At 39.3% G+C, this 57,671-nt stretch carries 52 protein-coding genes (2 of these 52 cut by a window edge); 25 read left to right on the forward strand and 27 right to left on the reverse strand.

What is annotated here, in order from left to right; all coding sequences use genetic code 11:
• Both LVY74_RS11095 and LVY74_RS11100 read right to left on the reverse strand, forming a co-directional pair.
• Positions 1-25: the 5' end (the start) of an MFS transporter gene (locus LVY74_RS11095; protein WP_237815106.1), read on the reverse strand. Its footprint begins 1,334 nt before the window's first position; the window shows 25 of its 1,359 coding nt (coding positions 1-25); the start codon lies at positions 23-25; its stop codon lies off the left edge, out of view.
• Positions 26-240: 215 nt separating this feature from the next.
• Positions 241-957, reverse strand: a complete 717-nt coding sequence (locus tag LVY74_RS11100) for a TorF family putative porin (RefSeq protein ID WP_237815107.1) — start codon at positions 955-957, stop codon at positions 241-243.
• 366 nt (positions 958-1,323) lie between these two features.
• On the opposite strand from LVY74_RS11100, the gene LVY74_RS11105 reads away from it, so the two are divergent.
• Positions 1,324-2,625 carry an NAD(P)/FAD-dependent oxidoreductase gene (locus tag LVY74_RS11105; RefSeq protein WP_237815108.1) on the forward strand — a complete coding sequence of 434 codons (1,302 nt, stop codon included), beginning with the start codon at positions 1,324-1,326 and terminating at the stop codon, positions 2,623-2,625.
• Positions 2,626-2,654: 29 nt separating this feature from the next.
• Positions 2,655-3,026 carry a cupin domain-containing protein gene (locus LVY74_RS11110; RefSeq protein WP_237815109.1) on the forward strand — a complete coding sequence of 124 codons (372 nt, stop codon included), beginning with the start codon at positions 2,655-2,657 and terminating at the stop codon, positions 3,024-3,026.
• Positions 3,027-3,373: 347 nt separating this feature from the next.
• Here the strand turns inward: LVY74_RS11110 and LVY74_RS11115 are convergent, their stop codons facing one another.
• From LVY74_RS11115 to LVY74_RS11130, 4 genes are all read right to left on the reverse strand, one after another.
• Positions 3,374-3,826 (reverse strand): GlcG/HbpS family heme-binding protein, encoded by a 453-nt coding sequence (locus LVY74_RS11115; RefSeq protein ID WP_237815110.1) that lies wholly within the window; start codon positions 3,824-3,826, stop codon positions 3,374-3,376.
• Positions 3,823-4,989: a multidrug effflux MFS transporter gene (locus LVY74_RS11120; RefSeq protein WP_237815111.1), complete on the reverse strand. Its 1,167-nt coding sequence runs from the start codon at positions 4,987-4,989 to the stop codon at positions 3,823-3,825. The genes LVY74_RS11115 and LVY74_RS11120 overlap by 4 nt, the downstream gene beginning before the upstream one ends.
• Positions 4,990-5,194: 205 nt before the next feature.
• Positions 5,195-6,010: a helix-turn-helix domain-containing protein gene (locus LVY74_RS11125; RefSeq protein ID WP_237815112.1), complete on the reverse strand. Its 816-nt coding sequence runs from the start codon at positions 6,008-6,010 to the stop codon at positions 5,195-5,197.
• Positions 6,011-6,064: 54 nt separating this feature from the next.
• Complete coding sequence (locus LVY74_RS11130) at positions 6,065-6,760, reverse strand: hypothetical protein (protein ID WP_237815113.1); 696 nt, start codon at positions 6,758-6,760, stop codon at positions 6,065-6,067.
• Between the two features lie 278 nt (positions 6,761-7,038).
• Between LVY74_RS11130 and LVY74_RS11135 the strand changes: the two genes are divergently transcribed.
• The 3 genes from LVY74_RS11135 to LVY74_RS11145 all read left to right on the forward strand — a co-directional run bounded on the left by LVY74_RS11135 (position 7,039) and on the right by LVY74_RS11145 (position 10,816).
• Positions 7,039-8,382 carry an APC family permease gene (locus tag LVY74_RS11135; RefSeq protein WP_237815114.1) on the forward strand — a complete coding sequence of 448 codons (1,344 nt, stop codon included), beginning with the start codon at positions 7,039-7,041 and terminating at the stop codon, positions 8,380-8,382.
• 295 nt (positions 8,383-8,677) lie between these two features.
• Positions 8,678-10,087: an aldehyde dehydrogenase family protein gene (locus LVY74_RS11140; RefSeq protein ID WP_237815115.1), complete on the forward strand. Its 1,410-nt coding sequence runs from the start codon at positions 8,678-8,680 to the stop codon at positions 10,085-10,087.
• Positions 10,088-10,153: 66 nt separating this feature from the next.
• The gene (locus tag LVY74_RS11145) at positions 10,154-10,816 is read left to right on the forward strand and encodes a response regulator transcription factor (protein ID WP_237815116.1); all 663 of its coding nucleotides are present in this window, start codon (positions 10,154-10,156) and stop codon (positions 10,814-10,816) included.
• A 43-nt stretch (positions 10,817-10,859) separates the two neighbouring features.
• Here the strand turns inward: LVY74_RS11145 and LVY74_RS11150 are convergent, their stop codons facing one another.
• Entirely contained in the window at positions 10,860-11,948 is a 1,089-nt protein-coding gene (locus LVY74_RS11150; RefSeq protein ID WP_237815117.1) for a hypothetical protein, read from the reverse strand.
• A gap of 204 nt (positions 11,949-12,152) precedes the next feature.
• On the opposite strand from LVY74_RS11150, the gene mutS reads away from it, so the two are divergent.
• From mutS to LVY74_RS11170, 4 genes are all read left to right on the forward strand, one after another.
• Positions 12,153-14,795, forward strand: a complete 2,643-nt coding sequence (gene mutS, locus LVY74_RS11155) for a DNA mismatch repair protein MutS (RefSeq protein ID WP_237815118.1) — start codon at positions 12,153-12,155, stop codon at positions 14,793-14,795.
• A gap of 168 nt (positions 14,796-14,963) precedes the next feature.
• Entirely contained in the window at positions 14,964-15,287 is a 324-nt protein-coding gene (fdxA, locus tag LVY74_RS11160; RefSeq protein WP_151778147.1) for a ferredoxin FdxA, read from the forward strand.
• Between the two features lie 128 nt (positions 15,288-15,415).
• Positions 15,416-16,138, forward strand: coding sequence for a D-Ala-D-Ala carboxypeptidase family metallohydrolase (locus LVY74_RS11165; protein WP_237815119.1), 723 nt, complete (start codon positions 15,416-15,418; stop codon positions 16,136-16,138).
• A gap of 117 nt (positions 16,139-16,255) precedes the next feature.
• Positions 16,256-16,921, forward strand: coding sequence for an O-methyltransferase (locus tag LVY74_RS11170; RefSeq protein ID WP_237815120.1), 666 nt, complete (start codon positions 16,256-16,258; stop codon positions 16,919-16,921).
• Positions 16,922-17,039: 118 nt separating this feature from the next.
• Here LVY74_RS11170 and LVY74_RS11175 read toward each other — a convergent pair whose 3' ends face one another.
• Entirely contained in the window at positions 17,040-17,882 is an 843-nt protein-coding gene (locus LVY74_RS11175) for a universal stress protein (RefSeq protein WP_151709096.1), read from the reverse strand.
• 287 nt (positions 17,883-18,169) lie between these two features.
• Here LVY74_RS11175 and LVY74_RS11180 point away from each other — a divergent pair, with 287 nt between their 5' ends.
• The 3 genes from LVY74_RS11180 (at position 18,170) to LVY74_RS11190 (ending at position 21,259) form a co-directional block, all read left to right on the forward strand.
• On the forward strand, positions 18,170-18,931 hold the full coding sequence (locus LVY74_RS11180; RefSeq protein WP_237815121.1) for a type 1 glutamine amidotransferase: 762 nt from the start codon (positions 18,170-18,172) through the stop codon (positions 18,929-18,931).
• Positions 18,932-19,520: 589 nt separating this feature from the next.
• Positions 19,521-19,805, forward strand: coding sequence for a hypothetical protein (locus tag LVY74_RS11185; protein ID WP_237815122.1), 285 nt, complete (start codon positions 19,521-19,523; stop codon positions 19,803-19,805).
• Positions 19,806-20,062: 257 nt separating this feature from the next.
• A complete protein-coding gene (locus tag LVY74_RS11190; protein ID WP_237815123.1) occupies positions 20,063-21,259 on the forward strand; it encodes a benzoate/H(+) symporter BenE family transporter in 1,197 nt (398 codons plus the stop codon).
• A 416-nt stretch (positions 21,260-21,675) separates the two neighbouring features.
• Here LVY74_RS11190 and LVY74_RS11195 read toward each other — a convergent pair whose 3' ends face one another.
• From LVY74_RS11195 to LVY74_RS11210, 4 genes are all read right to left on the reverse strand, one after another.
• Entirely contained in the window at positions 21,676-22,107 is a 432-nt protein-coding gene (locus LVY74_RS11195) for a roadblock/LC7 domain-containing protein (protein ID WP_237815124.1), read from the reverse strand.
• Positions 22,108-22,129: 22 nt separating this feature from the next.
• Positions 22,130-22,666 (reverse strand): GTP-binding protein, encoded by a 537-nt coding sequence (locus LVY74_RS11200; protein ID WP_237815125.1) that lies wholly within the window; start codon positions 22,664-22,666, stop codon positions 22,130-22,132.
• A gap of 3 nt (positions 22,667-22,669) precedes the next feature.
• Positions 22,670-23,713, reverse strand: coding sequence for a hypothetical protein (locus tag LVY74_RS11205; protein WP_237815126.1), 1,044 nt, complete (start codon positions 23,711-23,713; stop codon positions 22,670-22,672).
• Between the two features lie 98 nt (positions 23,714-23,811).
• Positions 23,812-24,171, reverse strand: coding sequence for a roadblock/LC7 domain-containing protein (locus tag LVY74_RS11210; protein WP_237815127.1), 360 nt, complete (start codon positions 24,169-24,171; stop codon positions 23,812-23,814).
• Between the two features lie 1,545 nt (positions 24,172-25,716).
• Between LVY74_RS11210 and LVY74_RS11215 the strand changes: the two genes are divergently transcribed.
• Complete coding sequence (locus LVY74_RS11215; protein WP_237815128.1) at positions 25,717-25,968, forward strand: helix-turn-helix domain-containing protein; 252 nt, start codon at positions 25,717-25,719, stop codon at positions 25,966-25,968.
• Positions 25,969-26,013: 45 nt separating this feature from the next.
• Here the strand turns inward: LVY74_RS11215 and LVY74_RS11220 are convergent, their stop codons facing one another.
• Positions 26,014-26,355, reverse strand: a complete 342-nt coding sequence (locus LVY74_RS11220) for a carboxymuconolactone decarboxylase family protein (protein WP_237815129.1) — start codon at positions 26,353-26,355, stop codon at positions 26,014-26,016.
• 15 nt (positions 26,356-26,370) lie between these two features.
• Positions 26,371-26,766: a rhodanese-like domain-containing protein gene (locus LVY74_RS11225; protein ID WP_237815130.1), complete on the reverse strand. Its 396-nt coding sequence runs from the start codon at positions 26,764-26,766 to the stop codon at positions 26,371-26,373.
• Between the two features lie 365 nt (positions 26,767-27,131).
• Between LVY74_RS11225 and LVY74_RS11230 the strand changes: the two genes are divergently transcribed.
• Together LVY74_RS11230 and LVY74_RS11235 are read left to right on the forward strand one after the other, a co-directional pair.
• On the forward strand, positions 27,132-27,923 hold the full coding sequence (locus tag LVY74_RS11230) for a carbon-nitrogen hydrolase family protein (protein WP_237815131.1): 792 nt from the start codon (positions 27,132-27,134) through the stop codon (positions 27,921-27,923).
• A gap of 47 nt (positions 27,924-27,970) precedes the next feature.
• Positions 27,971-29,401, forward strand: coding sequence for an APC family permease (locus LVY74_RS11235; RefSeq protein WP_237815132.1), 1,431 nt, complete (start codon positions 27,971-27,973; stop codon positions 29,399-29,401).
• 63 nt (positions 29,402-29,464) lie between these two features.
• Here the strand turns inward: LVY74_RS11235 and LVY74_RS11240 are convergent, their stop codons facing one another.
• From LVY74_RS11240 to LVY74_RS11250, 3 genes are read right to left on the reverse strand one after another with little or no spacing between them, the layout of a single operon-like run.
• Entirely contained in the window at positions 29,465-30,505 is a 1,041-nt protein-coding gene (locus LVY74_RS11240) for an HlyD family secretion protein (protein ID WP_237815133.1), read from the reverse strand.
• 27 nt (positions 30,506-30,532) lie between these two features.
• Positions 30,533-32,092: an MFS transporter gene (locus LVY74_RS11245; RefSeq protein ID WP_237815134.1), complete on the reverse strand. Its 1,560-nt coding sequence runs from the start codon at positions 32,090-32,092 to the stop codon at positions 30,533-30,535.
• Positions 32,093-33,592 (reverse strand): efflux transporter outer membrane subunit, encoded by a 1,500-nt coding sequence (locus tag LVY74_RS11250; protein ID WP_237815135.1) that lies wholly within the window; start codon positions 33,590-33,592, stop codon positions 32,093-32,095.
• Between the two features lie 150 nt (positions 33,593-33,742).
• Here LVY74_RS11250 and LVY74_RS11255 point away from each other — a divergent pair, with 150 nt between their 5' ends.
• The gene (locus tag LVY74_RS11255; protein ID WP_237815136.1) at positions 33,743-34,357 is read left to right on the forward strand and encodes a TetR/AcrR family transcriptional regulator; all 615 of its coding nucleotides are present in this window, start codon (positions 33,743-33,745) and stop codon (positions 34,355-34,357) included.
• Between the two features lie 120 nt (positions 34,358-34,477).
• Here LVY74_RS11255 and LVY74_RS11260 read toward each other — a convergent pair whose 3' ends face one another.
• Together LVY74_RS11260 and LVY74_RS11265 are read right to left on the reverse strand one after the other, a co-directional pair.
• The gene (locus LVY74_RS11260) at positions 34,478-35,206 is read right to left on the reverse strand and encodes an SDR family oxidoreductase (RefSeq protein WP_237815137.1); all 729 of its coding nucleotides are present in this window, start codon (positions 35,204-35,206) and stop codon (positions 34,478-34,480) included.
• A gap of 11 nt (positions 35,207-35,217) precedes the next feature.
• Positions 35,218-35,667, reverse strand: coding sequence for a GlcG/HbpS family heme-binding protein (locus LVY74_RS11265; RefSeq protein WP_237815138.1), 450 nt, complete (start codon positions 35,665-35,667; stop codon positions 35,218-35,220).
• Between the two features lie 99 nt (positions 35,668-35,766).
• Here LVY74_RS11265 and LVY74_RS11270 point away from each other — a divergent pair, with 99 nt between their 5' ends.
• On the forward strand, positions 35,767-36,654 hold the full coding sequence (locus LVY74_RS11270; protein ID WP_237815139.1) for a LysR family transcriptional regulator: 888 nt from the start codon (positions 35,767-35,769) through the stop codon (positions 36,652-36,654).
• Positions 36,655-36,773: 119 nt separating this feature from the next.
• Here LVY74_RS11270 and LVY74_RS11275 read toward each other — a convergent pair whose 3' ends face one another.
• From LVY74_RS11275 to LVY74_RS11290, 4 genes are all read right to left on the reverse strand, one after another.
• Positions 36,774-38,543 carry a tannase/feruloyl esterase family alpha/beta hydrolase gene (locus tag LVY74_RS11275; protein WP_237815140.1) on the reverse strand — a complete coding sequence of 590 codons (1,770 nt, stop codon included), beginning with the start codon at positions 38,541-38,543 and terminating at the stop codon, positions 36,774-36,776.
• 222 nt (positions 38,544-38,765) lie between these two features.
• The gene (locus LVY74_RS11280) at positions 38,766-39,830 is read right to left on the reverse strand and encodes an amidohydrolase family protein (protein ID WP_237815141.1); all 1,065 of its coding nucleotides are present in this window, start codon (positions 39,828-39,830) and stop codon (positions 38,766-38,768) included.
• 113 nt (positions 39,831-39,943) lie between these two features.
• Positions 39,944-42,988 carry a diguanylate cyclase gene (locus tag LVY74_RS11285; protein ID WP_237815142.1) on the reverse strand — a complete coding sequence of 1,015 codons (3,045 nt, stop codon included), beginning with the start codon at positions 42,986-42,988 and terminating at the stop codon, positions 39,944-39,946.
• Between the two features lie 127 nt (positions 42,989-43,115).
• Positions 43,116-45,698, reverse strand: coding sequence for a bifunctional diguanylate cyclase/phosphodiesterase (locus LVY74_RS11290; RefSeq protein ID WP_237815143.1), 2,583 nt, complete (start codon positions 45,696-45,698; stop codon positions 43,116-43,118).
• A 1,003-nt stretch (positions 45,699-46,701) separates the two neighbouring features.
• Between LVY74_RS11290 and LVY74_RS11295 the strand changes: the two genes are divergently transcribed.
• Entirely contained in the window at positions 46,702-47,223 is a 522-nt protein-coding gene (locus tag LVY74_RS11295) for an SPOR domain-containing protein (RefSeq protein ID WP_237815144.1), read from the forward strand.
• Between the two features lie 60 nt (positions 47,224-47,283).
• Here LVY74_RS11295 and LVY74_RS11300 read toward each other — a convergent pair whose 3' ends face one another.
• Together LVY74_RS11300 and LVY74_RS11305 are read right to left on the reverse strand one after the other, a co-directional pair.
• Positions 47,284-48,366 carry a zinc-binding metallopeptidase family protein gene (locus LVY74_RS11300; RefSeq protein WP_237815145.1) on the reverse strand — a complete coding sequence of 361 codons (1,083 nt, stop codon included), beginning with the start codon at positions 48,364-48,366 and terminating at the stop codon, positions 47,284-47,286.
• Between the two features lie 21 nt (positions 48,367-48,387).
• A complete protein-coding gene (locus LVY74_RS11305; RefSeq protein WP_237815146.1) occupies positions 48,388-49,014 on the reverse strand; it encodes a LysE family transporter in 627 nt (208 codons plus the stop codon).
• Between the two features lie 193 nt (positions 49,015-49,207).
• Between LVY74_RS11305 and LVY74_RS11310 the strand changes: the two genes are divergently transcribed.
• The 5 genes from LVY74_RS11310 (at position 49,208) to LVY74_RS11330 (ending at position 52,619) form a co-directional block, all read left to right on the forward strand.
• A complete protein-coding gene (locus tag LVY74_RS11310; RefSeq protein ID WP_237815147.1) occupies positions 49,208-49,987 on the forward strand; it encodes a HesA/MoeB/ThiF family protein in 780 nt (259 codons plus the stop codon).
• A 53-nt stretch (positions 49,988-50,040) separates the two neighbouring features.
• A complete protein-coding gene (locus tag LVY74_RS11315; protein ID WP_237815148.1) occupies positions 50,041-51,336 on the forward strand; it encodes an ABC1 kinase family protein in 1,296 nt (431 codons plus the stop codon).
• Positions 51,337-51,350: 14 nt separating this feature from the next.
• Entirely contained in the window at positions 51,351-51,731 is a 381-nt protein-coding gene (gene folB, locus LVY74_RS11320; protein ID WP_111892310.1) for a dihydroneopterin aldolase, read from the forward strand.
• Positions 51,688-52,158: a 2-amino-4-hydroxy-6-hydroxymethyldihydropteridine diphosphokinase gene (locus LVY74_RS11325; RefSeq protein ID WP_237815149.1), complete on the forward strand. Its 471-nt coding sequence runs from the start codon at positions 51,688-51,690 to the stop codon at positions 52,156-52,158. The genes folB and LVY74_RS11325 overlap by 44 nt, the downstream gene beginning before the upstream one ends.
• Positions 52,159-52,274: 116 nt before the next feature.
• The gene (locus LVY74_RS11330) at positions 52,275-52,619 is read left to right on the forward strand and encodes a hypothetical protein (RefSeq protein WP_237815150.1); all 345 of its coding nucleotides are present in this window, start codon (positions 52,275-52,277) and stop codon (positions 52,617-52,619) included.
• Positions 52,620-52,663: 44 nt separating this feature from the next.
• Here LVY74_RS11330 and coq7 read toward each other — a convergent pair whose 3' ends face one another.
• Together coq7 and LVY74_RS11340 are read right to left on the reverse strand one after the other, a co-directional pair.
• Positions 52,664-53,299, reverse strand: coding sequence for a 2-polyprenyl-3-methyl-6-methoxy-1,4-benzoquinone monooxygenase (coq7, locus tag LVY74_RS11335; protein WP_237815151.1), 636 nt, complete (start codon positions 53,297-53,299; stop codon positions 52,664-52,666).
• A 3-nt stretch (positions 53,300-53,302) separates the two neighbouring features.
• On the reverse strand, positions 53,303-54,619 hold the full coding sequence (locus tag LVY74_RS11340) for an MFS transporter (RefSeq protein WP_237815152.1): 1,317 nt from the start codon (positions 54,617-54,619) through the stop codon (positions 53,303-53,305).
• A 139-nt stretch (positions 54,620-54,758) separates the two neighbouring features.
• Here LVY74_RS11340 and LVY74_RS11345 point away from each other — a divergent pair, with 139 nt between their 5' ends.
• Together LVY74_RS11345 and LVY74_RS11350 are read left to right on the forward strand one after the other, a co-directional pair.
• Positions 54,759-57,443, forward strand: coding sequence for an autotransporter assembly complex protein TamA (locus LVY74_RS11345; protein ID WP_237815153.1), 2,685 nt, complete (start codon positions 54,759-54,761; stop codon positions 57,441-57,443).
• A gap of 15 nt (positions 57,444-57,458) precedes the next feature.
• On the forward strand, positions 57,459-57,671 hold the beginning of the coding sequence (locus LVY74_RS11350; protein ID WP_237815154.1) for a translocation/assembly module TamB domain-containing protein. 4,296 nt of this gene lie beyond the right edge of the window; 213 of the gene's 4,509 nt are visible here — the first part of the coding sequence; its start codon is at positions 57,459-57,461; its stop codon lies beyond the right edge, outside the window.

Here is a 57,671-nt window from a genome sequence, read left to right on the forward strand (position 1 = left end):
GCTGAGCGGTATTTGTAATATCCATGTAATTTTATCCATAAATTATTCTTCGAATATAGTTAATATGCTAACTATATATTTAATATATTAACTATAATGGGGTGTGTCTAGAATTATTTTGGATTTATTTTGAGCAGGGTATAGGGGAGGTCTCACAAATGGCTTTTAGAGATGGTGCAAGAGAGCAAGAACTTTCTTTTCTAGGCATTGCACCTAGAAAAGAAAGGGGGAAGTTTAGTCTTAGAAAGATTTTCCGATACTGAAATAGACCGCACCATCGGTGGTTTTTGGCCCATTCTTCACATCAGTATCAATCCAAGACAATTCGGTATCGACGCCTTTGATATTGGTTTTAAAGCCAACTCTGTAGTCCATGTAGTGGTCTTTGTCGCCATAACCATAGGCTTGCTGAAATTTTTCTACGCTATCAAGTTTGGTATATCCGACAGCGCCTATTAAATTAATCGACTTGTAAATCGGGTAACTAAAAGCGGCATTTAAATACATTTCATTGCCAGACTTCATAGCATATTCAGGTGAGTAATAACCGCTCAAAGTTATGTTATCGCCTTCTTTGATATTACCACTGCGGCTATAAATCGCTGCAAATTCACTAAAATCAGGATGATAATCTTTGATCGCGCCTGGATAGTTCACATCAATATATTGAAAATCGAGGGTCGACTTCTCGTCAATTTTCCATTGGTAGCCGAGGAAATAATCCGCTTCAATGCTGTTGCCATCTAAACCAAGGTCAACATTGGATGCCCATAGATTGACATAAAAACCTGACTTGTGTGCCAGCGTTAAACCGCCTTGAACACTTGGGTTATTGCTGGTTTGTGACAAACCGCGGAAACGGTAGTCAGTGGCTAGCGTGACATTCCCTGTGACCGTAAACGCATCTGATGAAAACCAATCATCTGCTGCCAAAGTCTGTTGTGTTGTAAGCCCCATAAATGAAAACAAAATGAAAGATGAACCCAAATACTTCATATCAACATTCCTTTTATTGAATAAATTTCAATCTCTGAAAATTGAAAATAACGATTTTTTTATATAAAAAAATCACCCTTAAGGATGATTTTTAGGGATCGGGTGAGTTGTGATTTATCAAATAAAGCGAACAAGCATATGCATATTTGTATTTTAAGTCTCTATTTTTAATAAGGTTGTTAAAATATTATTTCTTTTTCTGTCTAATAAATTTGTAGAAAATATAGATCTACTTAATAAATTAATTATTGTAGTTTATAAATATATTTAATATATTAACTAATATAAATGATCTGAGCGAATACCGCAGAGAAAGAAGGAGTGGTTATGCATCCAGATGAAACAGCAACCTATTACACCTCGACCAAAAAATATCATTTGAACTTTCCGCAACTTGAAGCTGACCTTCAGGCGGATGTGGTGATTATTGGTGGTGGATTTTCAGGGATTCATACCGCACTCGAACTTGCGGAACATGGCGTTAAAAATATTGTGGTGCTTGAAGCACGCTATCTGGGATTTGGTGGTTCAGGGCGAAATGGTGGGCAGGTCATGGCAGGTATTGGGCATGACTTGGACAACATTAAACATGAAGTCGGGGAAGAGGGTTTAAACACCATTTTTGAACTGAGTGAGCTTGGCCCTCAGATCATGCGTGAACGTATAGCTAAATATAAAATCGATGCGGATTTTGTCAATGGTTATGCCTATTTGGGCTTTAACCAACGCCAGTCCAAAACTTTAAAAGCGTGGGAAAAACAGTTTAAAGCCACCAATAGCCAAGATGACATTTACTATGTTGAAGGCGCTGAGGTGAAAAAGGTAGTCGGTTCAACGGCTTACCAAAGTGCTTTAGTACACATGGGCGGTGGGCAGGTTCATTCATTGAATCTGTTGCTGGGTGAAGCCAAAGCCTGCTCTGAAATTTATGGTGTGAAAATCTTTGAACATACCCCAGCCATCGAGATTGAGTACGGCAAAAAAATCAAAGTGCGTACTGCAAAAGGTTCGGTAACTGCGGACAAAATGGTTTGGGCATGTGACAGCTTTCTCAACAAGCTTGAACCAACGCTGCATAAAACCACCATTAACACCTATGCCTTTCAGCTCATGACTGAACCGCTCAGTGACGAACTGATTCAACAGATTAGTCCTATGCGTGGTGCTTACAGCGATATTCGCCCTGTAATTGACTACTACCGTGTCACCCCTGAAAACCGTTTGCTGTTTGGTGCGGCAACACCTCTGTTTGACTATATTCCACAGGATTTAAAAGCGTGGAATCGTGAACTGATGCTGAAGATCTTTCCGTATTTGGCAGATGTCAAAATTGATCTGGCATGGGGTGGACCAATGGCTTCTACGAAGAATTTGTTTCCACAAATTGGCACATTGACCGAACAGAAAAATGTGTTTTATGTGCAAGGTTACTGCGGTTTTGGTGTTACGCCGAGCCAGATTATTTGCAAGATTTTGGCGCAGGGCGTACTCGGTGGCAGTGAGCATTTTCAGCTTCTCAGCTCGGTGTCGAAACCTGAAATTCCTTACAAAGACTCACTACGGGCAACCATGTGTACTTTGGGCAAATTCCTGCATCAGATCAAAGGCTATGGTCAGGGCAGACGTTAATTGAATAATTTTTTGATGGAGAAATGACAATGACTACATTTGTGACAATCAATCCGCAAGTGCAACTTGAAGACCTTGATGCTTGGGGACAAATTACCGACTTGGGCGGTGAGTTACTTACCGAACATAATGTTGATATTTTCGGCAAAATGACCCTTGGCGCACCGACTGATGCAATCAGCGCAGGTTATTTTGGGACTAAACAAGGTAAATATCGCTTGGTCTACCCATTTTCAGAACAGGCTGTAATTGTCGCTGGTGAACTCAGCATTACCGATGAAAGCACAGGCGAAACGCACAACTATAACGCAGGGGATTTCTTTGTCGCAGCCAAAGGCACATCAACCGTTTGGGAAGTTAAAAGCGACTTCTTTATTAAGCATTACTTTGCAGCGGTGTAACAGCTTCCATCTTCAGATTTGGAGGTTTGTATAACTCCCCTTTATACAAACGACCCATCTCCAAAGAGGGAGGGTTATGCGCGAGAAGAAGTAGTGACCTTCAAGACATAACCAAGGAAACAGATACCATCAGGTATCTGTTTTTTTATGGTTCAATGTTATGAATACGCAAAGTGAATTAAAGCGTTGTCAATTTCTTAAAATGTATTGAAGTATGACCTGAGCCTTCAAATGAAGAAGGCTCATATCGCTATGTTAAGCTTAATTTATTAAGGCGTATCATGGTCAGGTTTTGTCTGAGCATTGCAGTTAGCCGTAGCAGAATCATCCATCAAATATCGATGTCATTAACAAGCTAAAAGCTGACAAGTAAACAAGGCACTCTGTGCAATTTCAATATCCTGAGCAATCGAGCCACCGCTGACTCCAATGCCACCAATCAACTGTCCCTGACAGAAAATCGGCAAGCCACCACCCACACCGAGCAAGCGTTCATCACTATGTTGCATGCCATACAGTCGCTGTTCAGGTTGCATCAATTCAGAAAATTCGGCACTGCTACGTCGTAGTGCTGTTGCGGTAAATGCCTTTTTTTGAGCAAAGGCATAACTGACCACAGGTGCATTATCCATCCGTGCATAACTCACCATATTTCCTTGTGCATCAACCACGCAAATCACCACATCAATTTGCAATTTACGTGCAGTATTCAGTGCCGCTTGCGTGAGTTGCTGTGCAGTGTGCAGATTAATCACAGGTTTTAAATTAAAGAATAAATTTGGAGATGTTTTGGAGTTCATGTCTTGTCCTGAAACAAAAAAATACTACAACATGCCACGACACCACAGGCAGCCATTACACCTGTCATGGCAAGCGTCGAGTTGGCAACATAAAACAAAGTCACTAAATAACTGGCGATAGCACCCAAACCAAATTGCAAGGACACCGCAAGTGCTGAAGCTGTGCCTGCTAGTTTCGGAAATAAATGCAGCAGACTGGCAATCGAGTTTGCCCCGATTGCACCTGTCATGCCGACAAATAAGCACTGCCCAAGCATGATCCAAATTGCTTGATCATGTGCTGTTAGGCTCAAACTCAATAAAAACAAACCCGCAGCGCAGGTCAGACTGGCAAAGACTTTGAGCAATTGCTGTGGACTATAACGTTTGAGCAGTCGGGTATTTAAATAAGAAAATACGATGATGGTAAAAATATTGGATGCAAATACCAGCGCATACTGAGTCGCAGAAAAATGAAACTGCTGAATAAAAATAAACGATGAACCAGTAATGTAAGCAAACATCCCTGCAAAAGTTCCACCCAAGCACAGCATATAGCCCCAACTTGGTTTGACTTTTATGACCTGCCAGTAATTCGCCAGTAAATTATGCGCCACGCCTACGGGTTTTTTATGTTCAATTTGCTGATACACAGCATATAAAATCAGGCAGGAAAATAGGCTTAAAAAGATAAAAATCGCCTGCCAATGGTAAAGCTGCATGATGATGCTGCCAAAAATCGGTGCAATCAAGGTCGCAATCATGGTGACGATATGCATAAACGACAAGATTTTCGGGGTTTCCTGTGGTGGAAATAAATCACGTACCAATGCCCGAGAAATCACCGAAGCAGATGCGCCCCCAATCGCTTGTAGCAGACGGAAAAATACCAGCGATTCAATATTAAAGGCAAAGACACAACCCAATGATGCCAAAATATAAATACTGATTCCGACCAGTAACAGTGGTTTTCGTCCTAGACTGTCTGAGAGTGGGCCATACACCAGCATGCCCAAACTAAACCCGATAAAGAAAATGGTAATCGATAGTTGAACTTGCGATGCACTGGCATGCAGATCATGGGCAATGGTTGGCAGGCTTGGCAAGTACATATCAATCGACAAAGGACCAAATGCCACCAACATACCCAATAAATAAATCAGGCGTTTTGAGGAGGTTGCCACGACTATTTCTCGATGGACTATGGAGTGATTATTATGACAAGAAACAAACTTAGTTAATATATTAAATAATAAAAAGATGTAATTTTTTTAAAAAAGGTATGCCTTAAAATAAAGCATTTTGCACCAAGAAAAAACAATTAGGCTTTGCATGATGAGTTTCTCGTGTAAACACATCTCAAAAGAAAAATGGGAATTCAGGCTGTGATTAAGAGTACAGCCTTTGATCTGCATACAGACGTACCTGACTCAAAAAAGCATGTGGAGAGGTATTGCCATATTTTTTAAAATCTTTGCTGAAATGTGACTGGTCGTTATAGCCTAAGTCATACGCCAAATCTGAAATACTGTGCTGCACTGAGTGCTGTAAATGATGAATTGCAGACTGGAAACGCATCATATTAAAAAACGATTTGGGACATAACCCCGTATCTTGCTTAAACGTCCGCTGAATATGTCGTGAAGAATAACCTGTCAGTTGTTCCAATTCCTTGATTTTAAATTGTGAAGTTGAGCGATAAATACATTTCAGCACTGCCAGACTAATATCGGATAGCGCATGTAACAGATGTTGATTTAAGAATTGCTCAAAGCAACGGATGCGTTGTTCAAACTGGGTATGTTCTAGAATCTGCTCGATTAGACCCTCGGCTTGCGGAAGAATATCCAGTAGTTTGTATTCTTGATCAAGCAACTCATGTGCAGCAAGTTGTTGAAACTGTGGAATTACGCCTGGGTGAAAACGCACCCCGAAATAATGGATACCCGCATGTAACTGGACGGTCTTGGCACTTAAGGTTGTCCCACAAATCCATGCATGGTTTTGGCTAGTGTTACATTCAAATAAAATATCGACACAGCCATCTGGAATCGCAATCACCTGATCTTGTGTATCAGCAAGTTCCAAGTCGTAATAGTCTGAAATCAAAGGATGATTGACCTGACGACGCTGTTGATGCAGACGCGAACAGAACACAAAAAAAGGTTGTTCAGTAAAAATTGTGCGGGTTAAGACAGACATCATCCATTCACCATCAGCCAAGTAGCGGGAGTTAAAGCAAAGATAGTGCCAAAGCGATCAGCTCAGGCGTTGCAATACAACAGCACTGGCGGTTATCACGCTGTACAGTGCAATGGGAATTAATAAAACTAATGGATTTTTCAGCAGCTTTGTCGTACGGATTTGACGTGAAAAGACAAAAAAGATCAGTCCACTACTGAGCAAAATAAACAGATAACAACTCCAAAATAAAATTTGATTATGTTGGCGTAGTCCTGCATTGTCTTTACGCAAGATGCTATTTTGCAATGTTTCAAACTTGCCATCTGCAAGTACGAGTTGTGCTTGATTGAACTCGGTTTGATTGCTTTGTATGCGCTTGGGATCATGTCCCTGAAACAGCTGGAGTTGGGTAATTTTCTGTGGATGGTTGAGTAGGGGTTGTGGGTCAAATAATGGGTGTTTCATCAGTTGTTTGTATAACACAACATGCTTGTCTAAGTCATAAATCGAGATTAGATAACCATCTCGAGTTTGCCCATTTTTTCGAGCCACATAACGAGGTTCAATATAAAAATAAAATTGCTGATCGACATAGTTCACACTGCGCCAATCTAGGTTCAAGCGTTGTGTCCGTTGCTGTTCTAAGTAGCGCAGACCTTGCAAGCCACTGAGTAGAAGTGCAGCTACAATCACCAAAATCTGTAAGTGCATTGATAACTGGGAGAGTCGATTCCTTCGATCCTCAGCAGCCTGATTGTTATCTAATTGCATGCGTCCATCCATGTCGTTTTTTTACAAGATTTTCCAAATCTGTTGTGTCAATAATAAATTCACACCCTGAATTGAGCATTTATTGACTTTAAAACTAAGCAATTGCTGAGATTCCATAGCACTTAAATTTGAGTTGTATCTTAGCAAGTTATTTGCCGTTGGTTAATGCGTATATCGCTAAAGTCGAGGACTAAATTGACAGGGATTTAAATCAGGCTAAGCACACAGGATTTTGAGCTGTCACAGCACAGCGCATCTAAAAATATGGAGAGTAGCGGATGGCACAAGTGCATGAGTCAGCATCAGGGCTGAAACGCTCATTGGGTTTAATCGATTTGGTGGCATATGGCTTAGCCTATTTGTCATTGATCGCAGCATTAACAACCTTCGGTTTTGTCTGGGATGCCTCAGGTGGCTTGATCACACTGGCATATATCTTGGGTGCAATCTGCATTTATTTTACCGCTAAAAGCTACGCCATGATGGCAGGTGAACAGCCACAGGCAGGCTCAGTCTATGCTTATGCCAAAATGGCACTTGGCCCCTTTGCTGGTTTCTTGGCGGGCTGGCTGATTTTACTGGATTATCTACTGATTCCTGCATTGGTATTTATTTTAATGTCAATTGGCATGCAAACCTTAATGCCATCGATTAGTCGTGCTGTATGGATTTTATTGCTGGTGGCATTTGCTTTTTTTGTGAATTGGCGTGGGGTCAAAGTATCCACTAAAGTCAGCCTGACCAGTGTTGCAGTCCAGTTTGTGATTATTGTGGGTGTACTGGTATTCGCTTACATCGCTTTGCATCATGGCAAAGGGACAGGCGGTTTGAGCCTTGCCCCGATTTATCAGGCAGACACTTTTGATTTGAAAAAAGTTTTTGCTGCGACCTCAATTTGCATTATTGCCTTCTTGGGCTTTGATGCAATTACCACGCTGTCAGAAGAAGTGAAAGGTGATAGTCGCAAACTGGTCGGGCAGGCGATTATGTTGGTGCTGTTGATTAGCGCCACGATCTTTATTGTCTCCACTTGGTTTGTGGGGAATCTGGCAGCAGGTTTACACATTCATGACCCTGCCGCAGCGATCTATGAAATTCTCACTCAGCAAATTGGAACTTGGGCAGCACTGGTTTTTGCATGGTTGACCACAATTTTTGTGAGTTTTACCAATGCCTTGCCGATGCAAGTCGGTGTAGCGCGGGTATTGTTTGCAATGGGGCGAAATCAACAACTGCCTGAAGCACTTGCCAAGATTCATCCACGCACGCAGATTCCGCATGTTGCCATGATTGTTTCTACCTTAATTTCTTTAACCGTGGCACTGATCATGAAAGACCATGTTGATACCTTGGCACTGTTTGTGAACTTTGGCGCATTGGCAGGCTTTCTATTGCTGCATGTTTCGGTATTGGTGCATTTGGGATTACGTAACCCACAGCGCCGTTTCCTACCACATGTCTGTGTGCCTATGCTTGGCATTGTGATTGTACTGGCAGTATTTGCCAATATGCAGCATGACGCCTTGATTTTAGGGGTAATTTGGACAGCATTGGGCGTGGCTTATGGATTGTATTTACAGCGTAAAGGGCGAGTTGAATTGGCACTAGATTTAAAATCTTAATTTTAAATTGAGTCTTTTAAATATGTGTAAAAAGTTAAATAATTAATATATTAACTTGGATTAAATGTGGAAATTTGATTTTAGTTAATATATTTACAAAATTACGATTTTATATTAATTTAAAATCAGGTTTGATGAAAAAGATGTCTCGTTTTGACAAGAACAATCAACCAAGACACAGATCGGTTGATCTAAAGGTTTCTTCTTTCAATGCAATATTTTGATGTAACCGTGGAACAGGTTACTCAACAACTCTAGATCAGGGGACTGATCTCAGTAAAAGGAATGTGAAGTTATGAACACCAGTTTAATTATTGATGGTGCACAGGTACAGGGTCAGGGTGAACAAGTTGCAGTTCTTAACCCTGCCAACGAGCAAGTCTTGGCAGAAGTGGCTTCAGCAATTGTTGAGCAAGTCAACTTGGCAATCGCTGCGGCATGTCAGGCATTTAAAAGCTGGAAAAAGACCGATGATCAGCACATTCAACAGCTTTTATTGCAAATTGCCGACAAAATTCAGGCAGAAAAAGCTAGCCTTGCTGAGCTCATTACCCAAGAACAGGGTAAACCACTGTTTTTGGCTCAACTCGAAGTGGACTTGAGCGTATTGTGGATTCAACACATTGCCCAACTTGAAATTCCTGTTGAACATTATGTTGAGCCAACAGGCAAACAGGTCAATGTTTATAACCGTCCATTGGGTGTGGTGGCTTCCATTACACCTTGGAACTGGCCATTTATGATTGCGGTATGGCACATTATTCCTGCTTTGAAAACCAAAAACTGTGTGGTGAATAAACCCTCAGAATTTACGCCATTAAGCACGATTCGTTTGGTGGACATCATTAACCAAGTCGTTCCAAAAGGCGTATGTAATTTGGTGCTGGGGACTGGCGAAGTGGGCAAAACCCTGAGCGAACACCCTCAAGTCGATAAAGTGGTGTTTACAGGTTCAACCCGTACAGGTCAGCACATTTTACAAGGCTCGATTGCATCGCTAAAAAGTGTGGTACTTGAACTTGGCGGTAATGATGTCGGAATTGTACTTGATGATGTGGATGTCGATGCTGTTGCAGGCAAGATTTTCCAATCAGCATTTTTAAATGCGGGTCAGACTTGTGCTTGCTTAAAGCGTTTGTATGTGCATGAAAAAGTTTATGATGCCTTAACTACAAAACTGGTGGAAATTGCCGATCAGCAAGTGGTGGGCGATGGACTCAATGCCAATACCACTTTTGGCCCAGTGCAAAACCGCGTTCAGTATCAAAAAGTCAAAAACATTTTGGATGATGCCATTGCCAATGGTGGACAAATTCTCAATCAGCGCGTGACACATCCTGAACAGGGCTATTTTATTGCACCAACATTGGTTGCCAACGTAAAAGATGGTATTGCTTTGCTTGATGAAGAGCAGTTTGGCCCTGTACTACCAATTGTTAAATTTAGTGATGTCGATGCAGTCGTGGCAAAAGCCAACCAAGGCGAATACGGTCTAGGTGGTTCAGTCTGGACGCAGGACTTGGATAAAGCACAAGCGATTGCTGAAGCACTGGAAACAGGCACAGTCTGGGTCAACAGTCATGGTGATTTGTCTCCATCGGCAGCATTTGGTGGTTGGAAACTTTCAGGTTTGGGTTTTTCATTTGGTCTAGATGGTTTATTGCAATTTACTCATAAACAATCGGTACATGTGACACAAGCTTAAACGCAGGCGTGGAGTGTTATCTGGCAGCATGATGGACATGCTGTCAGTTCTAGGAGGGAACAGGATATGAATCAAATCAACTGGATTGGTTTTACAGATCATTTTATTCAAGCAGTACAACGTGTTATGCCGATTGATGGTTTTATTTCATATGATATTAGCGGTGAGCGGGCAGAGAACTTTTATCATCAGGGAGTGAAACAGATTTCACTCGATGAATATGTCTCAGAAAAACAGTATTGTGACCCTGTGCATTTTCAGGTCTTGGTTGAAAACAAATTACATTGTTGTGCGTTAAAAACCCGAAAAATTAATGCTGAGTATGCCCAATTTATGCATAAATGGCAGATTCAGGATCATATCGAACTGATTTATCTGGATCAGCAGCGTCCTGTGCGTGGAGTCAGTCTGATTCGTGAACAGCGTGATTTCTCAACCCAAGACTTTGCCATGATTGAAAGTCTGTATGCATTTTCCAATCACTTATTTTCTTATCAGGCAATTCCATATCAGGTCATTCAGGAAACCTTTGGCTTGACGCGTAAGGAACTGGAAATTTTAAAATATATTTGTCAGGGTTTTGATAATCTCAAAATTGCCAATACCATTTTTTCCAGTCTGGCTACCGTTAAAACTCATGTGCGGCATATCTTTCAAAAAGCGGACGTAGGCAGTAAACAAGAACTACTTTCTAAAGTGATGCGCTTTTCTTCAATGTCCTTGAGTTAACGACATGACGAGCTGGAAAAATCCAGTTCGTAGGTTGTATTATTTATTTGGTTGAGGCATCTGCTTGATCAAGCAAGGCTTCTACTTGTTTGTGAACTTTATCAAAAAATTCTTGCTGATTCTGCTGTCGCGTTTCTTGGTTGACATCTTCTGTATGTAATTGTTGCCATGCGGCTTGATTCTGTTGAATAATCTTTAAGAATTTTTGTGCAATCGGGCTAGAACTAGAGTGTGCTTGACTGACTTGGGTAATCGCACGCAGGGCATTAGGGTCGACAAAGATCGATGGATCATCATAGCTTATAATCACAGGCGTATTTTCAAGACCGAGCAATAATAAGCGTCGATAGTATTGTAAATTTTCATTGGCAGTTGCATAAAAATGACTGTTTGGAAAGTCAGATTGATACTTATCCCAAATCATTACACGTTTCGCCACTTCATCAAAACTGATTGATAAACCTGCATCTACATCAACATTTCCCCCATCATATTCTGCTAAGGCGTTTTTCAAGTAAACTTGGTCGGCTTTAGGAAGATGTGGTGCAAATATTTCAGTGTTATAACGTGGATGTTGGGTAATAATAAAATCAAGCCCTTCAACACAAAACACATCTAAATAAAGTTCTTTTAAATGCTGAACAATCAAACGTTGTTGATCAGTGAGCTTAGCCAAAGCCTGCTGACGTTTTTGAGTCAGCTGTTCTCGCATTACTTTATGTTGTGTAGGCGATTTGGATTCACGGATCTCTTGTTCATACATGGGTTGAATTAACTCAAGATAGCTATACAAGCTTTGAGATTCATATTGTTCTCTAAATTTTGAATAAAGCTTGTCAGTTGCATTTAACCATGCATAACGCTGCTCCAGTGGAATATGAGCAACACATGCTTTTAACTCAGTGTTAAATGTAATCAGTTGTTTAGGTGTGATGCCTTGCTGAATGTATTGCTTGAGCTGCTGATCAAGATCTTGACATTTTTGAGCAGGATCAATAGGTTTAGGGACTGTGACATGATTTTCAGTTGTCGTTTCAGGCGTAGCTGTTTTTGTGGAGTCAGGTTTAGTTTTTTGACAAGCAGCCGTACTCAGGCTTAAACACAAAAGCACTAAAAAATTGTATTTATTCATTATTTTAAAATGATTTATTTTCAGAGCAGGCATTCTAGCGAAAAAGATCAGAGCATCCAAGCTGAGGTTTTAGGCATTTGTTGAGATTATTTCGCTTGACGGTGTGGCAGACAGTGAGTTTTTGCTAAAATGCGCCACTTGCATTGGTCAGTAAGCCAAACGTTTACGCATTTTAATTTTGAAACTTTAAAGGCATGAATTGATATGACAGACAGTAAAATCATGGCTGATCTTTCCTCCCATACCCCAATGATGCAGCAATACCTAAAAGTCAAAATGGCGCATCAACATGCTTTGGTGTTTTACCGCATGGGGGACTTCTACGAATTATTTTTTAACGATGCCCGTAAAGCTGCAAAATTACTCGGAATTACCTTAACCCATCGTGGCAAAACCAATGGTGAACCGATTCCAATGGCAGGTGTGCCATATCATGCGGCGGAAGGTTACTTGGCTCGTTTGGTCAAGGCAGGTGAAACGGTTGCGATCTGTGAACAGGTCGGTGAGGTGACAGGTAAAGGACCTGTTGAACGTAAAGTGGTTCGTATTCTAACACCTGGTACTCTGACGGATGATGCCTTACTTGGCAGCTATCAGTCCTCAAATTTGGTTGCTTTATGCATTCAGCAGAATCAGATCGGGATTGCTTTACTGGATTTAAGTGCCAGTATTTTTAAAGTTCAACAACAAACCTACACGGCTGAACAGTTACCAATTGATTTGGCGCGTTTAATGCCAAGTGAAATCGTGATCGATGAAGATCTTGTTGATCAAAATATTTTAGAAGTCATCAAAAGACAACTCGATTGTCCAGTGACCAAACGCCCAAATGTCGACTTCAATTTAAATAATGCCCAAAAAACCTTGTGTGACCAGTTTGCAGTGGCAACCTTGTCAGGCTTTGGGATTGACCATTTACCCCTAGCAAAAGCGGCTGCGGCAGCATTAATTCACTACGCCAAAGAAACTCAAAAAACTGCGCTGCCACATATCCGTTCGATTCAACTGGAGCAGTCGAGTGATTTTATCGCACTTGACCCTGTGACCCGCCGTAACTTGGAAATTATTGAGCCGTTATTTGAACATGGCACGTCTTTATTTCAACTGATTAACCATTGTCAAACCGCAATGGGCGGACGCTTGCTTAGCCGCACGCTCATGCAGCCGATTCGAGATACGGTATTGCTTGATCAACGTTTAGATGCGATTGAGCAGTTGTTGCAGGGCTATCATGAAACGCCTGTACGTTTGGTGCTGAAAGAAATTGGTGATATTGAACGTGTATTAAGTCGTGTAGCTCTGGGCAGCGCTCGTCCGCGTGATCTGGTGCAGTTGCGCCATGCTTGTGCACAGATTCCACTGTTACGTCATGCCTTACAGCCTGTGATTCAGTCGCAAAAATCAGTACTTTTAACTGAATTAGATCAGCAGCTTGGCGATTTTAAAGCACTCCATCAAGAACTCATGGCGGCGATTGTTGAACATCCACCTGTATTGCTACGTGATGGGAATGTCATTGCAGAAGGCTACGACACTGAACTGGATGAACTTCGTCAAATTCGTGATCATGCAGGACAATTCCTGATTGATTTAGAAATTAAAGAACGTGAACGTACAGGGATTAATACACTCAAAATTGGTTATAACCGTGTCAGTGGCTATTACATCGAGCTGACGCGTGCCCAAGCGGAGCAAGCCCCTGCGGATTATATTCGCCGTCAGACCTTGAAAAATGCAGAACGCTATATCACGCCTGAACTGAAAGGTTTTGAAGATAAGGTGTTGTCGAGTGAATCACGTGCCTTAGCCCGTGAAAAAATGCTGTTTGAAGCTTTACTGGAAACCTTACGTCAAAACATTGCCAATTTGCAGATGATGAGTGCAGCCATTGCACAAGTCGATGTCTTGAGTAACTTTACCGAGCAGGCACGCTTATATACATGGGCACGTCCAAGCTTTAGTCCTGAAATTGGCATTAAGATTAGCGCAGGTCGCCATCCTGTGGTAGAAGCACTCAATAAAGCACCATATACACCTAACGATACGTTCTTGGATGTACAGCATCGTATGGCCATTATTACAGGGCCAAACATGGGGGGTAAGTCGACCTTTATGCGTCAGACAGCCCTGATTAGCCTGCTCGCATATTGCGGTAGTTTTGTGCCTGCGCAGGCTGCACAGCTTGGGCCGATTGACCGTATCTTTACCCGTATTGGCTCTGCGGATGACCTGTCAACAGGTAAATCGACCTTTATGGTGGAAATGACTGAAACTTCGCAAATTCTGCATCATGCAACACATCAGTCCTTGGTGCTTATGGATGAAGTTGGGCGTGGAACCAGTACCTATGATGGTTTGTCACTGGCTTGGGCGTGTGTAGTTGATTTGACCAAGCGTGTGAAATGTCTATGCCTATTTGCCACGCATTATTTTGAACTGACCGAACTGGCTCAAGAAGCAGGGATTGACAACTACCATGTCACGGCAAAAGAACTGAATGGTCAGCTCATTTTGCTGCATAAAGTGCAGCAGGGCCCAGCCAGTCAGAGTCATGGTTTACAAGTGGCAAAACTTGCAGGAATTCCAGTCGGGGTAATCAAGGATGCACAAAAACGTCTGAAGATTTTGGAAAAACAGCAACAGCAGCATTTGCAGGCTTCTGTTCAAAATGACCTGTTTATGCAAATTGAACCCGAGATTGAAATTGTCGAAAAAACGGTTGAAGTTGTGGTCGCTTCACCTGCATTAGACTACCTGCAAAAGCTCGATGTTGATGATCTGACGCCACGTCAGGCACTTGAGCAACTGTATGAATTAAAAGCATTAGCTAAAAAATCAGTGCAATAAATAAGTTAAAATAGAGTAAAACTGGTTGTGAATGAGAATCAATCAGTTTTATTTCAAATTAACAGCCTTTTATATAATTAATATCAATAAAAGGAATTGTTTGTTGCTTGGTTTTTTGCCTACAATAGCGCAATTGAACGAAACCATATTTTTTAGGTAGCTGTCGCCATGACCTTTGTTGTCACTGAAAACTGTATTAAATGTAAATATCAAGACTGCGTTGAAGTATGCCCAGTAGACTGCTTCTATGAAGGTCCAAATTTTCTCGTTATTAATCCAGACGAATGTATCGACTGCGCATTGTGTGAACCAGAATGTCCAGCCAATGCAATTTTCTCGGAAGATGAATTGCCAGAAGGTCAGGAAGTGTTCATCGAACTCAATGCTGAACTTGCGCAAAAATGGCCAAACATTACACAAATCGGGGATCAACCCGCAGATCGCGAAGAGTGGAACGGTAAGACAGACAAACTACAATACTTAGAAAAGTAAGTTTGGAAGATCAGCAAATGCTGATCTTTTTTTATACCAAACATTCACATTTCGTTTAAAAAAATCCAATTTTGCAAGTCGGGATTGCAGTACAATAGCCACAATCCCGCTCCTTTGTTTTATTTTCAATGATTAAATCTGTATCAAAACACCTGTTTGCCACAGGTGTGGTTTCGTTTTTTTTGGTGAGTTGTACCACCACAACGCAACAGACAGGCTACAATTATTCGCAAATGGGTAAGCGTATTCACATCCCAGAAGAACAGGTCAAGACTGAGCGCCCTGTCCCCCCAAAAATTGTCCCTGCATCTTATAACCTTTGGCTTTCTCAAGGGGAAAATCGCCAGCGTGCTTATGAATACGAGCGTTTTTTAGATCAAAATAATGTCGGTAATATTGTGCCTGCTTTTGAGTTATTGCGTAGCGCGCGTGACTGGCAAAAATGTGGCAGTTCTGAGTATGCTGTGCCAAATCGCGAACTTTGGCATAATCAGGTCGCAACTTTACGTATATTTAAGTATTTAGTTGCGACTAAAGTGCTCACTGATTTTGAAGTGACCTCGGTCTATCGTGATTTGCCAACCAATCAGTGTGCAGGTGGCGCCAATTCTTCACGTCATTTATTTAACTCAGCCATTGATTTTAGAATTGGTCCACAGTATCCACAGCCTGAAGATTTGGCATTTATTGCAGATACCAAGTTTAAGTTATGCCAATTTTGGACACAGTATGGACAAAGCTTAAATATGGGCTTGGGTTTATATGCTTCGGGTCAAATCCATATCGATACGCAAGGTTACCGTACTTGGGGGCCTAACTTAAGTCGCGGTTCTTCGATGTGTAGCCTGTAAAATTCAAGTACGATGGGATCGTGCAAAGAGATCATTTTGGTCTCTTTTTTTTATGAAAAATTGAACTCGGGATATAAATGTATACAATGGCTTGATCGTAAATAAGGTGAGCCAATCATGCAACAAATGTGGACAGCGTTAGATGAATATATCGAGTCACATTTAATTTCTGAAGATCCAAAACTGCAAACAATCGTTGAGAATACCATTGAACATGGGCTTTCAAATCATCTGGCAGTTGCACCCAATCAAGGTATGCTGCTGCAAATGCTGATTCAGATGAATCATTGCAAACGAGTTTTAGAGTTAGGAACGTTTGCTGCATATAGCACGGCATGGTTAGCGCGAGCATTGCCTGAAGATGGCTATTTACTCACAATCGAAGGGCGTGATACCCATGCAGCAATGGCTCAAAGCAATATTGATCAAGCCAATTATCCTGTTCAAATTGAATTAAAAGTCGGGCGTGCAGCGGATGTGCTTCGTGGATTGCCAGACAGTACCGAACCGTTTGATTTTATTTTTATTGATGCTGACAAGCAAAGCTATCCTGAATATTTAGAATTGAGTTTACAGTTCTCACATTCAGGTACGGTGATTGTACTCGACAATGTGATTCGTGCAGGCGATATTATTAACCCTGACAATCACAAGCCAAGTATTGAGGGAATTCGTGAAACATTTGTTGCACTTCAAGATCATCCACGTTTATTGTCTTGCACGGCATTGCAAACAGTTGGCAGCAAAGGTCATGACGGTTTTGCCATCGCAATTGTCAAATAATGGCAGATGTAACAAAAAATCACCAATTGCTTTTTATTGATAATAATAAATAACTTAGATGTTCTGTCCATAGAGTTATCCACAGATTATGCGGATAACTATGGACAACTTTCCCCAATTATTTTGCGACAATCATAGGCACATTCAAATTTCGGAAAATGGTCGTGGTAATACTACCCAAGAAAAATTGATGGATTTTGCTGTGGCTAAATGCCCCGAGTAAGACCAGTTGAATGCCGTGTTGGCGTTGATATTCCATAATGCTTTCCGCAACATCGCCATAACGGGCTTCGACCACAACATCTAGCCCTTGTGATTTTAAAAATTCAGCGGGTTCAGTCAATACATCAGGATGATCACCAACATAGAGTAAATGGCATTGGAGTTGACGTAGTAAGTCACTTTCTGCAATGCGGCGCATCATTTTTAGGCAGGTTGGTGAGTATTCATAGGCGAAAATAAAACGAGTGGGTGCTTTAAAATGATCACCAATGGTCATGACCGTACATTTTGCTCCTCGAATAAAGTTTTCAACATTACTGCCAATGACTTTATTTTTTTCAGCAGCACGTTCACCCACTCGACCTAAAATTGCAATATCATCTTCTCGGAGTACATTAAAGCTTTGCTCAAGAAAGTCGCCTTTTTCTTGGATGATGGTGACATCAATCTCATGCTTTTCCTTGACCATTTTAGAAATATGCGCCAGCAAGTTGTTACTATAGTTGATCGCAAGTTCGCTTTGTTTTTGTTCTAATTCGGCAAGTTCTTTGAGTAGCATGGCGTTACTTTCAAAGCCAATCACGCCACTAATTTCCCCTAAATGATAACTGGCAGGGTAATAGTCCAAAACTTGTAATAGCACCAGCTCTCGATGTGTCTGCTTCGCAACCCATGCCGCCGCATCTGCAATGGCATTAATACAGGGTGAGGAATCAATACAAGCAATCACACGTTTCATTCTAGCCTCTCTTGGAGTTTGCACTCTTAGGTCTAATTGTTGTTTTTAATGTAGCACAAGTTGTTGATGCTGCAAGGTCAGGATCGGTTAATTTCGTATTTTAAAAGGTCAAGTTACTGATTAAATGCTCAATAAAACAGCAACTTGCATAAGAAGATGATAAACAAGAAATATCTGTTATAGCATTTTTTTTGATAAACATGACAGATTATGATAGCTGTCATCTTAATTTAAGTTTACCATAGGGAAAATATAATTCTTTTAATGAAAAAAATAAAGGTTTTTTTATGAGCAAAGCATTACGCGTGCACTATTTTCAACATATTGAAGGTGAAGGCTTTGGTAGTTGTTTAAGCTATTTTCAACAACGACAAGCCGAGATTAGCGCAACCGCATTTTTTGCCTTACCACTTCAAACTGCATTAGAACTACAGGCACTGCCTGCAATTGAAGATGTGGATTTACTCATGATTATGGGCGGTGTGATGAGTGTGAATGATCATGAAGTTTATCCGTGGCTCACCACAGAAATTGAATGGATTCAGCAATATTTGGCAACAGGAAAGCCTGCAATCGGGCTATGTTTAGGGGGGCAACTGATTGCCAAGGCACTAGGTGCGAAAATCAGTAAAAATCCTGAGAAAGAACGTGGTTGGCACAACATTTATAAGGTTGCAGATCTGGATGCTCAAACAGTTTGGCAGATTCCTGAGCAAGTGCAGGTTCTAGAATGGCATTCGGAAACCTTTGAGCTACCACAAGGAGCAATATTATTGGCAGGCAATACCGCTTGCCCACATCAGATTTATCAATATAAGCAACAAGCGATTGGTTTTCAGTGTCATCCAGAAATGACGGCAAAAACCTTAAATATGCTATTTGAAAAGTTAAGTGATGAAGTTGCACAGTATCACGGGCAGTATGTTCAAGCACCTGCTGAAACATTGGCAGTCCCTGAACATACCTATGTAGAAGGAAATCTATTATTGGAACAGGCGATCGAATATGTCTTGAGCCACGCACAAGCACGTATGACCAGTGCTGCCTAAGATATAGATCAAGTTTTCTTTTGATGATGTCGATAGGTTGTGCTGCAAAGACGCAAATAGGGTCTTGTTGAATCTAAAGAAGCGAGTTCGTTATTATAAGGTACTGATAAATTGAACCATCATTTTTAGCTAATAGTATTTCCCTGAAAATGAAGAGAATTTAACGAGAAAGAACTAGGTTGCTGTGGACTAGATCTACTCACTAAAGTTTCTGTTGGAACAGTTGTCTACAAAACAAAATATTACAGACAATGTGTGACCAAAATAGTGTTAGAGGCTCACTTGATAATTTTAGGATATAAGTAGACATAGACCTATTAAGGCAGCAAAATACTTTCGTATTATTGAATGTGTAAAAACTATTCAAATATATAAGTTGAAATCATAATCAATACCAAACTTCATTTTTAAAAAAATTATTTAGGGAAGAGTAGTGAAAATTTCTTTTTTGTGTATTATTTTTGGCGTTTTGATTCCAAATTTTTTTACGTCATTTATATTGTTTATTTTAGATTTTTTAAGGTCTTCTGATTCGCTTGAGTTAAAGTATATATTTAAGTCATTTATCAAGAATATGCTCATGTGTTCTGTGTCGATTTCTTTAATTTTTTCTGGCGTCCAATCTGTTATTTATACATTAATCATGAATTTATATGTTTTTCATGAAGTGAAGTCTAGGCGAAATATTATTCTGATTAGTACAATATTAGGTGCAATATTAACAGTTATTCCTGTCGCTATGATTTATTTTGGAAATATAAAAATTTATCTTTATGGTCTATTTTTAGGTTGTATTATAGGTGCAATTTCTGGATATTTATTATTGAAGGTTAGAGATTTAAGTTTGTGGATGGTTAAAAAATTAGATTCTTAATACTTTTTGGTTGTTGTGAAGTATAAATTTTTTATAATAGTCAGCCATTTATCTAATGGCTAATCAATTTTACTGATTGCAAAAAATAAAAAATTGTGTTAATTTTTTGATCAAATTTAAGAAGTTCTATATAAAAATGATTTGGCATCTACATACCTATTAAATTATAAAATTATTTTATAAATATTTTATCTATAAAAATATCATTATAAATTTTGAATAAAATTTAAACCCGAGTAAAGGAAAATGTGATGATCATGAATAATCAGATCATATTGAAATCATTTAGACAATTTAAACTCGATTTTTCATGGCAAGCTATCTTGTCAGGATTTATTGCTGTAATTGTCGGCTATGCTGGCCCTACTGTGTTAGTTTTTCAAGTGGCTGAAAATTCACATTTATCACATGCTCATATTATTTCATGGTTATGGTCATATTCAATTATGGCAGGAATCACGACGATTATTGCCAGCCTATACTATCGTATTCCGATCATTACAGCATGGTCAACACCAGGTATAGCATTCTTAATTCTTGCATTAAATGGTGTGAGATTTTCGGATGCTATTGGAGCTTTTATTGTTTCAAATTTAATTATTAGTATCGTTGGTTGGTTGGGTTTATTAGAGAAGATTATTCGATTTATTCCATTGTCTTTAGCCTCGTCATTAAATGCAGGAATTTTGGTTTCATTTGGCTTTGGTTTGATTCATGCTGCCAAAGAAAATGCCATTTTAGTCGGTATTATGGTGATAAGCTATTTTATCGTCAGACGATTTTCACCCCGTTGGGCAGTTGCTGTGGTATTTGCTATCGGAATTATTGTTTGTTTCTTATTGGGGCAAACCCATTTTGAAAATCTAAAAATTGAACTTGCAATCCCTATATGGACAATGCCAACTTTTAGCTTACAGAGTATTCTGAATATTTCATTGCCTCTTACGATATTGGCATTAACAGGACAGTATTTGCCTGGTTTTGCTGTTTTAAAAACATCAGGCTATACGCCTCCTGTCAATCGTGTCGTTAGTTTATGTGGTATAGGTTCTATATTTGCCTCTTTTTTTGGATGTCATAATATCAACCCTTCTTCAATGATTGCGGCAATTGTTGCAGGAGATGAAGCACATCCTGATCCTAAAAAACGCTATATCGCTGCTGTTTCGGCAGGTGTGATTTATATTCTTTTTGGTATTTTTGCGACAACATTTTTAAACTTATTTATCACATTTCCTAAAGCTGTGATTGTTGCTTTGGCAGGTTTGGCATTGCTAACGGCAATTTCATCATCATTTCAGTTAGCATTTTCCCAATCAGCTCAATCATTATCACCGCTCGTGGTATTTTTGATTGCTGCAAGTGGTATGAGTGTATGGGGAATTGGCGCTGCTTTTTGGTCGATTCTTTGTGGTTTAGTGATTTATTACTTATTCGAACAACACCATAAATAATGAATATATAAGAAAGATCTGCATATTTGCAGGTCTTTTTGTATTAGACAACAACCTATTGCTCTGTAAAAATTATCTCAGGATAGATACGCTATTGTTGCTCATATTAGTACAATCTGTTGATAGACTCATAAGCACTGTTATTCAATCAAACAAGTATAAATCCAGAGTTTTTTAAAATTGAATCACTCATGTTTGGTAAGTATTTGACGAATATCATGAAAGAATTGATATTCAGGGAAAAAATCAATCCATTTTTAAACAAATTTTTCTTAGTCTGTCATGCAAGCATCCTCCATTCAATAAGTACTTGTACGGATTGAACAGGGATCTAAGCATGCTGCTATCTAAAAGGTGAGAGCTTATCCAAATTGTGTAATAAAAAATCAGTAAAACAGTCAAGTTGATGAATGCAATTAGCGTTTAGAATATTTCTTATCTGCTTCGATCAACGTACTTGATGCAGACTTTAAACTAAATAAAAGTTGACCCAATAAAATATCTTTATTGCATAATGTGACAAATAGCATCGGGTGATTGGGTGCAAGAATAGATGTGAGAACTGCTTTTCCATTTTCAGCATCAAGATTAATACTATGACAACCTGTGAGATTAATCTCATGCAAAAATGCACTAATCATGGCGAGAATTGAACTACTTACCGCAGCGATTTTACTATTATTAAAATTTTCCTTTTTAGTTAATGTTGCAAGTGCAAATCCATCTGTTGAACAAATCATAATAAAGTTTACACCACGAGTATTAACTAAAATATCCTGTGCTTCGGCTTTGGCAATTTTAATGAGTTCTTCTGGAGCCATTCTTTGATTTTTAGGTTGTTCTAGCATATTGTTCTCCTTTTTTGATGAATTAAGACACTAAATTGACCTCAGCATTAGCAATAATCGATTCTACAAGTAATAAAATATCCTCTTTTTCGCGTGCATCAACAAAAAATAATGGATTAATGAATTGGTGCTCTTTCAGCCAGTCTCGATAAATATAAGTTGGCTTGTCTTTTTCTTCATCGACATGAGTAATTCCAATGACGATATTTTGACCGAGTTTCTGAAATACAGATAAATAATGGTCAAGTTCTTCGATTGAATTTTCCAGACTATGATCAATTAATAAAATAATGCCTAAAGAATTATCACAGATAATTGACCACATAAAATCAAAGCGAGACTGACCGGGCGTACCATACAAGCCAACTTTTACATCTTGATCAATGGTAATTTCACCATAATCAATACCAACAGTTGTGAGCATTTTTTGATGTGAAGATACATCGGTATTAAATGCTTCGGTGGATAAAACGGGAATTTCAGAGATAGATTGAATTGCTTCAGTTTTACCAGCTCCCATATTCCCTGCAAAAACAATTTTATATTTTTGAAGGATCATAATTTATAGTCCAAAGTATTTTCTTAATTTTCCAAAGATTTTTTTAATACCAGTATCTTCTTCAGCGATATCCTGCGAACGAGTGAGTAAAGTTTCCTGTGGTTTTTGATAACCACAATCTGCCGCTGTAATAAAACGTCCGTTATTTGCAGCCATACAGGCAGCAATAAAACGACGAATCGTTGCTTCAGGAATATGTAATTGTTCATGAACTAGATGTAAGTCAGCACCTTGAATAAAACATGCTGATAATCTTAAAGCATCTTTACGCTCAGCTTTATGCCAAGGCTGTGGCCAAAAATCAATTTTATAGCAGCCTGTTAGCGGAGCTAGATCAATACATTCAGGTGAGCGCCAAAACAAATTCCAAAGCCAGTCATTTAGGTTGTATTGTTTTTTGCGGGAAACTTTTGTAAGTTCAGTGGTTTTCGCAAAGTGATAATTAAAAGATTTATTGGTTTGTTCATCCTCACGTTCAGGATCAAGCCATGCAAATTTATGTCCAACATCAGCGATGGCAAGTGTCCCATGATCATCATAAACATGGATTTTACCTACACCATATTGATAAAGATGTTGTAGGTGAGCAAGGTTAAAAGCATGTGGAGCAGGTTCGACATGCTCAACATAATCAGAGAACAAGTCTTTTGCAGCATTAATTTGTGTATTAAAAACTGCTTCAGGAATAGCTTGACCCTCTGGTATAGATACAAAATTTAAGACGTATTTTTGCATCCATGTTTTTAATTCTTCAGATTGATGACAGGGAGTATATAGGGTGTTTTCAATAAACTGCCCCTCATAATGATCATCCTTTGCAATCTTTAGATAGGCCATGTCTTTTTTATCTAATAATCTTTTAATTCCATCAAAATCTAAAAAATTAGAATTGACGATTAAAAGATGAATATTAGAATCGGCAATATTCGTCCATTTGATTGGAAATGCTTCTGGGATAATCTCACGTAACATGAGTTTTAAATCATTTGTGAGTTTTAGCCCAATCCCAGAAATGACGATATGAATACTATTTTTTTCTTTTATCATAGGACTCTCATATCTGTACTTATTTTCCATAAACTATGATCTGGTATTATTCTATTTATATTGGATAAATAGAATAATACTGCCAGATAAAACAAATTTTATGAAAAATCTAAATCCTTTTCAAAACTTTTAAGCTCATGGCGTGCCATTGCAAGATTTGATTTACCACGGTCTAAAACCAAATAAATAAATAGGTTTGGGTTTTTGTCCAGTGGGCGGATGAGGTGATACTGCTTACCGAGAGTAATTAGAATATCCTCAATAAAATCATTGAGATTGAGTGCTTTCGCAATGCGTCGTTTAGAGCGAACTACTTCGGTATTTCCTGCTGCTGCCAGTTCTAAATCAATATCTCCACCGCCTAGAGTTGATAATGCCAAACCACTTTCACTATCGACCAATGCTGCTGCATGGAAACCATCAATTTCACCGAGTGCTTCTAATGATACTTTAGCCATATTTATTGTCTCTATACTATTATAATTGAAGATTTTATTTTCGTAGACTCATTTTCCATTGGATCTACTACTTAATACCTATAATAGGAAATTTTAAGAAAAAGAAAATAGATTTTTTCTGATAAAAAAGCGCATTTACATAAATACAACATGGTTGTTTTTCCTTACTTTTTATAATCTTAGTGAAATATATTTTTAATATTGAGTGTTTGTTAAAGTTAAATATATGATTTTTATCATATGAAAGATGACGATGCATTTTTGAATTTTAATTTTAAAAAGTGAATTTTATTATTGTGAAGAAAATATACATTATTTTACTAATTAATAATTATTATCATTATGTAGTTGGATTTAATTTAATCTATTGATTTTGAAATGATAAGCATATGATTACGTGTAATAGATCATCACATGCTATAGGTGTAATTACTTTGTGTATATAGTCATTGATGCTTCTTTTTCATTTGAGTTTTGAATTGTTTCTAAATATTGACTCAGACGAGGGCAGCTCAATTTTTTATAAAAGGATCAATGATCGATCTTACAGTTCAGGTGGGCTTGCAACGATAAGGGATGAAGCAAAATTCGCATGGAGCAGATGAGAAAAATACTTTATCTCGAATTCACCTTGTTCAGGGTTTTACAATTGGTTATTAAATAATCAATGCTATTGGAGCAATTCACCAAGGTCAATGATTTGCTAGAGAGTTTATTTGGTTGCAAGATAAGTTCTGATGTGTTTCATTTTTGGATGAATCGATTTCTGATTCCAGAACTCTCAGCCAATCGCATGATCATCATGGGCAAGATGACATTTCATCAATGACACGTAAAAATACCTATTCATCCAGCATAGGCATCAAATCCTCTAGCTTCCCTCTTATAGTCCTGATCTCATCCGATTAAAAACATTGACATGGGTTAAATGCAAACGTAAAGAATGGTTGATTGATTTTATTGATCAACTTCTTCAAATATTGTTTCATCTTTGTATCAGAAATTAAGCAGATTGACTATATCACCTCATTAGACCCTGTGGTGTTTCAAATGTTTCATGCTGTTTAAATTAATTGTATTTTTGAAATAAAAATGAAACTTAAAATCAAATAATAGATTAATGTTTTTTATTTAAATAATTGATAATTAATGATTAAAAATAAATTTAACGAGCTGGCATCAAATTTGCGTTATCTATTGTAAGAAATTCAATGAACGATCAGTGGTAGATATGATTCAAGGTGAATTTTGACATTCAATGACAGATCTATTTTTCTTACAGGGAGATGCATATTTAATGTCTTTTATAATGATTCAAAAAACTTTTACTTATTAGGTTTAAATAAAAATGAATACTTATAAATGAAGCTTATTGTTTAGGTGTTTTTGTCGTCTAAATAAAAGTGTTGATTGTATATTTTTAATAGAACAATTGGTTTATCTATTAATTAATTTTAAGTGATATAAAAATAAAAATGATGGCTTTCTTTTAAATGATCATTTTTATTTTTATATAGAATTTAATATTTAGAATAGGGGTGTTTTATGTTGTCAGTAATACCACAAAGTCATATTCATTATCCAAAGGTAAATGTAGTCAATATTCAACCTGAAGATATTGTTTTTGCACGTAAGCGTTGCAAAATATCGCAAAATGAATTGGCAAATATTTTGGGTATATCGGTGAGAACATTAGAGAGTTGGGAGCGGGGGCATCGGAAACCATCGAAAGCAGCGCAGTCTTTGCTCAGATTGTTTATTCGAGCGCCAAATGTATTGGTCAATTACTTAACATGAAGCAAAAAAAACAAATCACCGATAAGGTGATTTGTTTTGGTTTATTTATTGATTTTCCGTAAATTCTTCAAAGGCTTCGATGGCATTTGCGGCATACATGAGAGAAGGACCACCGCCCATATACACCACAACAGACAGAACTTCGTTGAGTTCTTCTAAAGTCATGCCCATTTTGACAAGGCTGCGGGTATGAAAACCAATGCATCCATCACAACGGTTGGCAACGCCAATGGCTAGCGCGATTAATTCTTTGGTTTTTGCATCAATAACACCTTCTTTCATGCTGCTTTGTGCTAAAGCATTGAAATTTTTCATGGTTTCAGGTGAATTTTGACGAATTGTTTTGATGTTATTTGAAATATTATGCGTGAGTTCTGTGTATTTCATGAGTATTTCCAAATATTATTGAACCATAGGGAAATTGGCATCTTGCCAAGCTTGCATACCACCTGCCACAGAAAAAACTTTTGGAAAACCCATATTTTGTAGAGAAACGGCGGCAAGCGCTGAGCGTCCACCCGAACGACAAATCAGGTAAATTTCATGTTCAGCCAAAGCGTCTAAAGCCAGTAAAGTATCGCAGTGCTGTAACACAGCAGGGTGTTGATGAATTCGCATTTCTAAAACCCCGCGTGGCATATTCACTGAATGGTCAATATAACCTGCCTGATATTCATCAGGTTCACGAATATCAATCAAAATAATATGTGGATTGCTGGCTTTTGATTTTAAATCTTCAATTGAAACTTCATTGATTTGAGATTTTGCATCATTTACTAATTGTGTTGAGGTTTTCATTTGGTCTCCAGTTTAAATATTGTTGATGAATATTTAAACTAAATTATAGTGCTAAATATAATGCTGTCAAAGTTATTTTTAATCTGTTTTTTAGGATTTTATTAATGTGAATTATTCTTAATTTCATCTGTATTTATCTTGGGTTAAATTAAAAATATTTGAATGTGGTGTTGATTGAAGGAATAGTGGATTTTTAAATATTAGGCTTCTTTCATAAGTTATTTTTATTTCTCCCTATGTGGAAAATATAAATAGGGAATGGTTTAAGTATTCTATTTTAAGCGTATCAAATTATTTATAAATAGGGCTGGGTGGAATAAAATTTGCTTGAATGAAATCAGATAGATAACTTTGGGTCGCTGAAGATGAAGATAGCCATGCTACAAGCTGCCAGCATTCCGCTTAATTATGCTGAAAATTTGCACCAACTTGATCAGGCGATGCAGCAAGCAAGAACTCAAGGTGCAGATTTACTCATTACCCCAGAAATGTTTTTGTCGGGCTATGTGTTAAAAGAACAAACGCAGTATATGGCAGAAATGTTGCCTCTAGTGAAAGTGCAACAACTTGCGAAAGCGCATCAATTGGCGTTGATTTTGGGAGCGCCACGAGAAACTGAACAGGGCATTTTTAACAGCACCTATTTTATTGGCGATCAAGGTGAGTTGTTGAATGTGTATGATAAGACGCATTTATTTGGAGATGTTGATCGTCAGCAGTTTATCGCAGGGCAAACGCCTGTGGTCATAACGACTTATCACAATATCAAAATCGCCATGCTCATTTGTTATGACGTGGAATTTCCTGAAACGGTGCGTGCTGCCGCACAAGCGGGCGCACATCTGGTTGCAGTCGCGACTGCGCAGATGCAGCCTTTTAGTTTTGTAAATAAACATTTAATTGCAACGCGTGCTTGGGAAAACCAAGTCTATGTGGCGTATGTCAATCAGATTGGGCATGAACAACCCTTTGAATATGTGGGTTTAACGACTTTAGCTGCACCAAATGGTGAGGTGATCGCTCAGGCTTCCGAAACTCAGGCAACGCTGTTATTTGCTCAAATTTCAGCAGAACAGGTACAAAAAGCACAGCAAAATAACCCATATTTGCATGATTTACGTCAGGACTTGTTTATGGACTTAGCCAAATTAGCATGATTTTTGCAACATCCTCTTTATGATTGCCAATCGCAAGAGGATGAAACATGGAAACACAAGTGATTGCACCTGCCATGGCGCAAACTGAGTCCAGAAATAAATTACAAGGTTCTTTAGGTGTCGGCAGTATTGTCTTTATGGTGATTGCGGCTGCCGCACCATTAACGGTTGTTGGGGGCAATGTGCCCCTAGCAATTGGTGTTGGAAATGGTGTGGGGGCACCCTTTGGCTTTTTAATTGCTTCAATTGTGCTACTCATTTTTGCAGTGGGTTTTGTCAATATGACGCCCTATGTCAAAGAGGCTGGAGCATTTTATTCTTATGTAAATCTCGGGCTTGGCGATCGTTTAGGTATGGGGGCAGCTTATACGGCATTAATTACTTATACCACTATTCAGGCTGGGGTCTATGGTTACATGGGCTGGGCTATCAATGATCTGGTTGTGCACTATGGTGGGGCTGCACATCCGTGGTGGATGTATTCATTTTTAAGCGTCATCGTGGTGGCTTTTTTAGGTTACCGCCATATTGAGCTGAGTTCTAAAATTTTGGGTGTTGCCCTTATTTTAGAAATTGGCATTGTCTTGTTGATGAATGTCTCGATTATTTCGCATGGTGGTGCAGAAGGGATTAGCTTACAGTCTTTTGAGCCAAGTACTGCATTTTCGCCAGGTTTGGGTTTGGCGATTTTATTTGCTTTGACAGGATTTATTGGCTTTGAATCTACTGCCATTTTCCGTGATGAATCGGTACAACCTGAAAAAACTATTCCTAAAGCGACTTATTTGGCAGTGATTATTATTGGGGTGTTTTATACCTTATCTGCATGGGCAATGGTGGTGGGAGCTGGGCCTTCACATACAGTTGCGGTTGCCAATCAGACTTTGCATGGTACAGGCAACATGATTTTGGATATTGCACAGCAATATACAGGTGTGTTTACCCGTGACCTGATGCAAGTGCTGCTGATTAGTAGTTTGTTTGCTTGTGTGCTTAGTTTTCATAATGTCTTGGCACGTTATCAATACGTGTTGGCATGTAAAGGTTATATGCCAAAAAGCCTGAGCAAAGTGCATGATAAACATGGTTCACCATCAACTTCATCTTTGTTGCAAACGATCACTGCATTTGTCGTCCTTTTGATTTGCTGCTTATGTGAGCTTGATCCTTTGACCCAAGTGTTTGGTTACATGGCAGGCATTTCAACTGTCGGTATTGTGATGTTGATGCTGATGACTAGTGTGGCGGTTTATGTATTTTTCTCAAAAAATAAATCTTTAACCCAAAACAAACTGATGAAAACTCAGATCTTACCTGTGGTGGCGAGTTTGGCTTTGGCAGGATGTCTTGTCATGATCTTGATGAATTTCATGACTTTGACAGGGGGAAGTGCATTGATGAGCTTTATTTTGGCGGTTATTCCCATTTTTGCACTGATTGTCGGGGCGTTGCGTAAAGTACAAGCCCCTTTGACTTAAACGAAAATAATAAAAAAGCAGTGATTCTCTTGAGGATGGAAGAATCACTGCAAAACCAAAATCTTATGCACAACCTTTAATATGTACAGTTGGTTTAACTGACATACCCACACGTAATTTCTTCAAATCTGGCTGGTTGGCATCGAGGTGAATACGAATCGGTAAACGCTGCACGATTTTGGTAAAGTTACCCGTTGCATTATGCGGTGCAATCGCTGACATACTCGCACCACTGGCAGCACCTAGACTCGCTACAGTTCCTTTCAAATGTACATTCGGCAAGGCATCGACACGAATATCAACAGTCTGACCTTGGCAAATATGCGTCAACTGGGTTTCACGGAAATTCGCCTCAATATAAATTGAATTGAGTGGAACGATGGTGAGTAATGGTGTTCCAGTTTGAGCATAACCACCGACACGAACCACTTTCTGATCAATAAATCCTTCAATTGGCGCATTGACTTGGGTATATGACAATTTCAAGTTCAATGTATCAATGTTGGCTTGGGCAGCAGCATAGTCGGCTTTTGCTTTAGCCAAATCGGCTTGTAAAACTGGAATTTCTTGCTGTGTGGTATTTAAAGCCGCGTTGTTCTTTTCATACTGCCCTTGCTGGCTTTGGACTTGGGCTTGAGCCTGTTGCTGAGCCTGTACTGTGCCTGAACCATCGGCTGCAAGATTTGAATAACGTTGCAAGTCTTGATGTGCCAGTTTTAGATTCGACTGATCAATCTTAAGGCTGGCTTTGGCTTGTTGAATCATACTTTTCTGTTGATTAATCAAAGCATTGAGTTTTTGAATGTCTGCAGCCTTGCCTTGTAAATTGGCTTGGGCATTTTTCAGCTCAGCTTGAATGTCACGATCATCAATATGGAACAGCGCATCGCCCACATGGACAAACTGGTTATCATCAACACTGACTTTTTGAATCACACCTGAAACTTGTGGAGCAACTTCAGTCGCATCTGCCTTAATATAGGCATCATCGGTGCTTTGCTCAGTTTTGTTGGCTTCGGAGCGGTTCAGTAAGAAGTAGCAAATGACCAGCACCGCCACGACAACTGTACCGATGAGTACTTTAAAGCGTAAATCTTTATTCATGGGAAAATCCTAAAATCTATAAAACCATTAATCTGCTTTTGGAGCGGGTGGTGCTGGAACTTTGGGTGCTGGAATGTATTGCATACACAGCACAACGGGAATGAGGATGACTGCAAGGCAGGCAAGCACCCGATAAATATCTGCGGTTGCCAGTACGGCAGCTTGTTCTGAAATCTGGCTAGCCAATTGAGTCACGGCATGGTCTGGAATGTTTTGAAGTGCAGCCTGATCAATCAGATCTTCACTATGCAGTTTGGTACGATAGGAAAGGAACTGACCAATCACACCACTACCAAATACCGTTCCGAGTGCTCTTAAGGTATTTACAATCCCTGAAACAAATGGCCCTTCCATCGGCTGAACCACACTGGTGGCAAGGAACAGCATGGAGACCACGGCAAGTGGTTGACCTACTGCATGTAAAATTTCAATCGGAATAAATTCCTGAATCATCCAGTCTGAGGTGATGTAGCTGCTCATCCAGCAGGCAATTGCCATACACAACAAGCCGAGCGCAAACAGAAAGCGTGCATCTACCCATTTTTGATAGAGTAAGATAGCAACGACTGAACCGAGCACCAGTTGCGGTAAACCGACCATCACCCCAAATACAGCGAGTTGCTCAAGGCGGAAGTTATGTAAATGCATTAGGGTATTAGTCGGTAAGACCACGGCACTCGACATTAAAATCAGCAATAAAAAGAAGGCGGAAAAGCCTAAGCCTAAATTGCGGCGTTCAAGCAACTGCAATTTAATAAAAGGCGTAGGATGCCGCCATTCACTGATTAAAAACAGGAGTGTAAAAACACCACCTGCAAGCAAGCTGGCTTGAATGATGTTGGAGTTAAACCAGTCCAGACGAACACCTTGATCAAGCGCAACCACCAATAAAGCTAAACCCGGAATACCAAGTGCCATACCGAGCCAATTGCCTGTTTTTAAACGCGGTAAGACCACAGGCATTTTGGGGATGCCCCAGTTGGCAAGAATAAGTGCAGTAATCCCGATTGGAATCACATGCCAGTATGCCCAGCGCCAGTCTTGCATGTGATCTACTGACCATGTGGCAATCGCCAAAGCAATGTTTGGGGAAAAGGTCGCGGTCAGAGCGTACAGTGCCAAACCGTGTAGGCGAATGTTTGGTGGCAAGAAGCGTAGGGCTGCCATCATCAACACAGGAATTAGTGAGCCTGAACAAAACCCCTGCAAGCCACGCACAATCAACAGCAAATCTAAGCTATGGATAAACGGAATGATTGCGGCAAAGCATAAGGCAAGGGTGAGCATAATTCCGTGAAAACGACGCATGGAAAAAGTAATCGCAAACCATGTTGCAAAGGGCATAGCTGCCAGTTCACCTGCGGAATATACCGTGCTGAGCCATGAGGCATCATCACTACTAAAACCTAATGCGCCTTGTACATCGGGCAAAACTAAACCTGCAACACGGTTATTTAAACCCGCAACCATTGCTGCAAGTAAAATACCCAATAAGCCAACGGCTAAACGTGCTGTAAAAGGTGTGGGTGGTGGCGGGGCATGTTTTCCTTGCGGTGGAGCAGCGGGTGTTGGGGTTGGATCAGACATTTAAGACTTCTCCTGTAAGACTTGCGCTGACCATTGTTCTGCACCTTCGCCACCCAAAGCGCGATACAACTCCACAATCGCTAAAGCAGACGCAGTGCGATTTTGTATGATTTGCAGTTGCGTATTTAAACTTTGCTTTTGTAGAGCGATCACTTGGCTACGGTCGTAACTGCCTTGCTGGAAATTACGCAGTGCAACATGTTCAGTGGTTTGATTTTCTTTGAGTTGTTGCTGTAACAGCTTGGACTCAGTGGCTACATGTTGATAGTCAATCAAGGCATTGTCGACTTCATGCCATGCTTTCAGTACGGTTTGTTGATATTGCACGGCTGCAATTTTTTCGCGGGCTTCGTTTAAAGCCAAAGTGCTTTTTAATTGACCACCATTAAAAATTGGCAAATGCAGCGTTGGCCCAATCCCATAAGTGCGTGAACCCCAGCTATCAAATTCAGATAAAGAAAATGCCTGTTCACCCAATTGCGCACTTAAACCGATACGAGGGTAAAAGTCAGCTTTGGCTGCATGCACATGTTCTAACGCAGCGCGTAATTCAGCATCGGCTTGTAAAATATCAGGTCGATTTTTGACAAAATCGGAAGATAAACCAATTGGAATCTGGCGAGGATTGATCGGTAAAACTTGCTGACCTAAAAATTCATCGAGTTGTTGCGGTGCTTGTCCAAGCAATAGTGCAACGCTGTTTTTGAGTAGCGCAACTTGCTGTTTTTGCAGTTCAACTTGTTGCTGGGTTTGTGTGGCAAGCGTTTCCGCCTGTGCCACATCGGCACGGGTCGCTACACCATTTTTCTGTTTGTTCTGATAGATATGTACCAGTTGCTGATCGAGCTGCTGCATATTTTGCAAAGTGATCAGTTGGGTTTGAGCACTACGCAGCAATAAATAATTTTTAGCCAATTCAGCAGCTAAAGACACTTTAATTTGCTGTTCATTATAAATTTTAGCTTGAACATTGGCTTCCGCAGCATGGTTCAAATGTTTTAAATAGCCCCACAAATCCAGTTCCCAAGAGGCTTGAAGTCCCATGCTCCATAAGTTATAGCCATGATGGCTTGCACCAATTTTGGCTAAGGGAATGTTCTCACTCAATGCGCTACGACTGTAATTGGCATCGAAACTGAGCTGAGGCTGCTGAGCCGCTTTAGCCTCACCAAGTGCCGCCTGACTTTCTTGAATCCGTAGCAACGCAATTTGCACATCGAGGTTATTCTTGGCAAGTTGCTGTTCTAAGGCACTGAGTGTCGGATCATTAAACAATTGCCACCATTGCTCTGGCAGTGCTGATTCTGTTAGTTCAGGATGTTGCTTAAGCATACGCTGACGTTGCGCTGCAAATGCTGAGTCGGATTTGACCTGTATTTGAGGTTTTTCAAAAATAGACTCATGCACACATCCTGAAAGGGTTAAAACCGCCATTAACGCCGTACTGATGAAAGGGGCTTTATGAATTAACCTGCTGCTGAGTCGTTTATTCTGCTGCATCACAATGATTGCCAATTAAACTGTACCGAACGGTACTCTAGCAACAAAAAATATACAAGTCAATTTTGTTTTCTGTTATATTCACTGCAAATTTATTTGAAAACTCTGGAATACAACCAAGTTTTCTAAATGGAGTGAAATTGCTGAACCATGTCAAATTACAACGAGAAATCTTTACAGATCTTAGAAGCCGCAAGTCGTATTTTTTTAACTCATGGTTTTAGTGCAGCAACCACGGACATGATTCAAAAAGAAGCCAAGGTTTCCAAGGCAACCTTATATTTGTGCTTTCCCAACAAAGAAAGCATGTTTGCTGCGGTAATCGAGAATCGTTGTCAGGAAATGAAACGGATTGTCGGGGCGATTGATACCCGTTCGAGCGATATTCGCCAAGCATTGATTGATTTGGGAACGGCTTATTTACGCTTTATTTTGTTACCTGAAGGCTTATCTCTGTTTCGTGTGACTGTTGCAGATGCGCCACGTTTTCCACAGTTGGCACGCCAGTTTTATTTGTCAGGCCCAAAAACCATTGTACAGATTATTGCCAAACGCTTAGAGCAAGCCGTTGAAGATCAGCAAATTAACGTGCAGCAATTTGGCTATGAAACTTCAGCTTCATTATTTGTGAATATGTTGCGTGGTGAAGGGCAAATGGAATGCTTAACCCATGCGCAAGCGCAACCTTCTGATGTGCAAATCGATGCATGGGTGCATGCGGCAGTGACCACCTTTTTACTGGCATTTGGCATAGAAAAGTTTTAAAGATCTTGAATCAAAAAGCCAGTCAAAGCGTAGATTGACTGGCTTTTTTGTGTCTTGGAAGCAGATTAAACAACCATTTTCCTCGCTTTAATCATTGTTCAATTTCAAAAAATCTCTCAATTAACGTAAATCGACACCGCCATCTACCGCAATGGTTTGACCTGTAATAAAGCCATTTTGCATGAGAAATAGATAGGCAGATGCCACTTCATCAATGGTTGCTGTACGTTGCAATGGAATATTGGCGGCTTGACCTTGTTTCATCTGTTCCACTTGCTCTGCACTAAACTCACGCCATAATGGGGTTTCTGTCCATGTCGGCGATACCGCATTAACCCGTTTTTGCGGTGCAAGTTCGACTGCTAAACCTTGAACCAATGCTTTGAGGTTTTGATTGCCAATAATTGCACCCGATGCGTTATAGAGTTTGCCGCCTGAACCCGCGGTGAAAATGAAGCTACCGCCAACATTCAAATGCGCTGCGAAAGCTTGGGCAATGGCTAAATTGGCATTAAATTTTTCCGCTACGGCTTGTATGATGCTGTCATAACTGGCTTCTAAAAAGCCACCGCCCATAAAGTGACCAACCGTTGAAATGATGTGATCGTATTGTCCAAGTTCATTGGCAAGTATTGTTGCAGCACCTATTTGATAGGCATCAAACACATAACCCGCAACTGGAAGCGTGCTTTGGGCTTGAAGCTCGGTGACAACATGTTGCAGTTTTTCAGCATTACGACCTGTAATGCTGACTTGAGCTTGCTCAGCAATCGCCAGTTTTGCAACGGCTAAACCAAAACCTGATGTACCACCTAAAATTAAAACTTTTTGTTGCTTTAATGAACTCATTTTATTTTCCTTTAATCTGCTAAATCGAGTGCCAACGCTTCAAGTGCCTGTTCAGCCACTTGCTCGTCATATTGACCACCTGGACAGCCGCTTACACCAATTGCACCAATCACTTGCCCATCTTGATAAATCGGTAAGCCACCTTGTAACGGCATAATCGAATCGATCGAAAGCATGCTGCTTTGCTGTTCTTGGTTGATAAAATCTTCAAATAACTTGGATGAGTTTTGAATCATCGCGGCAGTTTTGGCTTTCCCCATTGCCACATCAATGCTGACTTTGCTTGCAGCATCGGCACGAGAAAATGCTACTAAATCACCCGACCAGTCCACAACTGCAACAGACACCTGAAATTTTAATTTTTCAGCAATCTCTAAAGCATGGTCGAGCAAGGCATGTGCCTGTGACTGAGAAACATTAAGTCGGGAGATGGCATGTAACGGTTTTTTCTGTTTTGACATTCAATTTCCAAAAGTTGTAACGCATATGTAGCATGATATCTTTTTAAAAAATTGAATAAAGTGCGTAAAATAAAAATCATTTTTTTAAAAATTCGAAAAATGGATACATTCAACGCACTTGAGATGTTTATTCAGACGGTCGATAAGGGCAGCTTTTCTGCTGTGGCTCGCTCTGCCGCAGTGTCAGTTTCCACCGTCACACTGGCGATTCAGCAACTTGAAAAGCAGGTGGGTGGGGCGCTATTTCATCGCACGACACGACAAATTGTACTGACTGAATTGGGGCAGCATTTCCTCAGTGATGCACAGCGTATCGTAAAAGATTGGCATAACAGTCTGGCACACCTCAATTCAGGCAATCTGCTGATGGGTGAAATCCGTATGACTGCACCGAATCATTTGGGGCGTAAGCGCTTACCGTATTTGATTGATCAGTTTATTGAAGTGAATCCACACATTGAAATTCAGCTATTGCTGAGTGATCATGTCGAAGATATGTTAAAACAACATATCGATGTGGCGCTGCGAACAGGGCCTTTGACTGATTCGCAGATGAAAGCACGCTTGTTGTTACAAGGTCGCAGAATGGTCTGTGCTGCGCCAAGTTATTGGCAACAATATGGAAAGCCTGAGCATCCGCAAGATTTACTTCAGCATAACTGTTTATTTTTAAATGACTTTAATGTGAAGCGGAATAACTGGAAGTTTCAGCAGCAACAGGAAGTTTTTACCGTTAAAGTGCAGGGTAACCGCAGTGCCAATGACGGGCATGTTTTGTATGAGTGGGCGGCAGCAGGGCAAGGCGCAACACTGCAAATGGAATGGGATATTGCTGAAGATCTAGAATCAGGCAAGCTTGAAACAGCTTTAGATGAGTATGCTTTGGCAAGTTATGATTTATTTGCGGTTTATCATGCGCAAGCCAGTTTAAAAGTGAAAGCATGGGTCGACTTTTTGGTTGCTCACTTGAATGTTGAGCATATATAACAAGGAGTTTTTGCTTTGGGACACACGAGCTAAAGCTTCGCAAATAAATCTTTCAATTTCTTACAACAATAAAAAAACCTGTGACACGAACGTATCTTGTCACAGGTAGATGGTCTAGTTTATTGAATAAAAGTATATGGCTTATAGAAGTCTTTCCCCATCCACTCGTACTGGTCTTTTACCACCAATAAGCGTTTAGGTTCATAGCTACTTGCCTGATTGACATCACCAGTCCCTTTGTAAGCCGCATAGTATGGATACGGATAAACAGGACGAGATGCTGCACCTTCAGGTACAGTACTTGCACTGAGTTTATCTCCACCACCCATCATACGCATTTTGGGTTTTTCACCCGCTTTTAATGCAGGTAAATCACCACGTTTTTTATCTGAGCCTACACCTGTTGGCTGACCAAAGCTGTTGTGCTCATCTGGATTTGCCTTGTATGTGGTAATGGCTTGAGGTGCGATGCCTTGTTCAACCCATTGGATCATTGGAGTGAGGAAATCCACCAAACTATTTCCTTCACCACCACTACAGTGATAAACACCAGGTAACAGGTACAAACGTTCAAACTGATCGCGACGGTCTACACCTAGAGCTTGACCAACAGCGTTGTGATAGGCAATTGAGTTCAGTGGAGAAATGTGTGGATCTGCCCAACCATGCCAGATAATTAACTTACCGCCAGCGGCTTTAAATGCTGATAAATCAGGATTAGTCGCATCATATAAAGGATGCAATTCTGAGAGTTTCTTAAAAGTCGCCGCATCAAATTTCATATCTTTCAGATCAAAATTTGCATCAGGATTTTTGACAAAACTTAAGTATTTCAATGCTTGTAAAGCGATCATATGGCTCATCGCTTGCTGATCGGCTGTCTGAGGAATGAATACCCCCGCCCATGCCAACTCTGAACCATATTGTGGGCCTGCAACAATCAGTTTTTCACCAGTCGTTGGGTCTTTTGGACCTTCGTACAGTTTTTTAAGTGTAGTGACCTGTTTTGCAGTTAAGCATTGACCATCTTTTTGTCCTGCTTTACAGAGCAGCACGCTCGGGTCAAAGTGACAGGCTTGTGGATCAGAAATGATGCCATCTTTTTGACCATCCAGTGCATCACATTTTGCAACGACAGCAGTATGAATAAGAGGTAAGTCTTTTGCTGTAATGATGGCTTTGCCATTTTTATCCGTATTACTGACGGCTTGCCAAGCATGATACAGGCTGTTTTGTGCCTGAAAATTCATGGCTGCTGCGCCTGCAATAATACCGTTGAAGTCATTTGGATAGCGCTGAGCTTCCATTAAAGCTTCACGTCCACCATCTGAACAGCCATTAAAATACGACCATTGTGGCTTTTGCTTATAATATTGCTCAGTAATGTATTTTGCTGAAACAGCCAGTAAATGTTGGGCACGAAAGGCGAAATCTTTACGCTTCTGCTCATCATTACCAAAATCTTGCTCAGATGCAGGGTGACCCATGTCGGTTGCAGCAACGACAAACCCATTGTTATTGTAGGTATTACAACCTGCTGCTGCACCGACCATCATGTTGATATTGCCACATAAGCCACCACAGCCAAGTTGCATATAGCGTCCTGTCCATGTGGTTTTCGGTAGCATGACTTTAAAGCTGATTTCAGGGGCTAAATGCCCTTCAGCAACACAATATTCGGTATTGTTGGTGGTGACTTCTTTGGTTGAAGTGATGCGACTGCCTTGTCCGCCAATTTGGCTTAAATTCAGTCCATTGAGTGATTCACAGCTTGATTGGGCTGGAATAATGATATTTTTTAAAGTATTGCTATCGGCAGCATGAGCACTATGCATACACCAAAACAGCGTTGAAAAAATAAAGAGTAAGTATCGAAAAGACCTTCTCATGCCATGAAGCTCCTTCTTAAAATAAGAGAGGGTAAATCAAAAACCTTGATTTACGGAATATAAAAACATGCTCAAAAAGGCTAGCATTTTTTTATGAATTAAAATGTAAGATTTAGAAGTCAATCTTTTAAAATTATAATTTATGAGTTTTATATTTTATTTTAAATTGGAATATAAAAAGGTCATATAAGAATATATGACCTTTATTAATGACGTATATGTCTAAAGTTTGAAAATACGTTTGGCATTTTCGCCTAAAATTAGATTCTTATCTTCAGATGAAATATTTAACTGTTTGATATAATCAGCACCTTTTAAGAACCAGTCACGACGAATTGGATAAGAACCACCATATAAAATATTTTCAGCACCGATCACTTTAACAGCGCATTCAAGTTGGGCTTGCCCCCATTGCGGTGCGCCAGACAGATCAAAGAAAATATTTTTCTTAAGTTGCTCACGTAAACGCTGATTGGTTTCAGCCGTAAAACGATCAACTTCATCGTGATATTCAGCCAGTTTAGGTGGGAAAAGCATTTCGGTAAATGCAAAAAATGCACCGCCCAACATGGAGTGAATCAGAGTTAAATTTGGAAACTCATCAAATAAACCACTAAATAACTCTCGTCCAACGGCTGTGGCTTGTGCAACACAGCGACCATATTGGCGACGTTGATTGGTATACGGCACAATCGAAGCATAGTCAGCAGGTAAAGGCGTGTGATGTACAACAACAGGAACTTGCAAATCATTTAAAAATTTAAAGAAAGTTTTAAACTCAGGTGCATCCAAATATAATTGTCCATAATGTGCAGCAAGCTGAACCCCAATAAAACCAGGTTGTGTTAAACGGTATTCTACTTCTTTGATGGCTTCCTTACTGCCCCAAGGTGGAACAACAGCAAGGGCAGAGAAACGTTCAGGCGCTTTGCTAATATGTTCTGCTAGACCATCATTCACCATCTTACAAGCATCTAAAGAAAGCCATTCTTGCCAGCATGGTAGACGAAAAATGGCGCGCTCAATCCCTGCCTGATTCATATCTTCAATACGACCTTCAAAGGTGTATTGATTCTCGGCGTAGTTGAGAACTTCATAACCTTTAGGCTGTTCAATAATGATTTGTCTTAATTCAGGATCATTGGTGATCGATTCAATACGGGTATGAATGCCATATTCTCTTGGTGTTGCATTTAAAAACAGGTCGAGGAGTGTTTCATTGCTAAATAAATCTTGAGGGAGCCAGTGCATATTGGCATCAATAATACCTGTTTTGAAATTCTTCATAATATTCTCACATCTTTTTAATATTTAATTTAATCGCATAATTATTTTAAGCCTTTTATTAAGTAATAATCACAAGAAATTTATTTTTATTTTAAATATAAAGAATCATTAAACTATGTTTTTTTATTTTTTGGCATGGTTTCTTGCCATAACGTTGAACGGTTTCGACCATTTCTTTTGGAGAAATATAATGCACTATCGGCACGTTCTAAACTATTTTCAATCGAATCATCAGGTTGTTTGAGCATATAAATGCCTAAACTGACAGCAAAAGAAATCATGCCAATATTGGCAACAATTGCAGGGTTGGAAATAATGCTTTCTCTAAAAAATTCGGCACGTTCAAATGCTTTAATCGCATTGGTATTGGACAGCAAAATCACAAATTCTTCGCCACCTAAACGACCTAGCAAGTCATTTTTACCCATATGCTCAGATAAAATTTTAACAAGATGCTTTAAAACCAAGTCACCAATTGCATGTCCATAGGTATCGTTGACGGCTTTAAAATGGTCGATGTCCAACATAATTAAGGCTGAACAAGGTGTTAGACCTTTATGAATATCATCTAGTTCAATTTGCAGGCGGTTTAGGAATGCACGACGATTACTAATACCTGTTAAAGCATCTGTAGAAGCCAATGCTTCAAGTTGAAATTCTCGTTCTTTTTGAGGGGTAATATCGTGGAAGATCCAGCATTGTCCAAGAAATTGCCGTGAATGGATGAGTGATAAATTTTCAATTTCTAAGTAACGACCATCTGGCAACATTATTGTTTTCTTAAAGTTTTCATCAGGTTCGTCCAACATTAAGCTGAGGTTAAAACCAATCGCTTGATAGAGTAATTTTTCAAGTTCATAGGTTGGAAGTTCAATTAACTCATTTAAAGACAAATTGAAGCCTAAGGTTGAAATCAACATTTGATTGGCTGCAACAGTGTGTTGCTTTTCATCAATCCCTGCATCGACCACTAAAATTCCTGAAGGAAAACGCTCGACCAATGCTTCAAGACGTTGTTGCGCTTTTACTAGACCAGATTCGGCACGATGACGTGCATCGACGTCATTGAGTGTCCAAATGGCATTTCCTAAATGATTTTCAGGGTCAAGTAAAGCCCCTTGTATATCAAACCAATTCATTTGACCTTTGTGCATGTACAACGGCCATTCGGCACGTACAGTACCTGTTTGCTGTACAGCCTGAAATAATTCAGCCAATTTTTGGTCGCTATTGTCATTTTGGTGAAGGCGATGAAATGTAATTTTCGTCTTTTGTTCACCATAAGGCAGATTGAATACAGTAGCTGCACGTTCATTGGCATATAAAATATCATGTTCTGAACTGGTGACAATAATCAAGGAGTTACTACGGTCGAGTACCGCTTTGACCAAATGTGAATGTTCTACACGTTTCTGAATATCGGTATAGGTTCCTAACATTTTAGTTGGTAATGCTGCATAATCTCGCTGGATGACTTTGCCACGTAATTCAACCCATAACCATGTATTTTGGGCAGTTTTTAAACGAGCCTCAAGGCGAAATTCATGATTATATTTTAAATGTTCAGAAAGCTGCTGCATCATCAGATCGTAATCTTGTGGATGTAGAAAACGATTTAAAAAATCTTCAAAGGACAGTTTAAACGCATTATTGGCATAGCCTAGCATTTCATAGCAGCGATTATCCCACTGTAATTCATCTGTCACATAGTTCCATTGCCATAAACCATCTTGGACAGCCATAAATGTGAGTCGTAAATGTTCTTCTTTTTGTCTTAAGGTTTCTTGCAACAATTCATCTTGAGTAATATCGAGAACATAACCATGCCATAAAATACTACCATCTTCTTCAGGCTGGGCTTTGGCATGATTACGCAACCAACGAACGGATTGATCTGCATCAATGACACGGTATTTGACATCCCACTCTTGATGACGATATACCGCATGACTGATGGTTTGACGTAGCTCATGTAAATCTTCAGGATGAATACACGCGGTCAAATAACGTAATTTAAAGTTTTCCTCAGAGAAAGGTTGAATGCTATGCAATTCAAAAAAACTTGGATTGGTAAAAGGCAGTGAAATAGATAAATCAGCATGGATACATACCTGAAATAAGCCACCAGGCACTTCATCTGCCAAATACATAAAACGGCGTTTTTGCTGTACCAGCATGGCAAGGTTGCGCTGACGTTGTAAAGCAAGCCATGCACTAATCAGTACAATCACCAATAAGAAAATTGTGCCGATCAAGTTATAAATAAAGTTACGATGATAAGCATTTTCTAAGGCTGAAAATGTATGTTCACGCTCAATCCCAGAACTTAGAATAAGTGGGAAACCTTCAATTTTCTTCCAAGCATACATACGTTGTAATTGATCTGGGCCTGTTTTTGCTTCGTATGTTCCACCGCCTGGGTTTTGTTTAAATAAAAATAAGCGTTCACTCGGTAAGGATTTGCCTAAAACTTTATCTTGATATTGTGAGCGTGCTAAATAAGTACCATCTTCACGCGCCAGTAAAATGACATCCACAGGATTATCAAAAATATTCTGAAAATATTTAGAGATATAATCAGGCGATAAAGAAAGAACCATGACTCCAATAAATTTATTTTGTTGATAAAGGGGTTTGGTTAGCTGAATGGTCCACTTTTTAGAAACTTTCCCCATGACGGGCTTGCTGATATACAGATCTATTTTTTGTTTTAAGTGAACCTGAAAATGCTCTCGGTCATTAATGTAAACCGCATCTTTGCCAGTTTTGACTTTTTTTAGGTTGGAATAAATAATTTGACCTTGCGCATCGGCAATTGAAATCTGAATAATTGAACCTTGCGGATAATTACTGATGACATTATGAATCGCACGTTGAAAGGCTGCATCATCATGCAACTCATAACTGTTTTTCATATCAATCATGCTGTAATTCAGCCCAGTAAAGAGAGTCTGAACTTGTACCGAGACAGCATTTGAAATTTGGCGAACCCGAACCCATGCTTGTTGTTCGGTTTGCTGATATAAAGTGCGTTGAGTATTTAAAAAAATACCCCAATACACAGCAATAGAAACAATAACAAAACAAGCACTTGCTAAGATAATAAAAGATGCAGGAGTTAAGTTTTTACGCCATACGCTTTGTTCAGAAGAAGGCATATACACACCACTACTCAATATCTAAGAAATCACAAATACCGAACTGCGATTTAATTGTTCTTAGCTGATTGTTGTTGCTATTTTTGAATATAGTCGTTGGATGGATCATCAAAACGAGTATATTTCCCTATACATCTTTCATTTGTCTATTTTGCCAAGAGATGTTCCATTCATCTAGCCAAGCTTTGAGTGCATTTGCAGGCAATGGTCGTGAAAATAAATAGCCTTGAGCAACTGAATATCCTTGCTGATATAAGATTTGATGTTGCTCAGCAGTTTCCACACCTTCTGCAACGATTGTTAATTGTAGCGTTTTTCCAATACTTAGAATAGCTCGACTTAATGCTTGGGCAACTTCATCATATTCTAAATCTGCCACAAAACTACGATCGAGTTTAAATTCTGAGATGGGTAAGCGACGAAGATAACTCAAACTCGAATACCCTGTTCCAAAATCATCCATAGATAAATGTACACCTAAGGCATGAATTTCATGAAGAATTTTCATGGTACAAGGGTGATTGTCTAAGAGAACACTTTCGGTAAGTTCGATTGTAAGTTCTTGGGGTTTTAAATGATGTAAATTTAAAATATCTAGAATTGTACTTGGAAGTCGAACACAATGAAAACTAGTTGGAGACAAATTCACTGAAACAGAAGGAATATTAATGCCTTGTGTGCGCCATTCTGCAAGTTGTCGGCAGGATTCTTGTATCACCCAATAGCCAAATTCGGTAATTAGTCCACATTCTTCTGCAATTGGAATAAAGCGCCCAGGTGAAATTTCGCCAAATTCAGGATGTGTCCAACGGGCTAGCGCTTCTACACCATATAAAGAACCTGTAACTAAATCAATTTGGGGTTGATAGTGTAAATGCAATTGATGATTAAACAGTGCATGTCGTAAATCATTTTCGATTTTTAAGTGACCTTGCAACAATTCATTCATTTCATGGCTAAAGAAGCAGAATTGACTACGACCACTATTTTTAGCTTGATCCATGGCAATATCAGCACGGTGTAATAAGGTTTCGATGTCACGTCCATCCATTGGAAACATGGCAACCCCGATACTTGCACTAATCGTCAAAATAGAGTTATTGATATTCATTGGTTCTGCCAAATGAATTTGTAACTCCTCAATCATTAACTGGGCTTGTTGATGACTACATTCAGGAAGAATAATCGCAAATTCATCTCCTGATAATCGTCCAACAATATCTACACTACGCAGATTCTTTTTCAGGCGAATTGCAATTTGAGAGAGTAGTTCATCTCCTACAAAGTGACCGTATGAGTCATTGATCATTTTAAAACGATCAAGATCAATATACAGCACCGCAAGAGGATCATCATTTCGAATACTTGAACTAATCACCTGATCAGATTTTGCAAGTAATAAACTGCGGTTCGGTAAACCTGTCAATTCATCGTAAAATGCCAATTGGCGGATACGCTGTTTGGTATGCTCACGTTCAAAGGCGAGTGAACATAAATTGCTGCAAGCATCAATAATCTGTTGATGAAGATTTTCAAGTTCTAGATCGCGAGCTTTTTTAAAATAAAAAGCAAATGTACCTACGACTTGATGCTGATTGTTAAAAATAGGGGTAGACCAACATGCAACGTAGCCTAAAGGTAAAATAGCTGCACGATAATTATCCCAAAGTGGATCCGTCGCAATATCATCAACAATGACAGGTCGACTGCGCCATGCAGCTGTTCCACATGAGCCTACATATGGGCCAATATGGATACCATTCAGACTGGCGCTATAAGCATCGGGTAAGCTTGGGGCTGCGAGGGGATGTAATTGACCTTGTGCATTGACTTCAATAATGGATGCAGTAATTTCTGGTGCAAGTAACTCGACTTCATTACAAATAATATCGAGAATTTCTGACAGGGGAAATTCTTTCGACATTGCATCAAGAACTTGATGCTGTAACGTTTCCCGTAATTTGGTAATTGAAATATCGGTAAAAGTAATAATCGTATATTTCCAGTTATTATCTGGATCAAACACAGGTTTTTTAATAATTTTTGCCCAGTAGCGGCGTGTTTTGCCAACCACTAATTCCTCATAAATAATCGTGTTATTTTCATTCAGTTCACTTTTATTCCATTGATAAATAAATAACGACAATGGATTTTTGCCTATAATTTCATGACGCTCCCAACCAAACATACGGTTGAAACCTTTATTACAATAGACAATTGAAGATGAATTATCAGTGATGAGTACTGCTGTATCATTGATGTCAGCAGCTAAAGAGAGATGGTCTAAATAACGCTGTTGCTCTTTCTCATGCTGTAAGCGAGCACTAATATCGGTGGCAATTTTTAAGATTTGAACAACATGACCATCGTGATCAAAAACAGGAGTATAGGTTGCTTCGAGCCAGCAGCTAGAATTGTCGCCACGAATCCGTTCTACAAAACCAGAATAAGGAATACCTTGGCATAAAGATGCCCAAAATGCCTCATAGGCTTTGCTTTGAGTAAATGAAAAAGGACAAAAGCTACGGTGAATCCGACCAATTGCTTCATCTTCTGTAATGCGGAATAACGCTAGGTAGTTTTTATTCGCCCATTGCAAAATACCATCTGGAGAAAACTCAGCGATAGCAATTGTTCTTTCAAGTGCTGCGAGTTGCAACGATGGCGTTGCCGTCCGTTTTGCTCGAGTGGTATACATAGTTTCCTTCATTATACTTTTTCCAAAGCATAGCAATTAGTCAAAATTTTCTTGATTATCAGCGATCCTAATTCTTTATTTTTTTATAAAATCAACTACTCCATGTCAATATTTACTCAACAGGTATAGCTCATCTTTTATCCATTACTATAGCATCATAATGTTTAAATGGCTGTTTTACCTTTGTTCATATTATACAAGATGTTAAAATTTGCAAAAAATAAAAATAAAAATTGCAGCATCTAAAAAAACAATTTTACCTGATAAATGTTGTAATATTCATTAAATAATGTTTTTTATCATTAAGATATTTTTAATATTTTATTTGTTTCTTTTTTGATGATTTTGTCCAGTACCAAAAATGCTTCGAGTAAACATGGTGGTGATAGGAAAGTTTGAAATATTTCGATGCTGAAAACTTGGAAAAAAGTGATCTTGAGTTGAGCCTCAGATTTGAAATATAAAGAGGTGGTCATTAACAGATATGGACTAAATCGAATAAAAAAATAAGCTAAATACTGACATTAAAATTAAATTATTGTATTTTTTATGGTATTTATAAACTTTTTTAAATTGATCAACATGACAGATTAATGATGGTTATCTCATAAAACATGTTAATTTTGTAACTAAATATTTCAAAAATTTAGATTAAATAAATAATAAAACACATAATTTTAGAGTTAATTTTTTATAATTTTTAGTGTATTTATAATATGATTCAAGTGTTTAGCATTTAAAGAATTATTTTTTATTTCAAGTTTATTTAATATTGAAGGCATGTGATTTTTATAAGAATGAATATAAAAAGTACAATAATTTAAGCTTTTTGATGGTTAATTGATCTTTTTTTTATACTAATGATTGAAAATCTGAGTCTTTTTTTACCAAATAGTATTTAAAAAATATATAAAAAACAAAATCATAATATTAAATATTTCATTATGTTTTTAATTATTTTTAAAATGTAGTTTTTTGTATATAATAGTAGAAAACGTGAACTAGGTAACACTTTATGAAAAAAATACTAATTCCTGTGCTTTCAATACTTTTTTCAGTAAATAGCACCGCAGCATCGAGCGAAAAAGAGAATATGTATTGTTTTTCCTTGCCTCAAAAACAAGGTGTATATGTATGTAAGCCATGGTCAGAATGGGCTGCAACACCAAATGATACAAAAATGCAGGTTAAAGCCAAAGATGTTGATCGTGCAGTTGAAGCAGCAACAGCACCTGTATTAAGTAAAAATAAGCAATTAACCAGTGCTGAAGCACGTAGTTTACTGGAAAATGGCGATCGTACTTGGATGGTGCAAATAGCATTGGCTGCAAATGAAGCAAATGCAGACAGTATTGTTTCGAAATTAAAAGCAAAAGGTTATCCAACCAAGAAAACCACGACTTCTAAAGGTGTGCGCGTGATGGTTGGACCAAATGATTATCAAACAGCAGCAGAATTGAAAAAGAAAATCCAAGGCGATAATAGCTTAGGTGCGCAATCTGCATGGTTGTTTAACTGGGGTGCATCAGTACAATAATACATAGTTTCCTAGTCATGTTCGTTTTTGCTCGGTTAACCCCCGAGCTTTTTTTTGCCATCAACGTGCGTGAATAATCCGCTGATGAATATCAAGTAAGCTGCGATGAATAAAGTGAAGTTTACTTAAAACAATACCTGATAAAGTAAATGGGTAGGCATCTTCTTGCCCCATACTGCGATTTAGACCATTTAAAATATAGGTTAAAGCAAACCAGTTGCTTAGAGTTTGTTCAAAATCATGTGATAGCAACGGTGGCTCTTTAAAATTAATATCGGGATCAATGGTATGTTGCCCCTGCATTTTTAAACCTGCGTGATAAGCCGTATCGAGTGTGTCCATCATATGTAAGTAGTGTGCCCATGTTTCTGCCCAGTCTTCCCAAGGATGTGCACAAGCATAACGACTAACATAAAAATCTGACCAATTTTTGGCAGGGCCATTTTCATAATAAGCTTCTAATGCTTGAGCATAGTCTTGACGTTCATCTCCAAAGTGTTCACGGAACTCTTCTAACCATTCTGGGAAGAAGTGCTGCATAAGATCAAAGTAATAGTGACCACTTTCATGACGGAAATGACCCAATAAAGTCCGATAGTTTTCCGCCATATCTAAACGGGTTTTGACCCGAATCACGATATCCGCTTCACTGGCATTTAAGGTGATCACACCATTTACATGTCCTGTCATTACAGGTTGATCTTCATAAGGCATCAGAAAATTAAACTGTAAACCTAGGCGATCATGTTCGTCTTTTTTGGGTTTTGGAAAGATATCAAGTTGTTTTGTCAGATAAAGAAAATAGCGTTTTGCAGATTCAATATGCCGCCAATACTGTAAATTTTTTTCAATAGATAAATCGGGAATAATATGTGTTAACTGACAGGATTCACAATAGAGCTGATCTTGATCAGCAGGAATAACCCAGTTACAAGACTGGTGAGTCGAATAATTATAACAAGGTCGATAATAAAGATAAGGATCTTCAGGGTTTAGGCTGCGCCATGTTTGTGTGTCAATTTTAGCAAATGAACCCATTTGATTCATATTGAGCTGAAAGCCCAAAACGGTTGAGCAATATTGACAAACGGTATTCTGGAAAAAAACCTGATGTTTGCAATTTTCACAATAAAATACCTTCATGCTGAGATCTTCCCGTCAAATTTAGATTTTTTGGCGCACTAGACTTAACAGCATGGCAGCGACACCATACATTGATGCAAAAAAACGATTCACCAACTTGAGTTTTTTATACGATTGAAAGAGGTTGGACGCTTTAGATGCCAAACCTGTATAACCCAGCATGACAATCACATCAATTGGAATCATAGTCAGCATCATGATCAGATACTGTTTCAATTGTGGTGCTTGAGGATTAATAAACTGCGTAAAAATTGCCAAAAAGAACACAATTGCTTTGGGATTGCTCATGTTGATCAGAAAACCTTTAAAAACAGCGAGTGGGATTGAAAATTGCTGTTGATCAGTTTTGATGGCGATTTGGTTCACTGGTGCTTTCCATTGTATATAAGCCAAGTAAATCAGATATAAAACACCAAGCCATTTCACCCCAAGAAAAATCATGGGAAAAGTGGTGAGCAGCATGCCTAAACCTGTGGCTACAATCAAAATTTGCAGCATTAACGCGAGCTGTAAACCTAGAATATTCCAAAGCCCGCGTAAAAAACCATGACTTAAGCCATTGCTCATAGATGCAATTGCACCCGCACCCGGAAATAAGCTAATTACCCAGCAAGCAGCAAAGAAAGATAGCCAAAGATGGAAAGACATAAATCGGAAACCAAGACTTAAAGGCATGTTTTACACTGTTTTTACTGTGAATGAAAGAGCCAAAATTGTGATCAATGAAGGGGCTATTAACTGCCTATTCTCATGTTCATTTGCAAAGAGTAATGCTATTTTTTTTCTAAACACGCTACACTTAGCCCTCTGTTTTTCAGCAATATAAATTGGATTGTCCGTGATGGATCAACAAACTGATATTTGGCAACAACTCAGTGATGATGAAATGCATTTCTATAGCCGACAAATCTTATTAGAGGGTTGGGATATTGATGCACAGGAAAAACTCAAACTTGCCAATGTTCTGCTGATTGGGGCTGGTGGACTGGGTTGTTTAACTGCCGAGCTATTGACTCGTGCTGGTGTGGGCAAGATCACGATTTTAGATGGCGATCAGATTGAAACCAGTAATTTGCAACGCCAAGTTGCATTTCAACCACAAGATATCGGATTTTATAAAGCGGAAACTTTGGCAAAACGATTAAAGCAGATTAATCCACATATTTGTGTTGAAGCACACAATATTCGTCTGACGGAAGACAATGCGGCAGATTTTATTGCAGCACAGGATTTGGTGCTCGATGGCTGTGATCAATTTATCACACGCTATTTGGTGAATCAGGTGTGTACGCAACAGGCTGTTCCTTTAATTAGTGCCTCCGCGATTGCTTATGAAGGGCAACTGTTTATGGTGATGCCAGATTCTGCTTGTTATGAATGTATTTTTCCAAAAGCTGAAAGTCAGGATGAAAGTTTGCGCTGTGCCAATTCTGGTGTGCTTGCAACGACACCGAATGTGATGGCGAGCTTACAGGCGCATCATGCCTTGTTGTACTTAGGTTTAAATTTGACGCCATTGAAACAAAAATTGTTACTTTGGAATGGTTTGACCATGCAGCAACGCATTGTTAAATTTGATAAAGATATAAATTGTCCAAACTGTCAGGCAAGAACTGCATGACAGAAAGTTTTTTTTGCTACACTAGTTTTAGATTTGAATTGGCATGATTGCTTATGAAAAAAAATATTTTGGTTGATGGTTTACGCTCTGTCGCCCGTATGGGGGAAACGGCAGTTGTTGCTGCCAAAGCAGGCTATAAATACGCAACTGTAAAACCAAGTAATGCTAAGCTGATGCGCGAAACTTTTGAAGAGTTAGGTTCGACGTATATTAAGCTCGGGCAGTTTATTGCCAGTACACCATCCTTATTTCCACGTGAATTCGTGGAAGAGTTTCAGGGCTGTTTAGACCAGACACCGAAGCTTCCATTTAGCTATATTGAAGAAGTACTGCAACAAGAATTTGCAGGTAAAAATCTTCATGACATTTTTGCCTCTATTGAAGAAATTCCACTTGCATCCGCCTCAATCGCACAGGTGCATGCTGCAAAATTGGTCAGTGGTGAAGATGTTGTCATTAAAGTCCAAAAACCTGGTGTTGAAACCATTTTGTACACCGACTTAAGTGTGTTGCACTGGGCAACCAAAATTTTAGAAAAAGCAGTTCCTAAAGTGAAATTTGCATCACTGGCGGATATTGTTGAAGAAATTAAAACTCGTATGGTGCGTGAAGTTGATTTTATTGAAGAAGCGCAAAATCTCGATGATTTTGTGGATTATCTCAATGCAACGCATAATCAAGCAGCAACAGCACCGAAAGTCTACCATCAGTATTCGACACGCCGTGTGCTGACCATGCAGCGTTTGTATGGTGTGCCATTAACTGATTTTGATGTGGTCAAGCATTATGCTAAAGATCCATCTCAAGTGTTGATTACTGCCATGAATACATGGTTTGGTAGTTTGATGATGTGTAAAAGCTTTCATGCAGATTTGCACGCAGGCAATTTAATGTTGCTTGAAGATGGTCGAGTGGGCTTTATTGATTTTGGCATTGTTGGTCAGTTAAATCCTCAGGTTTGGACAGCGTGTATGGCATTTATGGATGCTTTGCAGCACACTGATTATCAGGCAATGGCTGAAAATATGCTGAAAATGGGAATGACCAATACTTCAGTCGATACCGCAATTTTGGCGAAAGATATTGAGCGATTATTTAGCGGTGTCATTTTGACAGATCCGCAAAAAATCCTGTCAAGTAATCCAGCCGATCTCAATGACATCATGCTCGATATGGTGTCGATTGGTGAACGTCATGGCATTCATTTCCCAAGAGATTTTGCTTTACTGTTTAAGCAAATGCTGTATTTTGACCGTTTTATGCGTGTACTTGCGCCGTATACCGACATTTATGCAGACCAGCGTTTGCATATGGTTCAAAGCCTTGATACCCCTGTGCTGAAACATTAATGGTTGGAAAATGTATGGATGCCATTATTATTGAAGGCTTAAAAGTGGATACTGTGGTGGGATGTTTTGCGTGGGAGCGTCAAATTCATCAACCACTCATGTTGGATTTAACAATTCAGCATGATTTGTCTAAAGCGGCACAATCCGATGATTTGCAAGATACCATTAACTATGCTCAAATTTGCGAATTGAGTGCTGAAGTCATTCAGACGGCTCAACCCAAATTAATTGAGCATGCCGCGCAGCTTGTGATGCAGCGCTTGTTTCAAGAGTTTGATGGAATTGAGACCATTACACTCACTATTCGTAAGCCTGCGATTATCGCGCAAGCCAATTCTGTAGGAATTCGTCTTGAACGCCAACGAAACGATTTTTGCGCTCGCACTGGCGAGTAATTTTGAGCCTGAGCCGCATTTGGCTTGGGCAATTCAGCAATTAGCGACTTTAGGACCGCTAGAGCTGTCACATGTTTATCAGATTCCATGTCGGGATGGGGTGGGTGCAGATTACTTAAACTGTGCTTGTGTGCTGCGTAGCCACTTATCTAGTCCTGAAATGTTAGATCTCTTAAAAGATTTGGAGCATCAGGCGGGACGAGTACGTCCATCTCATAAAATTTCATTGGATATCGACCTGATTGCTTTTGGGCAAAATTTATCTGATTTACAGCTGAATCAGAAGAAACTGCCTTTTGCACTCGATGTCAAAATTCCGATGTATGAACTGATTGCCTCGGATGATTTTGTTTATTCAGAACAGGTGGATTACCCAAAGATACGTTTAGCTTTAAAAAAGCCTGAGCGTGCAGTTGTTACATCATAAAATCAAAAGCCAAGTTTAAACTTGGCTTTTTTATGTCAAACGAAGTATACGTTTGTAGATTACAAGATTTGCTTGAATAAATATAAATGATTTTTTAAAAAACTAAGAGGATTGATATGCCAAGAAAATATACAGAATATAAAACTCTTATTCCAACTAAAGAATGGAGTAGAAATACATATTCTAATGCGAAGCCAGTAGCTTATCTAAAAGCGCCTTCAAATCGTAAGATTATTTATATTGAGAGTGGTGAATATCGTAATGCAGATATAAGTGGCTATTTTATGCTTGCTGATGTTGATAATCCGTATTCTACTTATAAGGGTAAACCACGAATTGAAGTTGAATGCTTATGGTTTAGTACACGACCTCAAACGACAGGTCTAAATATTACTCTTCATAAACCTGAACAATTTATAGAAAATTATCAGGGTGATGTGATTTCTGATTTTGGAATTTGATCTATCGAAGTGATCTGTCATAAAGCAGATCACTTCGATACTTATTAAATATAATAACTGGTCTTAGTCATCAGCTTGGAAATCGCTGTCATGGTGATCCGCACAGGAAATGGCAAATCAACACCGCCTGCATGCAATGCTGTATCCCGATGATGTAATTCATCTTCATTCATTTGTTCTAAGATTTTACGGGAACGATCATCTTGCTGAGGCAGTTGGCTTAAGTGATCATTGAGATGCAAGCTGACTTGACGTTCGGTTTCTGCAACAAAACCAAGACTGTATTGATCTCCTGCAATGCCTGCGGCTGCACCCATTGCAAAAGAAAGTCCATACCAAACAGGGTTTAAAATACTTGGAACACTATCTAGTTCTTTTAAACGGTCTTCACACCAAGCCAAGTGGTCTTGTTCTTCAATGGCTGCCTGTTCCATTTCACGGCGGACATTGGGAAGTTTTGCGGTTAACGCTTGTCCATGATACAGCGCTTGAGCACAAACCTCGCCACTGTGATTGACGCGCATTAAGCCTGCAACATGGCGAGCTTCACTGACGGACAAGGGGGCAGATGTGGTTTGTGCTGGATTCTCTCGATGAGCTGAGGTTGCCCCAGGCACTAAACTGCGTAAACCTTGGTCAAAAGACTGAATAAGACGATCAATGCCTGAATAATGACGCATAACTTAATCCTCTAAAGCATTGTGTGTGCGATCTAGTAATGGTTTTAATTTCAATAATAAACCCATGCAGAAGATAGCACTAAATATGGCGGTCATGCAGAATAAAATTTGCATATCCAGTTTGAAAACACTCAAAATTAAAATCGAGAAGATGGCGGAAGCCACCATAAAAATTGCATTAAAGATATTATTTGCAGCAACGACTCGTGCGCGATGTGAAGCAGGCGAATAAGCTTGCATCATGGCATATAGCGGAACGATGTAAAATCCGCCACTAATGCCGAGCATAATGATGGACAGCATCACATGATAGTAAGCTAAACCCTGAGTAAACATGTCTTTTAGACCCAATAAATTGTCATGACTTGGTACTTGATACATTGCCCATGCTAAGTAGAAGGCAAAGATTGTTAAGCCGACAGCGCCAATCGGAACCATTTTAATATTAATTTCTGCTCCCCCAATTTTACGGCAGAGTAGAGAACCAATACCAATGCCCACAGAAAAGAAAGTCAACAGTAAGCTCACGACATTTTCAGAAGCATGTAAATATTGATGAGTAAGTTCTGGAATTTGTGTCAGATAGGATGCACCATAAAACCAGTACCAAGAATTTCCCATCAAGATTAAAAAAATAATCGGGATGTTTTTGGCGTATTGGATGGTTTGCCAACTGGTACGAAAAAAATTCCAGTCTATTTCTAAATCAGGTGCACTGATACGTTGGGTGAGAATAAAACGACTGGAAAAATAGCCTAAGCCAGCAATAATTAACACGGTGACACAGACCCAAATCAGGCTGCTATGTGAAATTGAAATCACAGCGCCACCTAAAATCATGCCAAATAAAATTGCTAATGATGTTCCTGTCTGGAAAAGTGCATTGCCTGACATCAGTTCATTGGGTTTTAAGATTTCTGGCAAGATGGCATATTTGATGGGGCCAAAAAAAGTCGAATGAACCCCCATTAAAAATAGAGCAAAAAGCAGTAACCAAATTTGTCCAAGCATAAAACCTAGACTCCCAATCGACATAATGATTAGTTCTAAAATCTTAATGCCGCGAACCAGTTGGGAGCGCTCAAACTTATCCGCAATTTGTCCTGCTGTTGCAGAAAATACAAAATAAGGCGCAATAAATAACAATGCAGCCAAGTTATTGAGTGTACTGACATTGCCAGAATTATGCTGAATGAGCCCGTAGGTAATCACCAGCAATAATGACTGTTTGTAGACATTATCATTGAGTGCACCAAAGAACTGGGTCAGAAACATGGGGAGAAAACGACGTGAAGTCAGCAAGTTTTGTGGTTTTTCCATGCGTTCTGCACTCTAATTTAATGAAGAATTGTTAGTGAAGAGTATCTCATAAATAAAATCATGTATGATACTGACAAGCTTGGCATTAAAATTGTTTAAGTCAAAATTCATCTTTAAAATAACAATGGTTGTTGTTTTTATGCATGTTTACGCACATTTCCCAAAGACCATTTTGGTCAAACATCTACAGATGATTTTAAAAATAAACCAGATTCCTAAATGGGTATGTGTAAGTTTAGTGTGTGGTGTTTGTCAGCAACAACTGTGGGCTGAAGACACTTTAACTACAGAAAATGCATCTGACACAAGCGCTGTATCAAATAGTTCTAAAGGGCAAGCTTCGTCAGTTACGCCGTCATCTACTGCTGTAGGGACAGATGACAGTCTGCAAATGTTGCAACAGCAGCAACAAAACCAACAGATCAGTGATTTTAAACCGATTAGTTTTGATGATCTTGAGCAAATGCCTGAAAGTCGTATTGATCCTAGCATGGCAAATGAGATTGAGCGTGAAGCTGAGCAAGCCAAACAAGAGGCACAAAATAGTCGCCCAACCACTGCAATTCCTGTGACGAGCACGACGACCCAAACCGCTCAGCAGGTTGCTGGATTACAGCAATCACCTGTGAATGTGGATCAATTAATGAGCCAAATTCAAACTGACCAAAATACAACCGTGACCGCGGGAACATCTTCAGGATCAGATAGCAATGACAATACGTTTGAATTGTCTACAGCAAAGACTCAAGAAAAACCTAAAAGTTTTTTGCAAAAAGCAGTAGCTAAAATTAAGCCTAAAAAAGATCTCAACGCGGTCAGTGTTCCTAAAATATCGGTGACAGTCACAGGTGCACCAAAAGAATTACAAGAGAATATTAAAAATAAACTTTCTAGTTTTACCACAGAATCATTTTCTGACTATAACCCAGCATTACCACAACTTCGTACAATGACAACGCAAGCAGCTCAAGCTGTGGGTTATTACAATGCACAGTTTAAATTTAGTAAGACAGGCAGTGATCAGGTTGCTGTGCAGGTCACACCAAATGACCCTGTGAAAGTTGAAACACAAAATATTGAATTTTCAGGTGCTGGCGCAAAAAGCCCGCAATTCCAAGTTATTCGTTTAATTCCTGATTTGGATGTGGGGAGCATTTTAAATCATGGTTTGTATGAACAGACCAAAACACGGATTACCACAGCTGCTACTGAAAATGGTTTCTTTGATGCATATTGGCGCTTGCATGATGTAAAAGTGCAATTGCCTGACAATAAAGCAGATATTAATTTACGTTATGAAACGGGCGAGCGTTATAAATTAGCCAATGTCGAATTTCGAATGAGTGATCCATCGAAACCACTTCCATTGAAACTCAAAGTTTTACAAAGTATGGTGCCGTGGAAAGATGGGGATGATTATACCTTTTGGCGTGTTAATACTTTAGCCAACAATTTAACGAACTCTCGTTATTTTAACTGGAGTTTGGTTGATACGATTAAGCCTGACCCAATAATTAAGTCATTAGAACTTGCGCCTGATATTCAAAAATTGGTGGATGAGCAAAAACTGCAAGAAACTACCGCTGTTCAACAATCGCAGGATGCAAATAGCAAGCGAGCGAATTATTCGGATCGGGAAGTCACACAAAGTGTTGTGGATGAAAACCAGTTTGCGGGCGCTGATCAAAATACCAAAGTGGAAGGTCTAGAAACCAAGGCACAACAAGCAGAGAAAAAAACGGAGAAGGAACAGTTACAAGAGCAGGCGCGAGCAGAGAAAAAAGTCCCTGTCATTGTGACTTTAAATGCCGATAAGCTTAATAATGCTGAACTTGGTTTAGGTTGGGGAACTGATACAGGCCCACGTATTCGTGCGCAATACCGCCGTGCGATTGTCAATAGCTCAGGGCATTCTTTTGATGCCAACATGGAAGTTTCTCAAATTCGTCAAGCAGTTGATGCTCGTTATAGTATTCCGAATAAAGACCCGCTCAATGATTATTTCAGCTTGGTTGGTGGTTATGAACGTGAGAAATTTGATGGTGTTGGCCCTGGCATGAGTTTGACGACAGAATCGGCTGTTGTTGGTGCAGAACATTTAATCAAAAATCCTTTGGGGAATTGGCAGCAAACTTATGGTTTCCGCTATCGTTTAGACCAAATTCATCAAATTGGAGAGGTTGATAGTGCTGATGTCCCAGATGCTTTCTTAAAACCTGGTTCAAACCCTCAACAGCAAGCGTTGTTATTCGGATATCAAATTGCACGGACAGATAGTAATAATCCAGTTAACCCAACCAAAGGTCTTAAACAGAGTTATAAAATTCAGTTAGGCTCAAAATCAGCTATGTCTGATGCCAATATGGCAATTGTCAATGCAGACTGGAATGCGATGTATTCGTTAGGTAAGAATTATGATCATCAATTCGTTGCCAGTTTGCAATTTGGTTATATTTTTACTGATGATTTTGCCAATGTCCCATATAACTTACGCTTCTTTGCTGGTGGGGATCAAAGTATTCGAGGCTTTGACTATAAGAGCCTTTCACCTACAGAGGACGGTTATAAAATTGGTGGGCAGGCTTTGGCTGTAGGTTCTTTAGAATATAACTATCAGTTTAAAGAAGGGTGGCGTGCTGCAATTTTCTCCGATGTGGGTAATGCTTACGATAAAAATTTTTCCAACTCAACTGCATATAGCGTAGGTTTGGGGATTCGTTGGCAGTCACCGATTGGCCCGATTCGTCTAGATGTGGCTTCTGGAATTTCAGATCCAAATCATCCGATCCGATTACACTTCTTTATTGGCTCACAATTACAATAAGGTTTCTCAACACCCATGACTGATCAACAACAGCCGCAACCACAATCTGAACTTATTGTAAATAAACGCCGTATTGGACGCACGATTGCACTGACATTTTTAGGCATATTGTTGCTCTTGGTGGTTGCTTTAGCGATGATGGTTTCAACAGATCGAGGAAGCCGTTTTTTGCTTGATCGTGTGTTGCAAAGCCAAAATATGATCAGTTATGAATATGAGGGTGGTAAT

Origin of the sequence: Acinetobacter sp. ME22 (genome assembly GCF_022012315.1) — a bacterium.
Taxonomy (GTDB): Bacteria; Pseudomonadota; Gammaproteobacteria; order Pseudomonadales; family Moraxellaceae; genus Acinetobacter; species Acinetobacter brisouii_A.

Bases quoted from the DNA above. Each gene is read 5' to 3' on its own strand.
- LVY74_RS11255 (WP_237815136.1), top strand. From the start codon at position 33,743: ATGTCAAATTACAACGAGAAATCTTTACAGATCTTAGAAGCCGCAAGT.
- coq7 (WP_237815151.1), bottom strand. From the start codon at position 53,299: ATGCGTCATTATTCAGGCATTGATCGTCTTATTCAGTCTTTTGACCAA.
- LVY74_RS11215 (WP_237815128.1), top strand. From the start codon at position 25,717: ATGTTGTCAGTAATACCACAAAGTCATATTCATTATCCAAAGGTAAAT.
- LVY74_RS11130 (WP_237815113.1), bottom strand. From the start codon at position 6,760: ATGCAATTAGATAACAATCAGGCTGCTGAGGATCGAAGGAATCGACTC.
- LVY74_RS11230 (WP_237815131.1), top strand. From the start codon at position 27,132: ATGAAGATAGCCATGCTACAAGCTGCCAGCATTCCGCTTAATTATGCT.
- LVY74_RS11220 (WP_237815129.1), bottom strand. From the start codon at position 26,355: ATGAAATACACAGAACTCACGCATAATATTTCAAATAACATCAAAACA.
- LVY74_RS11115 (WP_237815110.1), bottom strand. From the start codon at position 3,826: ATGAACTCCAAAACATCTCCAAATTTATTCTTTAATTTAAAACCTGTG.
- folB (WP_111892310.1), top strand. From the start codon at position 51,351: ATGGATGCCATTATTATTGAAGGCTTAAAAGTGGATACTGTGGTGGGA.
- LVY74_RS11340 (WP_237815152.1), bottom strand. From the start codon at position 54,619: ATGGAAAAACCACAAAACTTGCTGACTTCACGTCGTTTTCTCCCCATG.
- LVY74_RS11140 (WP_237815115.1), top strand. From the start codon at position 8,678: ATGAACACCAGTTTAATTATTGATGGTGCACAGGTACAGGGTCAGGGT.
- LVY74_RS11195 (WP_237815124.1), bottom strand. From the start codon at position 22,107: ATGCTAGAACAACCTAAAAATCAAAGAATGGCTCCAGAAGAACTCATT.
- LVY74_RS11105 (WP_237815108.1), top strand. From the start codon at position 1,324: ATGCATCCAGATGAAACAGCAACCTATTACACCTCGACCAAAAAATAT.
- LVY74_RS11165 (WP_237815119.1), top strand. From the start codon at position 15,416: ATGATTAAATCTGTATCAAAACACCTGTTTGCCACAGGTGTGGTTTCG.
- LVY74_RS11310 (WP_237815147.1), top strand. From the start codon at position 49,208: ATGGATCAACAAACTGATATTTGGCAACAACTCAGTGATGATGAAATG.
- LVY74_RS11300 (WP_237815145.1), bottom strand. From the start codon at position 48,366: ATGAAGGTATTTTATTGTGAAAATTGCAAACATCAGGTTTTTTTCCAG.
- LVY74_RS11290 (WP_237815143.1), bottom strand. From the start codon at position 45,698: ATGAAGGAAACTATGTATACCACTCGAGCAAAACGGACGGCAACGCCA.
- mutS (WP_237815118.1), top strand. From the start codon at position 12,153: ATGACAGACAGTAAAATCATGGCTGATCTTTCCTCCCATACCCCAATG.
- LVY74_RS11190 (WP_237815123.1), top strand. From the start codon at position 20,063: ATGAATAATCAGATCATATTGAAATCATTTAGACAATTTAAACTCGAT.
- LVY74_RS11125 (WP_237815112.1), bottom strand. From the start codon at position 6,010: ATGATGTCTGTCTTAACCCGCACAATTTTTACTGAACAACCTTTTTTT.
- LVY74_RS11345 (WP_237815153.1), top strand. From the start codon at position 54,759: ATGCATGTTTACGCACATTTCCCAAAGACCATTTTGGTCAAACATCTA.
- LVY74_RS11135 (WP_237815114.1), top strand. From the start codon at position 7,039: ATGGCACAAGTGCATGAGTCAGCATCAGGGCTGAAACGCTCATTGGGT.
- LVY74_RS11285 (WP_237815142.1), bottom strand. From the start codon at position 42,988: ATGCCTTCTTCTGAACAAAGCGTATGGCGTAAAAACTTAACTCCTGCA.
- LVY74_RS11210 (WP_237815127.1), bottom strand. From the start codon at position 24,171: ATGGCTAAAGTATCATTAGAAGCACTCGGTGAAATTGATGGTTTCCAT.
- LVY74_RS11225 (WP_237815130.1), bottom strand. From the start codon at position 26,766: ATGAAAACCTCAACACAATTAGTAAATGATGCAAAATCTCAAATCAAT.
- LVY74_RS11205 (WP_237815126.1), bottom strand. From the start codon at position 23,713: ATGATAAAAGAAAAAAATAGTATTCATATCGTCATTTCTGGGATTGGG.
- LVY74_RS11235 (WP_237815132.1), top strand. From the start codon at position 27,971: ATGGAAACACAAGTGATTGCACCTGCCATGGCGCAAACTGAGTCCAGA.
- LVY74_RS11200 (WP_237815125.1), bottom strand. From the start codon at position 22,666: ATGATCCTTCAAAAATATAAAATTGTTTTTGCAGGGAATATGGGAGCT.
- LVY74_RS11275 (WP_237815140.1), bottom strand. From the start codon at position 38,543: ATGAGAAGGTCTTTTCGATACTTACTCTTTATTTTTTCAACGCTGTTT.
- LVY74_RS11175 (WP_151709096.1), bottom strand. From the start codon at position 17,882: ATGAAACGTGTGATTGCTTGTATTGATTCCTCACCCTGTATTAATGCC.
- LVY74_RS11110 (WP_237815109.1), top strand. From the start codon at position 2,655: ATGACTACATTTGTGACAATCAATCCGCAAGTGCAACTTGAAGACCTT.
- LVY74_RS11180 (WP_237815121.1), top strand. From the start codon at position 18,170: ATGAGCAAAGCATTACGCGTGCACTATTTTCAACATATTGAAGGTGAA.
- LVY74_RS11150 (WP_237815117.1), bottom strand. From the start codon at position 11,948: ATGAATAAATACAATTTTTTAGTGCTTTTGTGTTTAAGCCTGAGTACG.
- LVY74_RS11265 (WP_237815138.1), bottom strand. From the start codon at position 35,667: ATGTCAAAACAGAAAAAACCGTTACATGCCATCTCCCGACTTAATGTT.
- LVY74_RS11315 (WP_237815148.1), top strand. From the start codon at position 50,041: ATGAAAAAAAATATTTTGGTTGATGGTTTACGCTCTGTCGCCCGTATG.
- LVY74_RS11295 (WP_237815144.1), top strand. From the start codon at position 46,702: ATGAAAAAAATACTAATTCCTGTGCTTTCAATACTTTTTTCAGTAAAT.
- LVY74_RS11245 (WP_237815134.1), bottom strand. From the start codon at position 32,092: ATGTCTGATCCAACCCCAACACCCGCTGCTCCACCGCAAGGAAAACAT.
- LVY74_RS11240 (WP_237815133.1), bottom strand. From the start codon at position 30,505: ATGAATAAAGATTTACGCTTTAAAGTACTCATCGGTACAGTTGTCGTG.
- LVY74_RS11100 (WP_237815107.1), bottom strand. From the start codon at position 957: ATGGGGCTTACAACACAACAGACTTTGGCAGCAGATGATTGGTTTTCA.
- LVY74_RS11260 (WP_237815137.1), bottom strand. From the start codon at position 35,206: ATGAGTTCATTAAAGCAACAAAAAGTTTTAATTTTAGGTGGTACATCA.
- LVY74_RS11305 (WP_237815146.1), bottom strand. From the start codon at position 49,014: ATGTCTTTCCATCTTTGGCTATCTTTCTTTGCTGCTTGCTGGGTAATT.
- fdxA (WP_151778147.1), top strand. From the start codon at position 14,964: ATGACCTTTGTTGTCACTGAAAACTGTATTAAATGTAAATATCAAGAC.
- LVY74_RS11145 (WP_237815116.1), top strand. From the start codon at position 10,154: ATGAATCAAATCAACTGGATTGGTTTTACAGATCATTTTATTCAAGCA.
- LVY74_RS11270 (WP_237815139.1), top strand. From the start codon at position 35,767: ATGGATACATTCAACGCACTTGAGATGTTTATTCAGACGGTCGATAAG.
- LVY74_RS11250 (WP_237815135.1), bottom strand. From the start codon at position 33,592: ATGCAGCAGAATAAACGACTCAGCAGCAGGTTAATTCATAAAGCCCCT.
- LVY74_RS11170 (WP_237815120.1), top strand. From the start codon at position 16,256: ATGCAACAAATGTGGACAGCGTTAGATGAATATATCGAGTCACATTTA.
- LVY74_RS11280 (WP_237815141.1), bottom strand. From the start codon at position 39,830: ATGAAGAATTTCAAAACAGGTATTATTGATGCCAATATGCACTGGCTC.
- LVY74_RS11330 (WP_237815150.1), top strand. From the start codon at position 52,275: ATGCCAAGAAAATATACAGAATATAAAACTCTTATTCCAACTAAAGAA.